Source organism: Streptomyces sp. BHT-5-2 (assembly GCF_019774615.1).
Classification (GTDB): Bacteria; Actinomycetota; Actinomycetes; order Streptomycetales; family Streptomycetaceae; genus Streptomyces.
This window is the reverse complement of the sequence record NZ_CP081496.1, coordinates 4580703-4638373: the sequence shown is the minus strand read 5'-3', so window position 1 is coordinate 4638373 and position 57671 is coordinate 4580703. Positions and strand designations below refer to the sequence as shown.

Here is a 57671-nt window from a genome sequence, read left to right as displayed (position 1 = left end):
CGCGGGCGTTGAGCGGCGTGGTGATCAGCGAGTGGATGCCGCACGCCAGGACGCGGCGGGCCCGGTCCGGGTCCTGTAGCTGCCACGAGTGGGTGGCGGAGAGGTCGGAGACCACCTGGGAGCGGCCGGTGTCCATGCCGCGTGCCTGGGGCGTGCCGTCCACGAACGTGATCAGCGTGCCGGGCGGGTGGAAGGGCAGCTCGTCGAGGATGCCGTGCACGGCGGTGCGCCGCATCTGCTGGGCACCGCTGCCGGCCGGCTCGTCGCCGCGCAGTACGGGGGCCGCCAGGTCGACGGTGACGAAGTCGGCGAGCCGCGGGACCGCGACCTCGGCCAGCTCCTCCGCCGTGCGGGCGACGTCGAGGGTGGTGCCGACGCTCACCCCGGCCTCGTAGAGCAGCCGCAGGCGCTCGTGCGCGACCTCGGCGCGGCCGGAGAGCAGCCGCAGCTCCGTGGAGTCGCGGATGGTGGCGACTGTTCCCATGCCGACGGCGTGCCGGTCGGTGCGCCGCTGGTTGACCGCCAGCAGCCGGCCGCCCGCCTGGTGGATCTCGTCGGTCGCGGGCCGGCCCGAGGACAGCAGGCCGGCGAGTTCCGGGGCGAGGCCCGGCAGCCGGGCGACCTCCTGTCCCTCGGCGTTCTCGGGCAGCGCGAGCAGTCGCCTGGCCTCGTCGTTGGCCAGCAGCAGCCGGCCGTCGCCGCTGACGATGACCACGCCTTCCCGCACCGCGTGCAGCACCGCCTCGTGGTGCTCGTACATGCGGCTCATCTCGGCGGACCCCAGCCCGCGGGTCTGCCGCCGCAGCCGGGTGGTGATCACCGTGGTGGCGGCCGTGGCCAGGGCCAGTGCCACGCCGCTGATGGCGAAGATCACCGGGAGGTGCCCGGCGATGGCGCGGCTCACGCTCGCCACCTTCATCCCCGCGGACACCAGGCCCACCACCGAGCCGTGGTCGTTGATCGGGACGATGGCCTGCACCTCGTGGCCGAGCGGGCCGTGCACGCTCTCGACGTAGACCCGGCCGGCCAGCGAGGGGCCGATGGTGCCGACGAAGCGCTTGCCGATCTCCTCCGGCTTGGGGTGCGTGTACCGGATGCCGTGGGTGTTCATCACCACGATGAAGTCGACGCCCGCGTGCTTGCGGGCCTCTTCGGTGAGCGGCTGCAGGATCTTCGACGGGTCCGGGGCCCGCAGTGCGGCCCGGACGCCGGGGGAGTAGGCGAAGGTCTGCGCGACGGCGATCGACCGGCTGCGGGCCTCCTGCTCGGCGTCGTTGCGCGAGGTCAGCAGGAGCGCCGCCAGCGTGCCCAGGACGAGCAGCAGCCCGACCGTGAGTTGCAGCAGGAAGACCTGCCCCGCGAGACTCTGCGGGCGTCGTTCGGTCAGTGCCCTTACCGTTGCGCGCCGATATCGGCCGGACCCTGCGGCCATGCGCTATTTCTAACACTCCCCGGCCGGGAGCGCTGCCCTGCCGTCGGTCGTGTCCGTCCGGCGCCGGTGTCGGCTGCGGCCCGCCCGCCCCGCACGGTCGGGACGGGGCGCGTCGGCGGGCGGCCGCCGCGCCGTTGCTGCGAGCGGGTGCCCGGCTACGCGCCGCCGGGTGTGGTGCGGCCCGGCCCGGTGCCGGCCAGCAGCTCCGCGGCGGCGACACCGGAGGCCGCGGTGGCGCCGTGGGTGAAGATCCGGACCGATCCGGGGAGCGCGTCGCCCGGCAGCCCCATCTCGACCACCACCGCGTCCGGCCGGGCCGCGGTGAGGCCGGCGAGGGCGCGGCCCATCCACGCATGGCGGGCGGCGTCCCGGACGACGACGACCAGCGGGCGCCCGGTGGCGGGGGCCAGGGCGTACTCCTTCAGCACCGCGGGCCGGTCGGCGAGCTGCCGGTGCGGCAGGCGGACGAAGGTGGTGCCGGGCAGCCGCTCGCGCAGCGGGGCGCCGACGCCCCAGGGCGTCTCGTCGCCGATCGCGGGGTTGGTCGCGGGCACCAGCTCCACCACGTGCGGGGCGGCGGCCAGCGGGAGGACGGCGCCGGCCGGGCCGCGTACGCGCAGCGCGGCGCGGGCGGCGACGAAACCGATGTCGCCGTTGACCGGATCGACCGGCACGCCGTGGCCCAGTCGGTGCGACCAGGCGGCGAACGCCCGGACCCGTTCGGCGGCCTCCGCGAGGCGCTGCTCGGCGAGTGCCCCGCGGGCGGCGGCGCCGGTGAGCGCGTCGGCGAGGACGGCGACGGTGGACTCCTCGGCGTGCTCCCCGCCGACACAGACCGCGTCGGCGCCGGCGGCGACGGCCCGGGCCGCGGCGCCGCCGATGCCGTGGCGGCCGGCGACCGCGCGCATCTCGATGGCGTCGGTGACGATCAGGCCGTCGAAGCCGAGCTCCTTGCGGAGCAGGTCGTCGAGGAGGCGGGGGCTGAGGGTGGCCGGCAGGTCCGGATCGTGGGCGGGCACCAGGAGGTGGCCGCTCATGACCGCGCCGACGCCGGCCTCCACGGCGGCCCGGAACGGCGGCAGGGCCCGCGCGGCGATCTCGTCCCGGCTCGCGCCGTAGCTCGGCAGGCCGTGGTGGGAGTCGACGGCGACGTCCCCGTGGCCGGGGAAGTGCTTGGCGCAGGCGGCGACGCCGGCCGACTGGAGGCCGCGGATCCAGGCGGCGGCGTGCCGGGAGACGAGCGCGGTGTCGGCGCCGAAGGAGCGGACGCCGATGACGGGGTTGTCGGGGTTGGAGTTGACGTCGACGCTCGGCGCGTAGTCCAGGCTCACACCGGCGGCGCGCAGTTGGCGGCCCAGGTCGCGGGCGACCGCCGCGGTCAGTTCGGGGTCGTCCACGGCGCCCAGGGCGAAGTTGCCGGGCCGGGTGGCGCCGGTCGCGGACTCCAGGCGGGTGACGTCCCCGGCCTCCTCGTCGACCGCGACGATCAACTCCGGGTTCTCGGCGCGGAGTTGGCCGGTCAGGCGGGTGAGCTGCTCGGGCGAGGCGATGTTGCGGGCGAAGAGCACCACGGAGGACAGGCCGTCACCGATGGCGCGCAGCACCCAGTCCGGCGCCCGGGTGCCCACGAACCCCGGCTGGAGTACGGAGAGCGCGAGGCGGCGCAACTCCTTGCGGTGCGTACTGGAGGACATCGACGGGGCCTTCCGGGTCGTGGCGCGGCATCGATCGACGGCATTGGTACGGACCAGCGGATATTGGCGTGGCCCGATCCGGGATGTCAAGGGACGGCCCGCCAGACCCTGGTCGCGGGCCCAACACCCTTCCGTGCGGGCTCTGTTCGCCTACCGGCCGGGTGCCGGTCAGCAGGCACCGAGATCCTGCCAGACACCCCACTCGCCGGTGGTTCCGGGCTCCTCCCCGGTCGTCCACCACTTGGCCTTCCAGGTGTGTCCCTTGTAGGAGACCTGCTGGCCACCGGTGTACACGGCGCCGCTGTTCCACGGACTGGCCGTGCACTGGTTGCCGCTGCCGCCGGTGACGGTCAGCGCGTACGACGCGGTGTGCGTGCCGGAGGGGCCGCTGCCGGTCACGTCGAGGTGGTAGGTGCCGTTGGCCACCGCCGAGGTCGTGGACACGGTGAGCGTGGACGAGCCGCCGGCCGTCACGGACGTGGGGCTGAGCGCCGCGGTCACCCCGGCGGGCGCCCCGCCGACGGTGAGGTCCACCTGCTGCGCCGAGCCCGCCGTGACCGCCGTCCGCACCGTGGCGCTGGCCCGGCCGCCCGCCGTCACCGAGGCGGCGGCCGGACTGGCCGTCACCGAGAAGTCGTTGGCCGGTGCCGTCCCGCCGCCGGTGAACGGCGCGAAGACATGACTGAAGTCCCAGGTGTTCTGCGGGATGCTGGAGCAGCTGTCGCCGGACGGGGCGCCGGGGCAGCTGCCGTTGTCCCGCTGGAGCGCCCAGAACGACAGCGTGTCGATCCCTTGGGACACCGCCCAGTCGTAGACCTGGTGGGCGTTGGCCAGGGTGAAGGTCTCGGCCGGGCCGAAGTCGTCGACGCCGGGCATCTCGACGATGCCGATCATGCCCCACAGCTGCGCCGTGGACTTGCCCGGGTAGAGCGGCTTGAGTTGGTCGTACAGCCCCTGGGCGGCGGTCCGGGTGTCCTGGGCCATGTCGTGCGTGGCGTTGTCGTAGTAGTCGAACGTCATGATGTTGGCGACGTCCACCCGGGCGCCGTTGCTCACCGCGTTCTGCAGCAGGGCCACGCCGCTGTCGGTCAGGCCGTGGGTGGTGGTCGGCAGGGTGTACGAGATCTCCACCGTGCGGCCGTTGGCCGCCGCCCAGTCCTGGACGAGCTTGATGGCCTTGTTCCGCCGGTCGACGGCCGCGGAGTCGTCCAGCGAGTCGGCCTCGATGTCCATGTCGAGGCGTGGGACGTCGTAGGTCGTGATCACCTTCTCGTACGCGGCGGCGATCTGGCCGACGTCGGTACAGCTGTCGGCGATCTCGGTGCCGGTGGTGTCCGCGGTGTAGCCGCCGAACGAGGGGATGACATCACCCCCCTTCGCCTGGATGGTCTTGATGTCGTCGCCGAACGAGGCGGGGGAGATGGGGGTGTCGGTGCTGCCGTTCCACAGGGCGGTGCAGGAGCCCTTGGCCGCGGTCTGGACGAACGCCATCGTCAGGTGGTCGACGCCTGACTGGGCGGACAGCGCGGCGGGGCTCCCGCCCGTCCAGGACTCGAAGTAGGGGGCGAACACATGGGCCGGGAGCGGGGTCGCCGCATGGGCGGCACCCCCGCCCAACGCGGTCAGACCGGCCGTGGCCACTGCGGTGACGGTCGCGGTGAGTACTGCACGGAGGGAGCGCCTGCGTCTCATGTCTGTCCCGTCTGTTCCGTCTGTTCCGTCTGTTCCGTCTGTCCCGAGCGTGCGGAGGTCGACCGCCGACTCCCTGGTGTGCGCGGCCCGTTCGCGCGCGGCGGTGTGGGATATGGGATAGCCCCGGGGGCGGGAACAAGTCAATGGACTGGACCAAGTTTGGACTGGACCAATCCGCGCCGCCGTCGGCCGCCGCCCTGGCCGGCCCCGTCACGACACTCTGGACCGCCACCCCGCACACACCACCACGAACGCACCGCCCCGCCCGCTGCCCGGCCCGGACTTGGCGTCGAAGTCACCTTGACGGAAAGTCAGTTGGCGTGCGCGGAGGGGCCGGGCGGCCTGCGGCACCGCCCTCCGTGGCGAAGACGGCGGCCGAGGATCTTGCGACCGTCCGGCAGCCCTGGCCACAGCCTGCCCGTTGCTCCTACGATGCCAGGGAGCGAGGAGGGGGACTCGACGTGGCACAGCGCGTGGGGCGGGTGGAGTTCGTCGTCGCCTGGGCGATCAGAAACCTGGACGGGCTCGTCGCCGTGGGGCTCGGCCTGACCATCGGCCTGATGGACGTCCTCGGCGACGTCATCAGCGACAAAGTTTCCTCCGGCGCGACGCTGCTGGTGCTCGGCGCGCTCGCGGTCGGCACGATGACCGAGCGGCTGCGCCGCAAGGCCGACATCGCGGAGGCGTCCGCGGAGACCCGCCGCGCCCTGGAGGACCTCGCCATGGTCCGCTCCCTCACGGGCGACCAGGTCGGCGACGCACTGGAACGGGCCCGCGCCCAGACCAACCTCTGGTACTTCAAGGGCGGCACCGGCACCTACCTGCGCGCCGTCACGCTGCCCCGCTGCGTCGAGGCAGCCACCCGCCAGCGCGCCCAACTCAGCGTCAAGATAGACATCATCAACCCGGCGGACGAGCAGACCTGCGCCGCCTACGCCCGCTTCCGCCAGACCTTCGCCCGCCGTCGCAACGACGACGCGGCGGACGCCTGGACCGTGGACCGCACCCGCAAGGAGGCGTACGCCACGGTCCTGGCCGCCTGCTGGTTCCGCCAGCGGCTCGACACCCTGGAGATCAGCGTCCATCTCTCCTCGGGCGTCCCCACCCTGCGCTTCGACCTCTCCGAGACCTGCCTGATCATCACCCAGGACGACCCGAACCGCGTCAACCTCCTGGTCGCCCGCGACCAGCCGCTCTACGACTACTACGTCACCGAGCTGCACCAGAGCCGCGAACAGGCCGCCCCCCTCGATCTGCGCGGCGTCGGCTCCCTGGGCGACGCGCCGACCGTCGACGAGGTGCGCGCGGTCTTCGAGGACGTCGCCCTCCCGCTCCCCTCGGTGTTCAGCGACGCCGACGTCGCGGAGATCGTCGAGAAAGCCCTGCACGCTGAGGACCCCTACCGGAGGTGAGACGCCTCGGGCGCGGCTCATGGACTACGACACGCTCGACCGACTGCTCCGGCCCGGCACCCCGCCGGGGGCACCCCGCGCCGGGGTCACCGGCGCCCTGGAGGACATCGCCCGCGGCAAACGGGAGTTACGCGCGGTCCACCACCCGCTCGGCTTCCTGTGCCTGCCGCTCGTCCGCGACGGCGCCCGCGGCGTCTGCGTCCACCTCTTCGGCACCGGCGTCCCCGCCGACCCCACCGCCGCCCCCATGCACGCCCACAGTTGGGAGCTGCGCAGCTATGTCCTCTTCGGCCGGGTCGGCAACCTCCCGGTGACGGTGACGGACGAGACGCGCACCCCCACCCACCGGATCTTCGAGGTCTTCAGCTCCCCCTCGGGCGTCGACGAACTGCGGCCCACCTCCCGCCTGGTGCACTGCGCACCGGGCCCGCCCGCCTCCAGCGGCAGCGGCGAGACCTACAGCCTGCCGGCCGGCGAGTTCCACGCCACCGTCGTCACCCGCGGCCAGCCCGCCGCCACCCTGGTGCTCGGCCGGTCGCTGCCCGGCCACACCGACCTCTCCCTGGGCCCCCTGCACGGCCGCGGCCACCGGACGGTGCGCCGGCTGTGCGGCGCGGAAGACACCGAGCGGACCGTCCGCACAGCACTCAGGAGGATCCATGCCGAGCAGCGCGAGTGACCGGGGCGCCGCACCGTACGCGAGCGAGACGCGGGTGGCCGTGGCCGCGGCGGAGGAGGCGGGTGTCCTGCTGCGCGGCCGCTTCGGCGCGGCGCGGGCGGTGGGCGTCAAGGACGCCGAGGGCGACATCGTCACGGACCTCGACCTGGCCGCGGAGAAACTCATCCTGGCCCGCCTCCAGACGCACTTCCCGCACGACCGGATCCTGTCCGAGGAGGCCGGGCTCCTGGACGCCGCCGGCCGGCGCACCTGGCTGGTGGATCCGCTCGACGGCAGCAACAACGTCGCGATCGGCCTGACCGCGTACGCCGTCGGCATCGGGCTGTGCGTGGACGGCGCGCCGGTCGTCGGCGTGGTGCACGAACCGGTCACCGGCTCCACCTGGCGGGCCGTCAGCGGCCAGGGTGCGTGCTGCGGCCCGGACCGCCTGCCCGGCCCTCCCGGCGCGGTGCCGCGCAGCGGGCCGGTGGTCGCCTGGACCCAGGGCCACGCGGTGGGCCGCACCGACCAGGTCGCCGCGGGACTGCGCGGCCAACTGGAGCGCTGCACCCGGCGGGTGCTCCAGCTGTGGGCGCCGCTGCTCGGCTGGAGCATGCTGGCGCGCGGGGCGATCGACGGCTTCGTCGGCTACCGCGCGGAGGGCATCGACTTCCCCGCCGGCGCCCTGCTGGCCACCGAGGCGGGCGTGGAGTTCCGCACCCTGGCCGGCGGCCCCTTCACGGTCGGCTCCGCCGGCCCGGACACCGACCGCAGCTTCGTCGCCGCCCGCGGCGACACCCTGACCTACCTGCTCGACGTGGTCGCCCGCGCCCGGGCGGCCTGAGCCGGACCGGCCGGTCACCCCACCGCCAGTGCCACCGTCGCCGCCAGCGTCGCCGTCACGGCCAGGACGAACCCCGTCCCCATGAAGCGCCGCAGCGGGATGACCGTGCCCTGGCCGCGGCAGCGCTCGAACCACAGCAGCGTCGCCAGCGACGCCCACGGCGTGACCAGCGGGCCGACGTTGGTGCCGATGAGCAGCGCCAGCAGCTGGTGGTGGTTGCCGACCGGCACCGCCGCCTCGCCTGCCATGTAGACCGGGAGGTTGTTGAGGACGTTGGACAGGCCCGCACCCACGCCCGCCGAGCGGAGCATGCCGCCGAGGCCGCCGTCCGGCCCGATCGCCGCCGTCAGCAGCGTGTGCAGCCCGTGCGCGTCCACCGTCTCGACGACCAGGAACATCCCCGGCACCAGCACCAGCAGCCGCCACGGCACCAGCGACAACCGCAGCTCGGCGGGGCGCCGCAGCGCGAACGCGACCACCACGACCAGCATCGTGGTCAGCGACGCCGACCACAGCGGCAGGTCCGCGAGCAGGATCGCCAGCAGGAAGCCGGCACAGGCCAGCGCGCACACCCGGAACAGCACCGGATCGGCCGGCGCCCGCCGCTCGGGCGGTACGTAACTGTCGGAACCCCGCCGTCCGCGCCGCCAGTAGAAGCACCACAGGCACGCCATCGTCACGGCGACGGCGGCCAGTTGGGACAGGCCCATCGTGGCGGCCATCCCGACGGGGGAGAGCCCGACGCGGTTGGACGCCAGCAGGTTCGTCAGGTTGGACACCGGCAGCAGCAGGCTCGCGGTGTTGGCGAGCCAGACCGTCGTCATCGCCAGCGGCACCGGTGCGATGCCCACCCGCCCGGCCAGCGCCAGCATCACCGGCGTCAGCAGCACCGCCGTGGTGTCCAGGTTCAACGCGATGGTGGTGACCGAGGCGAAGAGCACACACAGCCCGAACAGCCGCGGATAGCTGCCCCGGCCGGTCCGCGCCACCCAGGACGCCACCGCGTCGAACACCTCGGCCCGGCCGGTCAGTTCGGCCATCACGATGACCGTCGCCAGGAAGACCAGCAGCGGCCCGATCCGCGCCATCGCCTCCCCGGCGGGCGCGGTCGGCAACAGTCCTGTGGCCACACACAGCAGGCCGCAGGCGAGCAGCCCGGCGGCGAGCCAGTCCAGGGGATGCAGACGCTTGAGGAATCGCACGCCCGACAGGGTCGCACACAGGGCCGGACGAGCGGGGAAGGGGCGAGGAAGGGACGGGGAGGGGCGGCGGACCGAGGGCGGAAACCGCCTGACCCACCGACCCCCGGCCTCCTACGATGGGAACATGGTGACTGACGGGGAACTGCTGGGCAGGACGCGTGACTTGGACTTCTTCATCAGCTACTCGCCCGCCGACGAACAATGGGCGTCCTGGATCGCATGGACCCTGGAGGAGGCCGGGTACCGCACCGTCATCCAGGCGTGGGACTTCGTCGCCGGCACCAACTTCATCGACTTCATGGACCGCGGCGTCAGCGACTCCGTCGCCGTCATCGCCGTCCTCTCCGGCCACTACGGCCGCTCCACCTACGGCCGGATGGAATGGCAGGCCGCGCTCCGCGCCGAACCGGAGGAGCCCGAGCGCAAGCTGCTCACCGTCCGCGTCGAGGACATCCCCATCGAGGGCCTGCTCGCCACCATCACCTACGTCGACCTCGTCGGCGTCGCCGACGCCGAGGTCGCCCGCAGCCTGCTGCTCACCCGCGTGGGCCAGGCCGTCGAGGGCCACGCCCGCCCCGGCCGCCGCCCCGGCTACCCCGGCTCCGAGACCGCGAGCGGCTCCCTCGAACTGCCCGGGCCCGCCACCGCCGACGGCCGGCAGCGTCCGCTCGGCCGCACCGGGTGGTCCGGCCGCCGCCGCCCGGCCCGCGCGCCCCGATACCCGCAGGTCCCCGAGGCGACCCGCGATCAGGGCGCGCTGACCGTCCTGCACCTCGCCGGCCCGGACTTCGGCCGCGGCCGCGAACCGGACGCGCTGCGCCGGGAGATCCGCGGCGATCTCGTCGAGCTGAAGGACGCCGGCGCCCCCGCGCCCGACCTCCTCGTCGTCACCGGCGACCTCACCGCCTCCGGCAGCCCCCGCGAGTGCGACCAGGCGCTCAGCTTCCTCACCGGGCTGCGCTCCCAGCTCGACCTGCCGCCGCAGCGCGTCATCGTCGTCCCCGGGAACCAGGACGTCAGCCAGGCCGCCTGCCGCGGGTACTTCCACACCTGCGAGGCCGACGAGATCCCGCCCCAGCCGCCGTACTGGCCCAAGTGGCGCCACTACACCCGCCTGTTCCGCGGCCTCTACGAGGGGCTGGACACCGTCTTCGACAGCGACCAGCCCTGGACCCTCTTCCCGGTGCCCGAACTCCACACCGTCGTCGCCGGGTTCAACTCCTCCATCGCCGCCAGCCACCGCCCCGACGACCAGTACGGCTTCCTCGGCCGCGACCAGGCCGCCTGGTTCGCCGAGGCACTGCGCGGCTACGAGGAGGAGGGCTGGCTGCGCATCGGCGCGCTGCGCCACCCGCTCACCGGCCGCCGCCGCCCCCAGGACGCCGCCGGCGGCCCCGGCACCCTCCGCGACGTCGACACCTTCACCCGCCTCGCCGCGCCCCGTCTCCACTTCGTCCTGCACGGCCCCAGCGGCGGTCCCCGCACCACCGGCGGCGAGCCGTCCCACGACCACCTCCCGCTCCAGAAGGGCGCCCTGCCGCTGTACGGCTCGGCCGCCCCCGCCGGGTTCGAGCTGCTGCGCGTCACCGCCGACGGCGTCACCCGCTGGACCGGCGCCGGCGGCACCGCGCCGACCGTCATCCCCGTCAACTGGCACGGCGCCGGACGGCTCTTCGCCCCGCCCGGCGAACCCGCCGGCCCGCCCGCGGCCGTCCCGCCGGCCGACAACCGCGCCGTCGACGAGCCCGCCGACTCCCTCGTCGAACGCGTCAAGGAGGTCTGCCGCGCCCGCCAGGAAGGCGTCCGCCTGCGCGACGTACCCCGCGCGGTCCCCGACGACCTCGCCCAGATCATGGTCACCTGGAGCGACGAGGGCGTCGTACGCCAGCAGCGCATCGCGGTCCACCCCGGCACCCCCACCGACGCCGAACTCGACCGCTTCCTCGCCCAGGCCCACGCCACCGACACCGGTTCCGAGGCCGAGCTGGTCCACGACGGCCCACCCCCCGAGCAGTCCCTGCGCGAGCGCGCCGGGCGCCGCGGCGTCCGGGTCCGCAGCTTCCTGGAGTTCCAGGGCCTCCTCGACCTGCGCGGCTACGTCACCGCGCAGACCGCCCGGCTGAGCAACGACGACCGCTACGCCCCCGACCTCTACCTCCCGCAGCGCTACCGCGACGGCGAACGCCCCGACGCCGACGAACGCGGCCACCTCGTGGAGGCCATGCTCCAGCTCCTGGAGACCGACCACGGCCGCTTCCTGCTGCTCCTCGGCGACTTCGGGCACGGCAAGACCTTCGCGCTGCGCGAGCTGGCCCGCCGCATCCCCGAGCGCCTCCCGCACCTCACACCACTGCTGATCCCGCTGCACACCCTCGACCGCGCCCACAGCCTCGAAGGGCTGGTCGCCGCCCACCTCGCCGGCCACGACGTCGACACCATCGACCTGCGTGCCCTGCGCTACATGCTCGGCCAGGGCCGCGTCGTCCTGCTCTTCGACGGCTTCGACGAACTGGTCAACCGCGTCAGCTACGACCGCGCCGCCGACCACCTCCAGGTCCTCCTCAACGCCGCCGTCGACAACGCCAAGATCGTGGTCAGCAGCCGCACCCAGCACTTCAAGTCGCAGGACCAGATCCTCACCGCCCTCGGCGAACGCGTCGGCCTGCTCCCGCAGCGCCGCATCCTCTCCGTCGAGGGCTTCGTCCCCGAACAGATCCGCGCCTACCTCGTCAACCGCTACGGCGACGAGGAGACCGCCGACCGCCGCTTCGAACTCCTCGGCAACATCCCCGACCTGCTCGCCCTGTGCGCCAACCCCCGGCTGCTCAGCTTCGTCGCCGACCTCGACCCCGACCAGCTGCGCGCCGTCGCCGGCGCCGGCCGCGCCCTGAGCCCGGCCCGGCTCTACGAGGACGTCTTCACCGCCTGGCTCGTCCACGAGGAACGCCGCGGCCAGGGCGGCCCCGGCGCCGCCCCCGGCCTCACCCTCGACCACCTCTGGGCCGCCGTCACCGCCCTCGCCCTCCGGCTGTGGCACACCGGCCGCGCCGCTCTGCACATCGAGGAGCTGACCGACACCGTCGCCGCCGCGCTCGCCGGGCTCGCCGGCACCACCCTCACCACCCAGGAGAGCGCCCAGGCCGTCGGCGCCGGAAGCCTGCTGATCCGCACCGACGACGGCCTGTTCCAGTTCATCCACGGCTCCGTCGTCGAATGGCTCGTCGCCCGCGCGGCCGCCGACCGCCTCGCCGACGGCGACAGCACCCTGCTCGACGCCCGGCCGCTGAGCGCCCTCGCCGTCGAGTTCTTCTGCGACCTCGCCGACCACGACCTGAGCACCGCCTGGGTCCGCACCGTCCTCAACGCCCCCGGGCCGGGCGTCAGCGACGCCGCCCGTGCCAACGCCGTCCGCGTCATCGACCGGCTCCGCGTCCCCGCCGGCGCCGACCTGCGCGGCGCCCGGCTCTCCGGCGAGGACCTCTCGGGCCGTGACTTCTCCGGCGTCGACCTCACCGGCGCCGACCTCACCGACACCCGGCTCATCGGCGCCAACCTCGCCGGGGCCGTACTGCGCGACGCCCGACTCAACGGCGCCCGCCTCGACCACGCCGACCTCTCCGGTGCCGACGTCACCGGTGCCGACCTGCGCGGCGCCCGCCTCACCCGCACCGATCTGCGCGGCGCCCGGCTGGCCCGCAGCCGCTGGCAGCGCGCCGCGCTCATCGACCCGCTCACCGACCCGCAGGTCCGCGCCGCCCCCGAGTTGCGCACCGCCGCACTCGCCCCCGGCATGCCGGTCGAGGTCGGCTTCCGCCCCGCCGCCGTCGGCGTCCCCTACGGCTTCGACATGCGCACCAGCCGGCTGCCCGAACCCCTCTCGTACAGCCCCGAGGGCGAACTCCTCGCCGTGGGCAGCGAGGACGGCGGCGTGCTGGTCTGCGCCGCCGAGACCGGCCGCGCGCTGCGCACCCTGCACGGCCACGAAGGCCGCGTCTACGCCGTGAAGTTCCGCTCCCGGATCCTCGCCACCGGCAGCTCCGACGGCACCGTCCGCCTGTGGGACCCGGTCTCCGGACGCCAGTTGCACCGTCTGGACATCCACCCCGGCGGTGTCTGGCCGGTCTCCCTCGACGACGCCGGGACCCTCGTCGCCACCGGCGACGCCGACGGCCTGGTCACCCTCTGGGACGCCGCCACCGGCGAACCGCTGCACCGGCTCCCCGGCCATGCCGCCCCCGTCTACACCGCGGTCTTCAGCGCCGACGGACACACCCTCGTCACCGGCGACGCCGGCGCCGACCTCCGCATCTGGGACACCCGTACGGGAGAGTGCACCGGCAGCCTCGACGGTCACGAAGGCGCCGTGTACCGCGCCCGGTTCAGCCCGGACGGCGCCCTGCTGGCCACCGGCGACCAGGGCGCCGACGGCCACGGCACGGTCCGCGTCTGGCACGTCGCCGAGCGCCGCCTGCTGCACACCTTCACCGGCCACACCGGCCGGGTCTACACCCTCGACTTCCACCCCGAGGGCAACCTCCTCGTCAGCGGCGACACCGACGGTCAGGTCCGCCTGTGGGACCCGGTCGTCGGCACCCCCGCCGGAGCGCTGGAGCGCTGCACCGGCGCCGTCTACCAAGTGATGTTCGGCAACGGCGGACGGCTCCTCGCCGCCTGCGACAGCGACGGCACCGTCCGCCTGTGGCGGGTCGCCCTCTCCGGGGGCCATCGCACCATCAGCCTGCTGCGCCAGCAGCCCGTCGAGCACCGCGGCTCCGCCTGGGCCTGCCGCTTCCGCCCGCAGGACAGCCAGTTGGTCACCGTCGGCAACGACGGCGGCGCCCAGATCTGGAACGCCGACACCGGCCAGGGTCAGCGCATCCTGCGCGGCCACGGCCGCCGGGTCAACACCGTCGCCTTCAGCGCCGACGGCGCCCGCCTGGCCACCAGCGGCAACGACGGAATCGTCCGCCTCTGGGACGCTCGCACCGGCCGCCGCACCGCCGAACTCACCGGCCGCGGCGACCGGTTGATCTCCGCGGTCTTCAGCCCCGCCGGCCCGATCCTCGGCACGGCCAGCAACGACGGCGACGTCTACCTCTGGAACGCCGCGACCGGCGAGTACCTCCGCGAGATGGACGTGGAGACCGACCACACCTGGGCCGAGGAGTTCAGCTCCGACGGCACCCTGCTCGCCACCGCCAACGACGACGACTCGGTCCGCCTATGGTGGCGCGCCACCGGCGCCCATGTCGCCACCCTCTCCGAGCACCGGGGCCGGGTGCGGTCCATCGCCTTCCGCGGCGACGGCACCGAGCTCGCCACCGGCTGCGACGACGGCCGGGTCCGCCTGTGGCACCAGGAGAGCGGCCGGCTGACCGGCGAACTCGACGGCCACGGCGACCGCGTCTACGCCGTCGCCTTCGGCGCGGGCGGCGACTGGCTGGCCAGCGCCTCCTGGGACGGCACCGCCATCGTCTGGCGCGACGGTGCCCCGCGCCACGTCCTGACCGGACACCAGGGCCGGCTCTGGGCCGCCGTCGCCCACCCCCGGCTGCCGCTGCTGGCCACCGCCGGCGACGACCGCGTCGTCTGCCTCTGGGACGCCCGCACCGGCACCCGCACCGCCCGCCTGGCCGGCCACACCGGACGGGTCTTCTCGCTCGCCTTCAGCCCCGACGGCACCCGCCTGGCCAGCGGCGGCGAGGACGGCACGGTCCGCCTGTGGAACGTCCCCGCACCGGACGGCCCGGCCACCCCGCACGCCACCCTCCTCGGCGTCCCCGGCGGCTGGGCCGCGCTGACCCCCGAGGGCGGTTACAAGTACGAGGGCGAGGTGGTCGGCGAGTTCTGGCACGTCGTCGGCATGGCCCGCTTCACCCCCGGCGAACTGGACGAGTACCTCCCGGGCGTGCACCGCCTCCCACTGGACGCGGAGCTGTGACACCGACACGCGACGGCTCCGCGCCCGGCTTCAGCCGTCGACCAGGGCGCTGTCGAGGAGGACGAGCAGACTGTCCCAATGGCGCTGCAACCCGGCGGAGTCGAAGGCGTCGGTGTCGGACATGGTGAAGCCGTGGACGGTGCCCGGGTAGATCTCGGAGGTGTAGTCGACACCCGCGGCGTCCAGTGCCTGGTTGAGCTCGCCGAGGGCCTCGGGCGACAGGTCGCTCTCGGCGTGCGCGAAGTGGACCCGGGCGGTGAGCCCGGCGAGGGGGCCGGGTCCGTCCACGCCCACGGGGCCGTGGAATGCGGCGACGGCGGCCACCCGGCCGGGGTGGGCCGCGGCGGTGCGCACCGCCCACAGGCCGCCTATGCAGTAGCCGGTCACCGCGACCGGTCCGGTGCGGACCTCGGGCCGGGAGGTGAGGAAGCCGAGGTAGGCGTCGGCGTCGCGCCGGACGCGTTCGGCGGTGTGCGCCTCGATCAGGGGCATCACCCGGGCCATGACCGCGGGACGGTCCTCTTCTCCGATGTGCTCGGGAAGTTCGAACAGCGGCGCCGGGCCGTGCCGGTAGAAGGGGTTGGGGACGAGCACGTAGTACCCGTGCCCGGCCAGTTCGCGGGCCATCTCCCGCAGCACGGGCCGGATGCCGAAGCCGTCCGCGTACATCAGCACCCCCGGGTGCCGCTCGCCGTCGTCGGGGAAGGCGGCGTACGCGTCGGCGAGGCCGTCGGGGGTGGGAATCTGCACTGTCTTGGCGGGAATGGCGGATCGTCCTTCCTGGATCGGCTCGACCAACGTTAGTGACACTAACGATGTCGGCGCGAGCGAACGTACATCGTTAGTGGGACTAACGCAATGGGTAGTATGGGCGGCATGACCGGAGCCGAAGCCGCGGACCTGCCCGACGACGCGCCCAGGACGCCCGACCGGCTGCGGCGCCGGACGAGCCGACTGCTCTCGCAGCTGACCGCCCGCTCGGACCGGCTGATCAACGAGGGACTGGGCCGGGCCGACGCCCGCAAGTGGCACTACGCCGTGCTCGCCTCGCTGCAGGATCTCGGACCGGGCAGCCAGGCGGTGCTGAGCCGGCGCACCGGCATCTACCGCAGCGACCTGGTCGGCGTGCTCAACGAACTGGCCGAGCGGGACCTCGTGGCCCGGACGCCGGACCCCGACGACCGGCGCCGCAACGTCATCACCATCTCCGCCCGGGGCCGCCGTCGGCTGCGCCGCCTCGACAAGATCCTGGACGATCTCCACGACGAGCTGCTCGAACCGCTGGACCCGGCCGAACGCGACCAGCTCGCGCAGCTGCTCGGCCGCCTGCTGGACCACCACTCCCGCACCTCCTGACCCCGCGCGGGGCATCCGACGGCGGATCGGCGTTCCGCGTTCCGGGCACGTTCAACTCCCGGCCACGCACACCGCGCACCTTTGGAATGAGAGATTCCGATTGGTGACACCGCGGTGGCCGGGCGTGCCCGCCACCGCACGGAGGGCCCCATGGCCGGAACCGCAACCATCACCGACCGCCGTCGATTCCTCCTCAGCTCCGGTGCCGCCGTCGCGGCCGCCGGCGCCGCCTACGCACTCCCCGGCCCGCGCGGCGGCAGCACGCCCGTGGCCGCCCGCCCCGCATCGGCCGACAGCGGCGCGGTCCCCGCCCGCCCCGCCGTGGGCCGAGCCGCACCGTTCGGCGCCACCACGCTCCAGACCACCGCCCGGTTGACCGGCGGCGGAGCCTACCGACACCTCACCTCCGGCCCCGGATGGCCCCTGGTCGTACGGGGCGAACTCGCCACCGCCCGCAGCGGACGCGCGGACCGCCGGACGGCGCTGGCCTGCTTCGTCCAGTTCACCGACCTGCATGTCGCCGACGTCCAGAGCCCGTTGCGGACCGAGTACCTGCGCGCCGGATCGCCCGGGTCGTGGCGCGGCCAGGAGGCGCTGTCGGTCGCGGGCGCCGTCTCACTGGTCGAGCAGGCCAACGCGCTCGGCGAAGGCCCGCACACCGGCCGGCCCCCGGCCTTCGTGATGTCGACCGGCGACAACATCGACAACCACTCGATGGTGGAGCTGGAGTGGTTCCTGACGCTGATGAGCGGGGGCCGGATCACTCCCAACACCGGCGACCCGGCCGCGTACGAGGGGGTGCAGAACTGCGGCCTGCCGTTGTACTGGCAGCCCGACGCCGCCCTGCGCGACCAGGACAAGCAGCGCGGGATGCCGCGGATCCCCGGCTACCTGGAGGCCGCGATACGCCCCGTCGCCAGCCCCGGCCTGCGCATCCCCTGGTACTCGACGCCGGGCAACCACGACGACCTGCCGGGCGGCTGCCTGGCCCCGCAGGACCCCTTCCTGAGCGACTACATCACCGGGGCGCGCAAGCTGTTCTCCGTACCGGACACCGATGTGGCCGCCTTCGCCAAGGTGTTGGACTCCGGCGACGACCCCAAGAGCACCGCCCTGAAGGAGATCCTGCACCACAACGCACGCCGGGCCCGCACCGTCACCCCCGACCCCCGCCGGCGCCTGGCCACCCCGCACGACTACCTCAGGGCGCACCTCGATCCGGCCTACGCCGGAGCGGGCCCGATCGGTCACGGCTACACCGAGAACAACCTGGACGGCGAGCGGATGTACTACACCTTCCGCATCGCGGACGGCGTCCTCGGCATCAGCATCGACACCACCTACCGCAGCGGCCACTACGAGGGCTCGCTCGGAACCGATCAACTGAACTGGCTGGAAGGGGCGTTGGCCGCCCACAACACCCGCCACTACGACGCCGACGGGCGCCTGGTGCGCAACGCCTCCGCCGACGACGCGCACATCCTGGTCTTCAGCCACCACCACAGCCCCAGCATGACCAAGCGCCCCGACGCGGCCCGCACCGACGAGGTCCGGCACGACGGCGCGGAGGTGATCGCCCTGCTGAGCCGGTTCCCCAACGTCGTCGCGTGGATCAACGGACACAGTCACATCAATCGCATCACACCGCACGCCCATCCGACCCTGGCCCGCTCCTTCTGGGAGGTCAACACCGCCTCCCACGTGGACTATCCCCAGCACGCGCGGCTGCTCGAACTCGTCGACAACCAGGACGGCACCCTGTCGCTGTTCACCACGCTCGTGGAGTCCGCCGCCCCGCACCGGGCGGACTTCCACGACCTCTCCGCGGTCGGCCTGGCCTCCCTCTACCGCGAACTCGCCTACAACGCCCCCGGCCTCGCCGCCAGAACAGGCACCGGCGCCTACGAGGAGATGGCCGGCGGACCGGCGGACCGCAACACCGAGCTCCTGGTCCGACGGGCGTAGCGGCCCCGGCCGGCCGGCCCCGGGGCCGGGCCGTAAGGTGGGCCAATGGCAGATCCGACACCCCCCATCACCTCCGCGGCCCCTGCTGCCGCCACCGAGCCCACGGTCCGGGCCGGCCTGCCCGAGGCGGCGGCCGTCCCCGCACTCTCCGTAGCGGAAGGCCGCCGCCCCGTCGCGGCGGCCTTCCGCGCACTCGCGGCCCTGACCGGGGTCACCGGCATCGTCCTGGACGTCATCGCCTCCCAGGACCTGGGCCGGCTCTTCAGTTACTTCACGATCCAGTCCAACATCCTGTTGGTCGTGGTCTTCGCCTGGTCCGCCGGCCGTGCCTGGACCGGACGTCCCGCCCTCTCCCCGCGGATCACCGGCGCGGCACTGCTCTACATCTGCATCACCGGACTCGTCTTCCACTTCGTCCTGTCGAACGACTCCAGCGGCTTCGCCATGACCAGCCACCGCACCCCCCTCGAAACGGCGGCCAGTCAGCTCCTCCACACCGCGACCCCCCTCGCCGCCGTGCTCGACTGGCTCGTCCTCACGGCCCCCGGCGCCTTCCCGCTCAGATATGCCTGGCAGTGGCTGGTCTACCCCGTCCTCTACCTCCCCTTCGCCCTCATCCGCGGTGCCCTGCTCGCCCCCGGCACCGAGGGCCGCTACCCCTACCCCTTCCTCGACGTCGACCTCCACGGCTACGCGGGCATCGCCACCAACTCCGTCGTCTTCGCCCTGGCCTTCTACGGCCTGTCCCTCGCCCTCGTCCTCCTCGACCGGATACGCCCACGGCTCCACGGGCGGAGCTGAACACCATGGTTCCGGCGGCCTGATGACCCCACATCAGGCCGCCGTCAAGACCGCGGTTCGCCGGTGCGACGGTGGTGGCGACCGACCCGCCGACCGTCGCGGCGCTGGTGACGCCCCGGATGCTCGGCCTTCCCCAACTGCTCGGCTAGTACTGGCGTTTGGACGGCCGGACCGCCGTGGCGTGGTCCCAGGGTCACCAGAGCCCGGAGGCACTGGCAGAGGTGGTCCCGGACCTCTGCACCGTGGTTGCCGGCCTCCCGCCGGAAATCCAGGACACCACCGCCGAGTTGGCCCGTAGGCCGGCGGGGGCCTTCTGGTACGGCACCTACAGCACCTCGCCCTCGATCTCCGCGTACGCCTCCTCCAGCGTGCGGATGATCGGGTGGCAGGCGGGCAGCTCTACGCCGTCCACGGCCGTGATGGCGCGGACGCCGATCGCCGCGTTGGTGGCGAAGGCCGCCTGCATGTGCGACAGTCCGGTCAGCCGCACCGGCCGGGTGTCGTGATCGACGGCCCTCTTCAGGAGTTCCCTCGTCACCCCGGCCAGACAGTCGGCGTCGGGCCAGACGACCCGGGCACCGTCGAAGAAGCCGACGTTCCAGGTGCCGCCCTCCGAGACGACTCCGTGGTGATCCACGAAGAGGGCGTCGTCGAATCCGCCCAACTGTGCCTGGCGCCGGTGATGGAGACTGGCGAAGAGCCCGACGCTCTTGACGCTCGGGACCTCACGCACGTATCGCACGGACCGCACCCTGAGCGGCGGGACCGGCCGGCCCCCGGCCGGCCGTGATGTCACCAGCACCCGCGGGTCGTCGGCCGTGCTCGGGCGGCCGAGATCGAGGTTCGGGTCGAAGACCGTGACGCGCACCGTGGTCGATCCGGTGGCGGGAGCGGCACGGCGGGCCAGCTCCCGGACGCGTGCCATGTCGAGGTCGGCGTCGAACAGCGTCCGGCAGTCCCGCCGCAGCCGGTCCAGGTGCAGGGCCAGACCGCGTACCCGCCCGTCGTCGACCCGCATGGTCGTGAAATGGCCGTAGTTGGTCAGCGCCAGCGCCCGGAGCTGAGCCGACCCGACCGGCTCTCCGTTGAGTTCTCCACCGATTTCTCCGCCGATTTCTCCATCGCGTTCTGCCATGCGGCCAGCCTGCCATCCGGAGGGTCTCCTCCGGGGGTGTCACGCCTGTGGTTCCGGCTGCTCCTGCTGCTCCCGTTTGATCCACTCCCGGCCGCCCAGCGGGTAGTCGTAGCCGGGACGGCCGACGTCGGTGCCGGTGCGGAACGGGGTTCCGTTTTGTCGATGTGCACGGTGCCGTGGCGGTCGCGCTGCACCAGTCCAGGGTGAGGTCCCAGCGGACGTGGTGCGCCTTGGTGTGCGCGGTGACGTAGAAGACCTCAGGGTCGGACTCGCTGACCTTGTACGGGAAGTTGCGCTGTCCGTTCTTGCCGACGACGGTGGGGCTTCCACTGTCGAGATCGATGCCGCGTCGGCCAGAATCCACCGCCTGTGCAGCTCGACCAGTTCCTCGGGGGGCGCCCGGCACACCCGGGCGATCCGTTCGACCGGCGCGTAGTCGGTCGGCACCGCGCTGCCGTTGCAGTAGCCGTGCAGCGTCGATGTGCTCATGTGCAGCCGCTCGGACAGCGTTCCGTATCTCAGCCCCGAGCGTTCCTTGAACCCCCGCAGCAGCTCCGCGAACGCCTCCGCGTCCCCGGCGGCCCCCGTCGCCCCCATGGCCCCTGTCGCCTGCGACACCGTCGTCCCCCTCCCCGTGCGGCCCGGCGGCCGTGCCGTGGCCGCCGCCCGGGGCCCGATAATGGCGTGGTGATCAACAGGAACCTGCGGGTCGTACTCGCCGAGGACTCCGTCGTGCTGCGGGACGGGATGGTCGAGCTGCTCGGCGCCCGTGGATGCGAGGTGGTGGCCACCGCCGGGACGGCACCCGAACTGCTCGCCGCGGTGGCCGAGCACCTGCCGGACGTCGCCGTGGTGGACATCCGGATGCCGCCCACCCACACCGACGAGGGCATCCGCGCCGCCGTCGAGATCCGGGCGAGGACACCCGAGGTCGGCATCCTGGTCTTCTCCCAGCACGTCGAGACCGCCTGGGCGTCCCGGCTGCTGGCGGACGGCGCCGGGGGCGTCGGATACCTGCTGAAGGAACGTGTCGCCCGCACCTCCGAGTTCGTGGACGCGCTGCACCGCGTCGCCGACGGGGGCACCGCGCTCGACCCGGAGGTGGTCACCCGGCTGATGCGCGGGGGACAGCGCAGCCGGGTGGACACCCTCACGCCGCGCGAGCGCGAGGTGCTGGAGCTGATGGCCCAAGGCCACTCCAACCGTTCCATCGCCGGGCTGCTGGTGGTGTCGGAGCGGGCGGTGGAGAAGCACGTCGCCGCCGTCTTCACCAAGTTCGACCTGCGGGCCACGGAAACCGACAACCGGCGGGTGAAGGTCGTTCTTGCGTATCTGGCGGAGAGCGGGCGGTAGGGCCGGCCGGGGAAGTGCGCGGGTGCTGCTGACGACCCGTCATGGACGGTCGTCACAGACGTGTCGGCAGCTCGGCGGTGATCACGGTGGGACCGCCCGGCGGGCTGTCGATTTGCAGGACGCCGTCGACCGCCGCCAGTCGCTCGGCCAGACCGGTCAGGCCGGTGCCGGCGCCGAGGGCCGCGCCGCCGCGGCCGTCGTCCCGTACGGTCAGCCGGACGCGGGCGTCGGCCGCGCTCGCCGTGAGTTCGGCCGCGTGGGCGCCGCTGTGCTTGGCGACGTTGGTGAGCAGTTCGGCGGCGCAGAAGTACAGGGCCCGTTCGACCCCGGGGTCCGGGCGTTCCCGCAGGTCCAGGCGGACGGTGACCGGTACCGGCGAGGTGGCGGTGAGCGTCGGCAACGCCTCACCGAGGCCGCCGTCCAGCGCCACCGGATGGATGCCCCGGGTGAGCCGCCGCAGCTCGGCGATGGTGTCGTCGGTCTGGCCACGGGCACGCTCCACCAGGGTGCGCAGCCGCCCGGTGTTCGGCTCGGCGTCGGGGGCGAGCGCGTCGTCGGCCAGCGAGAGGGTGATGGCCAGGGCGACCAGCCGGGCCTGGGTGCCGTCGTGCAGATCGCGTTCCAGGCGGCGGAGCTGGTCGGTGTTCTCCGCGAGCAGGGTGGCACGGGCGGACTCCAGCTCCCGGACGCGCTGTTGGGCACGGGCCGGGCCGAGCAGCAGCCGGGCGAGCCCCCGGTTCGCCGCGCTCAGCGCGCGGATCGCGCCGGGCACCGCGAGCAGGACGACCAGGCCCAGCACGACGGAGGCGGCGGTCAGCCGGCCGTCCGGCCGCGAGTCCGGTTCCAGCAGGCGGATCCAGAGAGGGAAGCCGATCAGCCAGCCGCAGCCCAGGGGAAGCACCACGGCGGCGACGAAGCCCAGTACGCCGAGCGGCAACCGCAGCACCAGATAGAGCAGCGTCCGCCAGGCGACCGGATCGGTCAGCACGACCCGGCCACGGGCGATCAGGCCCGCCGGGCGGGGCAGTCCGGCCGGCGCCTCGACGCGTTCGCCGAGCAGCCGGCCGACCAGTCGCCGGTGCAGCGCGCCGGCGCCCCGCGCGCCCAGCAGTGCGACGACCACGAACGGCAGGCCCAGCACGGTGAGTGAGAGCAGCCCGCCCGCGTACACGACGGCCAGCGCGTAGCCGCCGCCGAGCAGCGCGAGCGGCAGCCCGATGACGGAGAAGCCCCATTCACCGCCGCGCACGGAAAGGTACGGCCGCCGTCCGGCAGCTCCGCGCTCAGTCACGGTCACCGCCCAACGCCTCCGTCGCCGGGCCGCGCACCGCCCACAGGCCGGTGGCCAGGATGCCCGGGATCGTCAGCGCCGCCGCGCCGGCGACGATCCACCAGCAGGCGGCCACCGGGACAGCCGGCACCGCCGAGCCGGTCACCGCCGTGCTGAACGCCGCCGACGCGGCACCCGCGACCGCGGCGCCGAGCAGGACGCCCACCGCCGTGGTCAGCACGGCCTCCGTGGCCAGCATCCGCAACAGCTGCGACCGGGTCGCGCCGGCCAGCCGCAGCATCGCGAACTCACGGCGCCGGTCGGCGGTCACGGCGACCAGGGTGTTGACGGTGGAGATGGCGGCGAAGCACACCAGCAGCGTCAACTCGGCCTGCCGCAGCCAGACATCCGTGCCGGAGGCGACACCGGACGCCGCCGCGGCGCCCGTGCCGGTTCCGGTGACTGTCGCTGCCGCGCTCGCGGCGTACTCGGCGGTCCGTGTCATGATCGACATGGTGCCCGACAACCCCACGAGCAGCGCGACCGGCACCACGGCGGACGACAGCCGCCGCGCGTATCCGCGCAGGTTGGCGTCGGCCAGCCACCCCGTAGCGGGCGCCACGGCCCGTACCGGCGTGCCCAGCAGCGCCGCCAGTACGCGCGCCGCGAGCGGCCCCGCCAACCCGACCGCGACCAGCAGCACCAGCGAACCGAGCAACGCCGCCTGCCCGGCCTTGTCCGACTGCTCCGGCGGCCGGGTCGCGGCCAGTCGCAGCAGCAGGCCGCCGCCCACCAGCGTGCCGATTCCGGCGAGCAGCCGAAGCGCGCCGGTCCGGCCGTGTTCGGTCGCGCTCGCGGTGCGGGCGGCCGCGGGCGCGATCCGGGAGATCCGCCGGGCCGCGACGGCCGAGGCCGCCAGACCCACGACGAGCGCGACGGCCAGCGCGATCAGCATCGGCACCGGCGTCCCCGGCACCCGCACGCCGGGCGCCGCCATCCCCCGCCGCTGCAACGCCGCGAGAAAGCCACGGGCCGCCGCCGCGCCGACCACCCAGCCCGGCGCGGCCACCAGCAACGTGAGCGCGACGACCTGGCCGCGCACCAGCCGCCGCGCCTGCCTCGGCGTCGCCGCGACGGTGCGCAGCAGCGCCAGTTCACGATGCTGCTGACGAAGCGCGAAGCCCAACGCGTTGACCACGACGAAGAGCGCGACCAGCACGGCGATCTCGGCGAAGGCGCCGGCGATCACCATCAGCCCGGGACCGGCGGCAGCCTTCCGGGCGTCCGCGGGGGTGGTGAGATCGGCGGCGAAGAGCGCGCCGAACAGCGTCACGGTGGCGATGGCGAGGAAGAGCGCGGCCGCCAGGCCGACGAAGGCCGCCGGCCGCCGGCGCAGCTGCCCGACGGCGATCGAGGGCAGCAACGGCATCGAGGCCATCGCGCTCACCCGCCCAGCCGGCTCAGCCGGTCGCCGACCCGGGCGGCGGTGGGTCGGTCCACCTCGTCCACCACCAGGCCGTCGGCGAGCAGCAGCACCCGGTCCGCGTACCCGGCGGCCACCGGGTCGTGGGTCACCATCACGCAGGTCTGCCCGTCCCGGTCCACCCCTGCGCGCAGCAGGGCGAGGATCTCATGGCCGGTGGCCCGGTCGAGCGCGCCGGTGGGCTCGTCGGCGAACAGCACCTCGGGGCGGGAGACCAGCGCCCGGGCGATCGCCACCCGCTGCTGCTGGCCACCGGACAGCTGCCCGGGCCGGTGCCGCTCGCGCCCGGCCAGTCCGACCCGGGCCAACGCCTCCAGCACCCGCTCCCGGTCCGGCCGCTTTCCGGACAGTCGGCCGGGCAGCTCGACGTTCTGCGCGACCGTCATCGCGGGCATCAGGTTGAACGCCTGGAAGACGAATCCCACCCGGCTGCGCCGCAGTTCCGCCAGGCGGCGCTCGGGCAGCCGGGACACCTCGGTGCCGCCCCACCAGACGGATCCCCGAGTGGGCCGGTCCATCCCCGCCAGGCAGTGCAGCAGGGTGGTCTTGCCGGAGCCCGACGGCCCCATCACGGCCGTGAACGTCCCGGATGCCAGGGCCACCGACACCCCGCGCAACGCCCGCACGGCGGCAGTTCCGCGCCCGTACTCCCGGTGCAGGTCCGCCGCGCGGGCGGCGGTTCCCAGCCCGGTGTCCAACGTCATCTCAACCATGCCTCCATCCTCGGCGGGCGGGGCGTGGCAATCGATCGGGCCGGCCCCCGAATCCGTGGTGCGGAAAACCGCCCCGGCGGCGTGCGGCTCAAAAGCGACGTTCACCAGCGCTCATTGCCAACTCATGGTTGTGCCATGACCAATCCTTTTCCTAATCTGCTGGCATGCGGAGGGCGCGGAGCCGCCCGCCGCGCGGGCCGGTTCAGGCATGACAAAGCCGGGGGCACGCTGCTTCGGCGTACCCCCGGCTGACTCGGCCCGTGACGCATCGCACCGACCACCGGCTTTGGTAGGCAACGGGTCGGCCGCGACGCGCAGTCCACGCGACCACGCATCGGAGGGTACCGTGAACCACCCCAACCGATTAAGAGCCGCGATCCAGGCGGACGGAACCACCCCGCTGATCGGCGTCTTCGACATGTTCTCCGCGTCCCTGGCGGCGCGTCACTACGACGGGATGTTCGTCTCCGGCTTCGGCTTCGCGGCGTCCCACTACGGTCTGCCCGACATCGGATTCATCGCCTGGCCCGACATCGTCGCCTTTGTGCAGCGCCTCCGACTGGCCTTCCCCCGGCAGCATCTGCTGGTCGACATCGACGACGGCTACGTCGATCCGGAGACCGCCTGCCACGTCGTCCAGCAACTGGAGGCCGGCGGTGCCTCCGGGGTGATCCTGGAGGACCAGCAGCGGCCCAGGCGCTGTGGCCACGTCGACGGCAAGCAGGTGCTGCCGCTGGAGGAGTACCTCGCCAAGCTCGACCTGGTCCTGAGCTCCCGGCGGGATCTGGTGGTCGTCGCCCGCACCGACGCCACCGAGGAGGAGGAGATCCTGCGCCGGGCCAAGGCCCTGGCCGCCACCGACGCCGATGTCATCCTCGTGGACGGCGTCCGCAGCGTCGACTGGATCCACAAGGTGCGCCGCGTCATCGGCGACAAACCACTGCTGTTCAACCAGATCGCGGGCGGCAAGTCACCCCGGCTGTCGCTGACCGAACTGCAACAGCTCGGCGTCGATGTGGCGATCTACAGCACGCCCTGCCTCTTCGCGGCCCAGACCGCCATCGACCAGGCACTGGCCCAACTCAAGCAGGCGGACGGGCGCCTGCCCGAGCACGTTCCGGGCGCCGTCGGCGTCAGCGAGTGCCTGGGGCTGCTGGAGCAGAACCTCAGCCGCCACCACGACCGGACCCCGGCCGGGGCCACGCACTGACGCCCGCCCGACGCACCGTCGTCAGCACCGTCATCAACCCAGGCACCCCCACGGGTACGCCCTGAACTCCGGGCAGTCGCCACGCGTTCGGCCTGAGCATCAGGCAACTCCTGCGCGTACGCCCTGAGGTCCGGGCGCGGGGGCCGCGCCGGCACATCCGGTACCACAACCGGCCGCCCGGCGCGGCCCCTTGCCCCCACGCACCTTCCCTGGCCCACACCGCTGCCCTCCCGGAGGAAGCCGTGCCGCACCATTCCCCCGGAACCACCCGCCAGGCCCCGCCCGGCCTGCTGCGCCGCGTCGACTGGTACATCGTCGCGCTCTTCTGCGTCATCGGCCTGGCCGCGCTCGCGCCGGCCGACGGAGCCGCCGCCGAGGGCGTCTCGCTCACCGCCCGCCTGGCGGTCGGCCTGCTCTTCTTCCTCTACGGTGCCCGGCTCTCCCCCCGAGCGGCCCTGGACGGCGTACGGCACTGGCGGCTGCACCTCCCCGTCCTCGCCCTCACCTTCCTGGTCCTCCCTGCAGCCGGACTGGCGGCCGGACTGCTGCCCGAGTCGGTCCTCGGCGCCGAACTGGCCGCCGGTGTCCTCTACTTGACGGTGCTGCCCTCCACCGTTCAGTCCTCCATCGCCTTCACCTCGATGGCGCGCGGCAACGTGGCCGCCGCCATCTGCTCGGCGTCGTTCTCCACCGTCCTCGGGGTGGTGCTCACCCCGCTGCTCGCCGTCACCCTCCTCCGGCACACCGGAACCGGCCCCGCCGCCGGCCCGGGCGGCCTCCCCATCACCCCGACCCAACTCACCGACATCGCCGTCCAACTCCTCGTGCCCTTCCTCGCCGGACAGGCACTGCGCCGCTGGATCGCCGACTGGCTCGGCCGGCACCGGGCACTGACCACCCTCTGCGACCGCGGCTCGATCCTGCTGGTGGTCTACTCGGCCTTCAGCCACGGCATGACCGCAGGCATCTGGCACCGCGTCCCGCCGCCGCGCCTGCTTCTCCTGGCCGCGGTCTGCCTGGCACTGCTCGGCCTGGCCCTGTTCCTGGCCAACGGCACCGCCCGCCTGATCCGCCTGCCCCGCGCCGACCGGGTCACCGCCGTCTTCTGCGGTTCCAACAAGAGCCTGGCCAGCGGCCTGCCCATGGCCACCGTCCTGTTCCCACCGGACCGGATCGGCGTCATGGTCCTGCCGCTGATGCTCTACCACACCCTCCAACTGGTGCTCTGCGCCTACCTCGCCCGCCGCTGGCCCTCCCCGCCACCGACCCCCGCCCCACCGGAAACGGTGGCCACGGCTACGGCGCACTAGGAAGTCCCCGACGGGTCAGCGGCGGCGGAACGAGCCCTCGCCGCCCACGGCAGCGCCGAGGTGGTCAGCCGATGGGGAGGAGCCCGCGCCGCCGGACTGGCCGGCGGCCGCGTTCGCACCCGCTTCCGGCTGTCCCGCGGCCTTGCTGGAGCTCATTTCGGGTCCCCCAGGGCAGTCGGTGTCGTTGTCTTCCCGGTACGTCACCCACTCTGGTCGGGGCCGCTATCGCCTGGCTGCCGCTCCGCCAACACCCGGCTAACCCGCCATGGCGTGACTGGCACCGGATCCGTGCGTCGATAATGACGCGCATGAGCAACGCACCTTCACAGCCGCAGTTCACGATATTCGTCCACCTCACGGCGCTGCCCTCGTGGTTGGCACTGGGCCGCGCCGAGCGCCGGCAGATCATCGCCGAACACGTACAGCCGTTGTTGGACAGGCACCACGCCGTCCAGGTCCGCTGGTTCGACGCCGAAGCCTGGGCCGCGTCCCCGTCCGATGTCCTGGTCGCCACGACGAACGACCTGACCGCCTGGTCCGACCTGTTCGAGGGCCTGCGCGACAGCCCGCTGTGGAGCGTGCCCTACTTCCAGGTGGAGTTGGTCCTGCCGACGGTCGAGGACGGCTTCGCGGACTACGAGCGCCGGACGGGGCAGCGTGACTGAGTAGGCGGTCCGCCGCCGTCCGGAAACGATGGCCGGCTCCCACAGCGGCCATTTGGCGGATAGTCACCGATGTCGACGGGCTCGGGCGAGTCGACCTCCGATCCGTGGGGAATCCACCCGCCATGGCAGACAACACCAGGGCTGACGAGATCCGTGCCGATGGCATCCGGGCCGACGGCGCCACGGCCGGCACCGGCACACCGGAGCGCGAGGAGACCACCCGTCGCTACTACGACACCAGTGACGTCGACGGCTTCTACGACGCCGTCTGGGGCGGCGAGGACATCCACGTGGGCATCTACGCCCATCCGCAGGAGTCGGTCGCGGACGCCTCGCAGCGCACCGTGCAGTACGCCGCGGACCAGGTCGCGGACCTGCTCGGGCCGGACGCCACGGTGCTCGACCTCGGCTCGGGGTACGGCGGTTCGGCCCGCGCGCTCGCCGAGCGCTTCGGCTGCCGGGTGGTCGCCCTCGACCTCAGCGAGCGGCACAACCAACGGCACCGCGCGGCCAACGCCCGGCGGGGACTGGACGGCCTGATCGAGGTCGTCACCGGCTCCCTCGCCGACCTCCCCTACGAGGCGGGGCGCTTCGACGTCGTCTGGTCGCTGGAGGTGCTCAGTCACGTCGAGGACAAGAAGGGAGCGCTGGCCGAGGCCGTACGGGTGCTGAAGCCGGGCGGCGGGCTGGTCTTCTCGGACATCATGGCGGACGAACAGGCGTCCCCGGAGGTCCTGTGGCCCGCACTGTCCCGGCTCATCACCCAGCACCTGGCGACACCGTCCGGCTACCTGGAGAGCCTGTCCCAACTCGGCCTCAGGGCCCGCTTCGAGGACCGCACCGGTGACATCGCCACCCACTACGCACGACTCGACGAGGAGGTGCACCGCCGCGCGGCCGAGCTGCGCACCGTCATCAGCCCGGCCTATGTCGAGGAACTGCGGGCCAACCTCCCCCTGTGGGTCGACATCACCCGCCGGGGCCTGCTGCGCTGGGGCCTCTTCCACGCCCGCCGCACCATGGTCTGAACGCACCGTGGTCTGAAACGCACCGGGGTCCGAACCGGCCTGCGGTCGGCGGCGTGGCGGCAGTTGAGGAGCCGGGCCGTCGACCGCGCGGGAACGTGACACACGCCCCTCGCTGTCAGTGCCCGGCCCTATGGTCACCGGCATGGATCACCACCAGAAGCCGATAGGTCTGCCCCGCACGGACGCCGTCCCCCTGCTCCGGACCGATTTCACCGACCCTTCCGCCTGGGAGCGGCTGCTCCGGGCGCTGGAGATGCCGGTCACCTTCGAAGAGGGCTCGCAGGACGTCGCCTTCTATGACAGTGCCACCATGTACGTCACCCCGGTCGATGACGAGAAGTACCGTGGCCTGCCCGCCGAGACGGTGCTCGCCGCGGCCCCGTACACCGGTCACGAGCTGCCGTACGACCACATCTACCTGGCCGATGCCGAGACCTTCGCCTCGGACGATCTCCCGCTGCTCGGAATCGACATCCACCTGGACCCGGACGGGGATCCCTGGCCGCGGGAGAAGCCGTTCCGGATCCCGGCGCTGCACCTTGCCGGCGTCGAGGTCAACGACAGCATCGGCAATCTCTTCTTCCGTGAGAACCACGACTTCGACTGGTCGGGTTTCCCGGTGTACGTGGCGGAGCCCGGGACGCCGGTCCACGACGAGTTCCGACGGATGGGCGTGACGGATCGGGAGGATTAGGGCGCTTCTGACGGATCTCCGCGGCGTCAGAAGCGCCCTAGCGGCGTAGGGGTGCGCCGCCGCCCGACCGCTCAGTCGTCCCCGCCCTCGTGGTCGTCATGGTCGCCGTGTGCATCAGCCGCCGGGGCGACGCTCAGGGCGCCGGTGCGCGGGTCGAGGAGCAGCCGGTGCTCCGTGCCGTCCTCGGTGATGGTCTCGACCTCCCAGACGGCCTTCGTGCGGTGGTCGTCGTCCAGGTCGACGGAGGTCACCGTGCCGTACCCGGCCGCGGCCTTACGAGCGGCACCCGCGGCATCCGTCCGGGCACCGACCAGGGCGGCGTGCTTCCGGGCGTGGTCGTCGTCGCCGTGGTCGATGCGCTGGTTCAGGACGCGTGCGGTGTGCGCGTCGAGGGTGACCCGGTGCCACCGGCCTTCGTCGCCCAGCACGTCCGCGTCCCAGACCAGGCCGGGGCGGTCCCGGTCCAGGTCCAGGCCGGACACCTTGCCCGGGACGGCAGTGAGGGCCGCGGCCGGTGCGCGGGTGCCGGAGCCGCTGCCGTTGACCGCGACTGCGGTGACCGCACCGCCCGCCAGCAGGGCCGCCGCCGCGGCGGTGGCGATGACGAGGTGGCGCTTCATATGCTCTCCTCCGTTGGTTGTTCGGACCCGGTCCTCCGGGGCGGCGCCGTCGAACGCCGTGCCGCCACAGTGGCCGAACGCACCTGAAGCCGAGCTGAAGCCACCTGAAGGTCCCTTCAGGTTCGACGGGTCCGGAAGTCCCGGATGTCGAACATCGCCTCAACCACCCCTGGTAGTAGGCGAAGTGACGGAACGTCGGGGAAGGTTGTGCCAGAGTAGGGCGCGGGCCCCGGCGCATGTCGCGGGTCCGCTTCGATTCGCGTTGCTCATCAGGGGAGACATGATCACTGGAAACGCGACGCCGCTCCCGGGATGGCGCGGCGGCGACGGCAACGCCGCCTACCTGGACAAGACCCTGTGCTACCAGCCCGTCGAACTGGCCCTCAACGAGAGCGTTCCCGGCAAGACGATCTTCTTCCTGTGGTTGCGGGCGGCCATTGCGGGGTTCCTGGCGGGCGTGATCCCCACCTGGATCGGATTCGTCTCGCTGATGTCCGGCCTGGGGTCGTCCAGTCACTCGTACTCGCTGTACGGCGACGAGCCCAGCAGTGCCGACACGGGCGGGGCCGGCTGGTTCGTCTTCGCCTCCCTCGCCTCGTTCGTGGTGTTCCTGCTCGTCCTGCTCATGTCCCGGCTGCCCGAACCGGTCGGCGAATGGCGGGTGTTGCTGCCCGATCGCCCCGACCGCGCGGAGACGGTGTACGCGACGATCCTCCGGACGCTCGGCAGCCGCGGCTACCCCCTCGCTCCCCAGGCGTTCGGCCCCCGCATCACCCTCAACAACCACCCGTACACCGCCTATGTCTCGGTGTTCAACTACGGCAGCAGCCTCTACCTCGGCTGGATGATGTGGCGTTCGCGCCGCGGTACGGAACTGATGGCCCAGTTCATCGGCGACTTCTTCCGTGCCCTCAAGGGCGACAACAGCATCGAACGGCAGATGCTGCGCAGCGAGGGTGCCCGCGCCATGCGGGAGGCCGTCCACCTCGCCTGCCGCGAGGGGCTGATGGTCGCGGTCGAGGCACACCCGGTGCCGACGGCCGGTGGTCCCGCCCCGGGCGTGCCGTCCCCGGGCGTCACCCCGCCGCCGCCCGCGGCGCCGCCCACCGTCCCGCCCGTCCCCATCGTGCCACCGCAACAGCACCAGGACCGGACCCAGGGGGACCGGACCCGGGAGGGCCGGACCCAGGCGCAGCCCCGGGAACAGCAGCCCCGGCACGGCGGTGAGGCCGGTCCCACGGCATGAGTGTCCTGGCCCACGCCGGGCCCGCCGGAGCCTGGGCCTGGGCCGGGCTCCGGCTCGCACCGGAACCGGCGATCCACCGGAACGGTGCCCACGTCGGGCTGCCCGAGGCGCAGCGCCGCCGTGAGGCGGCCGACCTCGAACAGGTCTGGCTGTCGCGGCTCTGGCAGCCCGACGGTCGTGCCTTCGAACTGCGCTACGCCACCGCACCCGGATCCGCCGTGGCCTGCACACTGCTGTGCCGTATGCCCGGCCCCGACGGCCGGACGGCGTCCGCCGCGGCGCTCGCCCTGCGGGACGCGCTGGCCGACTGCCCCCGGCACGTACGGGCCGAGCCGATCGAGGACGTCGGGGAACTGCACACCGCGCTGGTCCCGTTCGGCCAGGTACCGACCCGTCTCGCCGAGGTCCGCAAACGCCTGTCCTGGGCGTGGTTGCAGCGGCAGGACGTCGACTTCCGGTTGGGCGTGGCCGTCGCCCCGCTGGTCGGGGAGGCGGTGAGCTGGGAACCGGTGTGGGAGGCACTGGCCCGCGCCGGCGCCCCCACCGTGGCCGCGGTCTGCCTGGAACCCTGCGCGCCGCCGCCGGAACTCCTCTCCTACCTCGGGTACTTGGCCCGCGAGTACGGCCGCCTCTGCCAGCCCGGCCGGCCCAACCCGGTCTTCACGCAGTACATTCCGCCCGACCCGTTCGCCCTGCGCGCGGCGCCGCTGTACCACGATGCGCTGGCCGCCCTCTCGGGCCGCGCCTACCGCCTGCGGGTCTCGCTGGCCGGTGCCGGTGACGCCGTTCTCCCGCTCGCCGAGCAGGTCGCCGCCACCCTCGCACCGCCCACCGCGAGCCCCGGCGCCGCGGTGGCCCGGGCGGTGGCGCCGCACGAGACGGCGGATGCCTGGACCAACCTCACCGGCATGCAACGCACCTGGCTGGACACCACCTACCGCCAGGAAGTGCCCCAGCCGCTCGGCGAATGGGAGAAGGTCCTCACCGACCTCGTCGACCTCCCACAGGCCGCGGCGGCCTTCCGCTTCCCGTACGAGGTCCCCGGCCGCCCGCCGCTGTTCGCCACCCCTCGGCGGAGCGCCGGGCCTCCGGAAGCGGGCAGCGCGCCCGCCGCCGGCCCCGACCCCTACGCCCCGAACTTCTGAATCCGCCCCGAAATCCCGCCACTTGGAGAAACGCCGTGCAGCCGCTCACGTTCACCTTCGACGCTCCCGCCGACGAGACCGACGACCTGGCCCGCTCCCTCGCCCGTTGGCTCAACGACGACGAGGACCTCGGCGGCGCGGCCCGGTTGCGGATGGTCCCGCCCGCCCCGGGGGAGCAGGGCGGGCTCGCGGACGCCGCCGAGGTGCTGAACGCCGCCGGGCCGGTGCTGGACGCGCTGGTCGCCGCCGTCGGCGTATGGGTGGGCCAGCGGTTCCGCAACCGCAGCGTCAGCCTGAAGGTGACCCGGCCGGACGGCACGCATATCGAGCTGTCGGCGACCGACCCGCGGGACGCCGCCGCGGTCGAGGAACAGCTGCGCCGCTTCCTGGAGCCGGGTCCGGGCGATGCCGACTGAGCAGCCTGCGCAGCACTTCCGGGCGGCGCAGTCCCCGCCCTGGCCGCCGATCGTCCCCGCCCCGGGGCGATCGGCCGCCGTGCTGATCGGCACCGCCACCCAGGTCGTGCCCAGCACCCTGCCGCAACTCCCGCAGGCCGCGGCCGGTGTCACGGCGCTCACCGCCGAACTCACCGGCCCGTACGGCCTCTTCGATCCCAGCACCGTGCATTCCCGGATCGATCCGCCCACCCCCGCCGAGGTGCTGCGGCTGCTGCCGGCGCCCGGCGGGGAACGGCTCGATCTGCTCCTGTTCTCCTTCTCCGGCCATGGCGTTCGGGGCCCGGGCGACCGGCTGTGTCTGGCCCTGCCGGGCACGGTGGACGACGGGAACAGCGCGGAACACACCGCGCTGCCGGTCGCCACCGTCTTCCAGGCACTGGAGTCCGTCCGGGCCCGGCACAAGGTCGTGGTCCTGGACTGCTGCTTCGCCGGCCGTGCGCTGGACGCGCCCGAGGCGGCCGATGTCCACCTCCTCGCGGCTGCCGGCCGTACGAAGCGGGCGCGCACCCCGGAGGGCTACCCGCAGACCGGCTTCACCGCCACCCTGTTGCGGCTGCTGGCCGAGGGAGTGCCGGACGGTCCCGAACACCTCGACCTGACCACCCTCCACCGCCACCTCGATGTCGCCCTCCCCGCGGCCGGCCTCCCCAGGCCCCTGCAACGGGCCTTCGGCGACAGCGGCGACGTCGCCCTGTTCCGCAACCGTGCCCATGGCACCGCGGGCACCCGGCCCGGCCTGCTCGCCCGCGCCCGCTTCGCCGAACGGCTCAAGGCAACGGCCGCCACGGGCGGTCGGCGCAGACTGCGGCATGCGGCGGCGCTCTTCGCGGCGATCGCCTCCGATGCCGCCGCCCACCTCGGTCCGACGGACCCCGACACCCTGCGCTACCGCCACGCCCACGCCTCGGCGACCGGCGCGGCCGGTGAACCGCAGCGCGCCCACGCCCTGTTGCGCGAGACGGTCGCCGCCTGGGAGCCGACGGTCCCGCCCGACGATCCCGGCCTGGCGGCGGCCCGCGCGAGCCTGGACGTCTGGCGGGACCGCGCCGGTGCCACGTCCCCTTCCCCCACGGCCGTCGAGACAGGCACGTAGGAGGCACCCGCCGTCCCCGTGTCGTTACCCGAGCGCCGCCTCCACCCCGGCGGCGAAGTCCAGCACCCTGGCGGCGCCGAGGGACCAGGCACGGGGGGTGGCACGGTGCAGCGTCTGGACGAGCAGCACCGCACCGTGCGGGAGTGGTTCGATGGTCAGCCGTCGGGCCACCTGCCAGGAGTGGTGCCGGTCGGGCCCGGCCGTGGTGGGTGTCAACGCCCGGGCCGTTGCGAGCAGTTGGGCGTTGCTGTTCAAACCGTTCGCGGCCGCGGGGTCGCCCTCGAAGAGAGCGGGGGTGGAGCCGCTGGTCGTGCTCAGTCCGACGGGGGAGGGGAGCGGTCGCATCGTCAGGGGCACCGCGTAGAGCAGGAGGCCCAGTCCGAGGCTGCGACGGATCAACGAGCGTCCGCCGAGCACCGCGGCACGGAGTTCGAAGGGCCTGGGCGTCCGCGCGTCGACGTAGACGAAGCAGTGCGTCGCCGCGGGCATTCCGCTGAACCGCTCGCGCGGTGGGAGCAGACTCCCGGCCGGTACGCCGGTGCTCTCGGCCGGCAGGGTCGTCGCCGACGGTGCGTCGGGCAGGCCGAGTTCGTCCCCCAGGGCCGCGGAGATGTCGGCGGCGGCCGCCTCCGGAGTGGCTTTCCGGCCGGTCCAGGTCGCGATGGGCATGTGCGGTCTCCTCGCCTCGTCAGGAAAGGCCGGTGGCTTCCTGGCGGACCTGGGCCGCCTGCCGCTCCTCGCCCACGGCGTCCAGGAGTTCGCTCAGGCAGTCCAGCGCGGTCCTGCGTTCCGTCCGGAACCGCCCCGGCCGGGCCTGGCCGAGCGCACGCCAGGCATCGGCGGCCTCCCTGGCGTGCACCAGGGCGTCCGCGTGCCGGCCCTGGGTGGCCAGCACATCGCGGGCGGAGTCCGCCTGTTGGGCCTGGCGCAGCAGGGTCTGTGTGCGATCCTCGACGGGGGCCGGCGCCGCGGCCTCCTCGCGGGCGACCCGTCGCCTGCGTACGGTCACGCTGAGGTATCCCACCAGGGCGATCAGCGCTCCGGTGATGACGGCGGAGACCAGTTTGTGCAAGAGATCGTTCACAGCGACACCGTTCACTCACTGAGGACGCGTACCCACGGATACGCGCAGGGGGCGGGCAGGCGCACGACCGGCGGTTCGGCACCTTGTTCGGCCCACTGTCGTGGGAGGTGCTGAAATGACGATGAAACCTCGACGACGTGCGGGCCGGAGGTTTCGAGACGGGCTGCGGAACACATGACCGCGGGGCAGCCGGCGCAAGAGGAACCCCTTGCGTCGACTGCCCCGCGGCGTTGGTGCGTGGACGCCCTACCTGGCTATCGGGCGTCGAACCAGGTGACGCCGTCACCGCCGTCGTGCCCGATGGTCTGCGTCATGACGTTGCCTTCCTGCCAGTACTTCGGGTGCTGCTGCAGGAAGCCGGGGACGGACCGGATCGAGGTCGCGTCGCACGCCAGGTCGGTGCGGATGCAGAAACGCCGGACCGGGACGCCGTCGAACTTCGCCGGGCCGGCGCCCGTGGAGGTGAACCCCAGGGCGCTCCAGCCCTTCGGGACCTTCGCCCAGATGCCGGTGCCCGGCTGCATGGGGTCGGCGTAGAGCATGCCGTTCACCTTCGACCGGGGTATGTCCGTGCGGCCGGCGGCGATCGTCTGGAGCACCTGGTCGGCCACCTGCGCGCCCTGCGAGTAGCCGACGATCGTGAACCGGCCGTTCGGGTCGCGGTGGTAGGTGTTCTCGGCGGCGGCCAGCAGGTTGCGGTATCCCTCGCGGACGCTGGCGTCGAAGCTCGGCGCGGTGACGTCCGGAGCGTTGTGGCCGTTGAGCCAGGGTCCGGCGCTCGCCGGATAGCAGACCGGCACGGGAATGCCGCCGTTGAGGTGCTTGTTGGCGAAGGCGTAGGTGGAGGTGCAGTCGGGCGCGGGCGCCGTCGAGCCCGTGCCGCCGACCTCCAGGTAGTAGTGGTGCACCGGAGCGGCGTGGGAGAAGCTGGGGGTGGCGGCGGTCAGAGCCACGGTGGCCATTGCCGCCCCGGTCGCGCCGATCGCCTTCTTCCATCTGGTGCGCAGGGTCATCGCTCTGTTTCTCCTCGACGAGCTGGTTCCGGAACAACTGCTGGGTGCGGACATGAGGTTAGCCAGGGACGTTGGAATGACGATGAAACGCACGCAGGGATACGGCGCCGTTCCGTCCCGGACGCACTGCCCACTCCGTTTCCGAACGATTCCCGAACAGGCAACGGACGGTGCCCATCTCGACCGTCCCGTGGGTGCCCCTGGGCGGTCACGGGACGAAATCACGGTCGATCAGTCCTGCCATCGGCACGTAATCTCTCCACAACTGCCCAGAAAACAAATGGATTCGGAATATTGGACACCATTGGTCCCAGTCTGTGCCGCTTCCCGTCGATGGTGATCACAACGGGCTCCTCCCCCCTCCCGATCCGCCGCACCTGCGACCAGGGCATGGACGTCTCTCCCGACCCGATCCGCTCCGAGGTCAGCCAGATGTCCCCGAAGTCGATGCGTTCGCCGCTGTCGAGCGCGGCCAGGGCGGGAGGGAGCTGGGCATGGGTGACGGCCCGTCGGATCTCGCGCTCCCACGCCTCCGCGTCCCCGTGCCCCGGTCTGCCCTGGAGCACGATCCGCTTCCGGTCGACGTCGATGAGCGTGTAGGTGCGGGTGGCGCCGGGGCCGGACGCGTCGTGCGGCGGCCGGGTGCGGCGCGGGAACACCGCGGTGGTGTCGTAGCGGACGACATGGATCCGCCCCTTCACGGCGACGGTCATGCCGCGCTCGTACAGATCCAGCCGTGCGCCCGCGCCCGCCCTCGCCGCGTCGGACCGGCCGTACCGGACGAGGGCCGGCAGGTACCGGATCGCCCGGAACAGACCGTTCCGTCCATGGGGTCGGTAGGCGGCCGCCGCATAGGTGGCCAGCCGTCTGCCGAGGTGCGCACGGCCGGCCGCCGCGGAGGTCCGGGCCAACAGCAGTTCCTCACCGCGGGTACGCGGCGTCGGTGGGGTCACGGCTTGGCCCCGGCGAGGCCGGCGTCGGATCCGCGCACGATCATCTCGTGCGTCCGCCTCAGCAGCCGACTCGGCAGCACCCCCAGCTCGTCGGCCAGCCGGCGACGGGTGCGGCCGAACACCGACAGCGCGTCCGCCTGCCGGCCACTGAGGTACAGCGCGCGCATCAGCATCGCGGCGATCGGTTCGTTCAACGGCTGCGCCGCGGCCAGCGCCCACAGCTCGCCGACCGCCTCGGCGTGCCGGCCCAGCCGCAACTGCCAGTCCAGCTTCCGCTGTACGAGGGCGATCCGGCGTTCGGCGAGCCGCAGCCGCTCCAGTTCCGCGAACGGACCCGGCAGCCCGGCCAGCAGCTCCCCGCGGAACAGGTCCAGCGCCTGGGTGCAGACGCGGACCGCCTCGGTCAGCTCACCGGCCCGCTCGGCCGCACCCGCGGCGGTGACCAGCTCCTCCATGCGCGCCGCGTCCACCTCGACCGCGCCGGGGACCAGCCGGTAGCCGCACCGGTCGCGCTGGATCACCGCCTCCGTGCCGTGCCCGACCTGAAGGACCTTCCGCAGCCGGTAGATGTACACCGGCACCACTTTTGTGAGCGGTGGCTCCATCCCCCACACGCCGTCGAGCAGTTCCTCCTGGCTGACCGTCCGGTCCGGGCAGAGCGCCAGCGCCGCCAGCACGGCCTGTTGCCGCAGATGCCCCAGATCCACCGGCTGTCCGTCGCGCCAGGCCCGCAGCGGCCCGAGGACGGAGATCCGCACCCGCGGTTCGCGGGTCCGGCGGGCGGCCGTCCGCTGCTTCGGGATGGCCGCCACCCGGGGGCCCCGGCCGGGCTCGACCAGCCCGCAGTCGAACGCGTGGACGATGGCGGCGGCGCGGTCGCGGAGTTCGAGCTTGGTGAGGACCCGGGCGAGGTGGGTGTCGACCGCGTTCTCGGCGAGGGTGAGCGCGGCGGCGATCTCGCCGTCCGTCAGGCCGTAGCCCACCGCCCGGAGCACCTCGCGCTCCTCGATCGTGAGCGTGGTGACGGTCGGTCGACCGAGGGTCGCGGTCGTCGGCATTGCGGGCTCTCCTGACGTGAGTCGGCCGGGCGGTTGCCGTCGACGCTGGTCCCGGGGCGGTGAAACGGACAGGCCAGCAGACCGGCCGTATCCGGCCGGTAGCCGCGCTAGAGTCCCTCACCTGGGGAAACACACATTGCCGGGGGAAGGCCGTGACCCGTGACGAGTGAGTTCAGCACGCTGCTGAAAAGGCTGCGGCGTGAAGCGAACATGACGCAGGAGGCGTTGGCGGAGCGCGCCGGAGTGGGCGTCCGCACCATCCGTGGGCTGGAGACCGGCGAGCGCGCCGACCCTCGCGTGACCACCGTGCGGCTCCTGGCCGACGCGCTCGGGCTGCGTCCCGAGGAACGCGAGCGGCTGCTGGCGTCCGCCGTCCGCCGGACCGCGGACGCCGACCCTCCGGAAGAACCGGCCGCCTTCGCCGAGGCGCCCGCCGCCGAGCCGCCCGCCGCGGGCCCGTCCGGTTCGCCGCTGCACGAGACCCTGGCCGACGTCGCCGAACAGGTCGCACAGACGGTGGCCGCCCGCTGGCGCCGCGAGGAGGAGCAGCGGCAGGTCCACGACCCCTATCCGCTGCCGGTGCGCTGGCGGCCGGTCGCCGAGGAGCTGACCGACCACTGGGCCAACATCCGCCGGATGCCCCCCGGGAGCACCCACGAGCCGCTGGACCTGAGCGGGCAACTGGACGCGATCGTGGACGTCCACCGGCGGATCCCGTCCGGGCGGCTGGTCGTGCTCGGCCGCTCCGGCTCGGGGAAGACGATCCTCACCGTCCGGTTCGTCCTGGACCACCTGAAGTCCAGGGGCCGGGCCGACGCCGTACCGGTGATCTTCAGCATCGGCTCATGGGACCCGACCGCCATCACACTCCGGGACTGGCTGGCCGCACAGCTGACGCGGGACCACCCCGGCCTCGCCGCCCCGGGCCCCGGCGGACCGAGCCTGGCCGCCGCCCTCGTCGAGACCGGCCGGATACTCCCCGTGCTGGACGGCTTCGACGAGATCGCCGACGGCCTGCGCCGCCCCGCGCTGGAGGCCCTCAACGCCACCGCGCTGCCGCTGCTGCTGACCAGCCGTCCGTCCGAGTACGCCGCCGCGGTGGCCGAGACCGATGTGCTCACCTCCGCGGCCGCGGTGGAACTGACCGACCTCACCCTGGACGATCTGGCCGACTACCTGCCGCGCACCACCCGCAAGGCCCGCGGCCGGAACCGCTCGGCGTCCGCCTGGGACCCCGTGCTGACCGAACTGCGCGAGCGCCCGGACAGCCGGGCCGGCGCCAACCTCGCCGCGGTGCTGACCACCCCGCTGATGGTCACCCTCGCCCGCGCCGTCTACAGCAACACCCCCGACCACGACCCGTCCGCGCTGCTGGACACCCGGCGCTTCGGCACCCCCGAGGAGCTGGAGGACCACCTTCTCGACAACTTCACCACCACCGTCTACCGCCCGCGGCCCGACCACCGGCCCGGCAGCGGGTCGCTCCGCACCTGGGACCCGGAACGCGCCCGCTACTGGCTGGGCTACCTGGCCCACCACCTCAACCGGCTCGACACCCCCAACCTCGAATGGTGGCGCCTGGGCCACGGCATGCGCCGCACCACCCGCACCCTGGTGACCGCGCTGGTGATCTGCCTGGCCATCGCGCTCGTCGACGGCGTCGTCGGCATGCTCTTCGACTCCGTGGCGTTCCAACTCGTCGACGGCCTGGTGGCGGGACTGCTCTCCGGGCTGCTGTTCGGGATCGTGTACTGGTTCATGGTCGCGGCCAGGGACGCGGCCGTGCAGCCGTCGGGCGTCCGCATGAAGATATTCGGCCGGGAGGCCAGGGCCGGCCGGCGCCCGCTGCGCCACCTGATGATCGGGGTGCTCTGCGGCCTGGTGTTCGGCGCCGGTTACGGCTTCGTCCGCGGGGCGATCAACGGCGCCCGCTTCCACGTCGGCCTCCCCGCCATCCTCGCCGGCAGCCTCGGCGACGGCCTCATCTACGGCCTGATGCTCGCGCTCGCGGCCGGCCCGACCCTCGGTCTGCTCGCCCTCTTCGAAACCCCCCTCGACATCCGGTCCGCCGTCAATCCGGTCAGCCTGCTGCGGACCAACGGCCGTACCGTCGCCACCCAGCTCCTCATCTGGGCCCCGACCTTCGGCCTCCTCGTCGGCTTCGGATCCATGCTGGTGATCCAGCCCCTGTCCGCGCTCCTGGGCCCGGTCGTCTGGAATCTCAACGCCGCACTCAAACTCGGCATCATCAGCGGCCTCGGCGCCGGCCTCGGCTACGGGCTCAGCCTGACCGCCTGGGGCCATTGGACGGTCTTCGCCCGCATCTGGCTGCCACTGACCGGCCGCCTGCCCTGGTCCGTGGTCGCCTTCCTGGAGGACGCCTACCAACGAGGGGTCCTCCGCCAGGCCGGCGCCGTCTACCAGTTCCGCCACGCCCGCCTCCAACACCACCTCGCCGCGGCGTACCGCCCGCGGCGTCCCGACGCGGCGGATCGCGGACCGGCCACTCCCGATTCGACTGCCGATTCCCCCGACAAGCCCGACGAACAAGGCGACCCTGGCGCAAGGCGCTGAAATCCCGATGAAATCCCGAGGCCGGGCCGGGCCGGGCCAGGCCGGGGCGGCCCGGCCCGGGGCGGTCAGCTCAGGTTGGTCAGGGGAAGCAGGTCGCGCTCGGCGAAGACCTTCTTGGCGACGAGGGTGGCGTTGATCGACCGCGGCATACCGCAGTACACGGCGGAGTGCAGTAGGGCCTCGGTGATCTCGGTGGCGGCCAGGCCGACGTTGAGCGCCGCGTTGATGTGCACCTCCAGCTCGATCTCGCAGCCCCCGAGCGCGGCGAGCACGCCCAGCGTCACCAACTGCCGCTCGCGCGGGGGCAGCTCGGGCCGCGCGTACATGTCGCCGAACGCCCAGGCGACGACCTGGTGGCCCAGCTCCGGCGAGGTGTCCGCGAGGGAGTCGACGATGCGCTGCCCCGCCTCGCCGTCGACCTGCTCCAGCACCTTCATGCCGTACGCGTAGCGCTCTTCGCGGTTCATGGGGATCTCCTCCGGGATCGGGTGTGCGCTCCGGTCGTCCGGCCGGTGCGTTGTCTCCAGACTGGCCGGAAAGCCGTCCGCATCTGCCCGGTGGGCATGACTGGCTATAGTTGCCATGCCTGGGAGGTATGGCAGGGGGAGGCATGGATGGAGCTGCGGCTACTCGGTTATGCGGTCGCGATCGCGGAAGAGGGCAGCATCAGCGGGGCGGCCCGCCGGCTGCATCTGACGCAGCCCACGCTCAGTCGTCAACTGCGCGAGATGGAAAGGCAGTTGGGTGCCCGGCTGTTCATCCGGGAGGGACGCGGGCTGACGCCGACGCAGGCCGGGCAGGTGCTGGTCCGGCGTGCGGTCACCGTGCTCGCCGAGGCGGAGGCCGCACTGGAGGACGTGCGACTGGCCGCGCGGGGCATGACCGGCCGGCTGACCGTGACCTTCGCCGGCTCGGGCATCAACGGGCCGCTCGGCGCCGCACTGAGCCGACTGCGGCGCGAACTCCCCCGTGTGGACCTCCAGTTGGCGGAGAGCTTCAACGACGCCGAGATGTCGACCGGCGTGCTGGAGGGGCGTTACGACCTCGCCGTCCAGCGCCTCCCGATGCGCGACGCCCGGCTGGCCACCCAGGTCTGGTGGCGCGAACCGCTCACCCTCTTCCTGCCCGCCGGCCACCCGCTGGCCTACCCCGCCGAACCTGCTCCGCTCACTGCACTGGGCCAGATCCCCCTGGTCATCTGGCCCCGGGAGGTGTCACCACGGTCCTACGACGAGATCATCGCGCTCTGCCACGGCGCCGGCGTCGTGCCGCGGATCAGCGCGGCGGGCCGTAGCGTGCAGACGCTGCTGGCCCTGGTCGCCGCCAAGTTCGGCGCCGCGGTCCTCGCCGACTCGCACCGCGCCCTGCGCCGCGTCGGGGTGACCCCGCGACCGCTGGCGGACACCTCGACCACCCTGCACCTCGTCTGGCGCGCCGACGACACCAACCCGCTCGGCGAACGGATCCGCACGATCCTCACCGAGGCGGTGGGCGGCGCCTGACCCACAGCTGTCCGTGATGCGCTGTGCCGGCGCGTTCCACTCGGGCTCCGGACTCCGGCCTCCGGACTCCGGGCTCACCCGCCGGCGCTCGCCGCCAGCTTCGGGACGAAGGCGGCGGCGTCGACCGTGCCGAGTCCGGACGCCAGGTCGTAGCCCGGCGTCGCCGCGAACCCGTCGGGGCCGTTGTCCCCCTTGGTGATGTCGATGATCCCGTTGCGGGGATCGGCGGCGAGGCCGTACAGCTGCCGGTGGATGCCGCCGAGCCGACGGCCGGCCTGCTGGTTGGCGAGCGCCACCAGCGCCGCGAACATGGGGGCGGCCTCGCTGGTGCCGCCGACCGGTAGCCAGCCCGCGCCCGCGGGCAGAAACCCCTGGTAGACAAGGGTGCCGCCGGATGCGGAGCTGTCCATGGAGATGTCCGGAGTACCGCGCCGCCCACCGACCACGGCCGCCACCGCGTCCTGGTATCCGGGGCGGGCGAAGGTCTGGGAGAGGCCACCGCCGGTGGCGCCGCCCTGGTCGTGCCAGACGGTGTCCGGGCCGGTCCGCCGGCCGAGTTCGTCCAGATGCAGACGGGAGCCGCCCACGGCGAGCACGCTGGGGTCGGAGGCCGGCCAGGAAACGGACCGGACCCGCTCGCCGCGCGGCCCGACGGGCGGCGCCGCCCCGGAGTCGCCGGTACTGGCCGTCAGGGTGGTGCCACGCGCCACGACTGCGGCCAACGCGCTGCTGAACGACGCCAGGTCGCGGACGGGTGCCCGGCTCTTCCCGGCGGCGGTGTACTCCTCGACGCCGAAGCTGATCGAGATCGCGTCGGGCCGGTGCGTGCGCACGCTCTGCGCGATGCCGTCGAGGATCAGCGCCGCACCGACCTTCGCCGACTGCCTGGCCGCCCGGTCGGCCTCGGCCTCGGGGACGGCCGGGGCCGTGCCGGACGTGGGGGAGGGGGAGGCGAAGGCGCGACTGGGCAGGCCGATCTGGGTGACGACGACCTTCGCACCGGGCGCCAGCATGTGCACCATCTGGGTGTCGAGGGTGGTCTCCATGGCGGCGCCGGCCATCCGTGCGTTGTGCGCGTCGAACGGCGCGATGTCCCCGGCCGGGGCGTACCGGTCGACGGCCAGATCCGGCGGCGGCAGATGCATGGCCGCGCTGAAGGTTTCGAGATCCCTCTTCAACGTGTCGGGCACGACCTCCTCGTAGACCACGACGGTGCGCCCGCGGCCGGTGAGTCCGGCGGAGTTGAGCCGGTCGACGCCGTATGCCCGGCGCACCAGGTCGGCGGTGTAGCAGGCGGTACCGAGCGTGCGGCGGCAGGTGGCCTGCGACGGGACGTGCCGGAACGGCCGGGCGCTGGTCCGCGGCGAACCGGACGCCGACGAGGGCGCCGACGAGGCGGCACGCGCCACCGCCGAGGGCACCGGACCGGCCGGTCCGGGGGCGCCGCCGGCACAGCCCGGGACGGTGACGACCAGGGCCGCGACCGACGTCGCCGCGAGGGCACGGCGCAGACGGCGGGTGGCTGCCAGGCTCGGGGTGAGCACACTCCGATCATGACCACGGCGAGGTCGCGGCGCTCCCTGCGCTGGTCCGTACAGGCCCGCCGCCCCGCCCCGGCCCACCGGACCGCCGCCACGGCCTGGTCTACGAACCCGTCGGTACGGCTCCACCGCCGAACATCGCCGCGCCCTCCCGGCCCGTTGCCTGGTTCTCGGCGACATAGGGCCGCAGCTCCGCCTCGTAGGCGGCGAACGCGGTCGGGTGGTCGCCGCCCGCCAGGGCCAGCTGACGGGCCAGTGTGCGGGCGCCGATCAGTGCCTGGGAGGTGCCCATGCCGCTGGTGGGCGCGGCGCAGTACCCCGCGTCGCCGAGCAGCGCGATCCGGCCCCGCGACCACGTGTCGAGTTGGATCTGGCAGGTGGAGGAGAAGTAGAAGTCGTCCGCCGCGGTCATCGCCGCGAGCAGCCGCGGCGCCTCCCAGCCGTGCCCGGCGAACGCCTCCCGCACGGCCCGCTCCTGTTCCTCGCGGCCCCGCCGGTCCAGTTCGGGCGAGGCGGTGGCGAAGGACAGGCTGACCCCCAGGACGTCCGGATCGGCGGCGCTGAACGCGTAGATCGCCGTGCTGCCGCTCTGGCACAGCACTCCGCTGTGGTCGAGGCCGAGGTGGTTGGCCGTGGTGAACCCGGCGCCGGACATGCCCAGGTGCCGCACGGCGTCCTGGTGCGGGCCGAAGGCGAGCCGGCGGACGTTGGAGTAGACGCCGTCCGCGCCGATGACGAGGTCGAAGCGCCGGGCCGCCGCCCGCTCGAACTCGACCGCGACGCCGGTGTCGTCCTGGGCGAGCGCACTGATCGAGTCGTCGAAGACGTACTCCACGTCGGCCGCGGTCACCCGGTGCAGGATCCGGGTGAGTTCCCGCTTGGGCACTTCGAGCTCGCCGGCGAACACCTCGGCGGGGAGCCGCCCGGTCTCGGCACCCGTCCCGTCGACCAGCGTCGTGCCGCGCATCCGCGTGTCGTGCCCGCGGATCTCGTCGAGAACGCCCATCTCCTCCAGCACGTCGAATGCCGCACCGCGGAAGTCGATCGCATATCCGGTGTCCCGGAGGTCCGGTGCGCGCTCGACCACGGTCACCTCGTAGCCGTCGCGCCGCAGGAAGTGGGCCAGGGCCGGACCGGCCACGCTGGCGCCCGAGATCAGAACCTTCGTCGTCGTCATGGGAATGACCGTAGCGCGCTCTTGACCATTTGGTCAAACCAAATGGATGAACCGATTGGGCAAGCCTTCGCTATGCTGTGCGCCATGGGAAACCGAGAGGATTTGCTCGCCGGGGCCAAGCAGTGCCTGGTCGAACGCGGCTGGGCCCGCACCACCGTCCGGGACATCGCCAACGCCGCCGGTGTCAGCCACGCCGCCATCGGCTACCACTTCGGCTCCAAGGACGCGCTGCTCACCCAGGCACTGGTGCAAGCGGTGGACGAACTCGACGACGAACTCCGCCCCCAGGCAACGGGGGACGAGCCGGCGGACCGCTGGCAGGCACTGATCGACAGCTTCACCACCCACCGGGCGTTGTGGGTGGCCCAGTTGGAGGCCGCGGTGCAGGCCGAGCGGTCGCCGGAGGTCCGCGCCCATCTCGCCGAGGGGCAGCGCCAGGGCCGCGAGGGACTGGGCGGTTCGGTACCGCTCGCCTTGCTGACGGGGCTGATGATGCAGTGGCTGATCGACCCGGAGCACGCGCCGTCCGGCGGTGACGTGGTCCACGAACTGCGCTCGCTCGCCGGCGATTCCTGAGGCGCTGGCCGCGCCCGCCGTCGTGGTGTCGTCGCAGGCCGGACACCAGGTCGACGAGACCGTGGGGCGCATCGAGGCGGCCGGAGGTCGGGCGTTCGCCGGGGCCGTGCCGAGCATGCCGCTGCCGGACGCACCGCGACCGATGAGCCTGCCCGAGCCCCTCGTCCAGGCAGTGAGCCGAGCAGCGGCGGACTGGGGAGAAGTCTCTCCGTCCCCGTTGTTCTGTCGTGCGCGGGCGTTCGCTACCATCCGGTAGGTCGATCAACCACGCTCCGTGAGAGGACAGATGATGGACGTTCAGAATCGTCTGCCGCGGGAGCGCACGGAGGCCGTCGAGCCGGTCGACGAGGGCGCCGCGGACACCGGACGCGGGGCGGAGGGGATCGACCGCCGCAGGTTCCTCGGCTACGTCCTGGCGGCGCCGACGCTGGCCGTTGCGGCCCAACTGGGCGAGGCGGCCGCCGGATCGACGCCGGCACACGCCGCGGTCGGCTCGCTGCCCGAGCTCACGCAAATCTTCGACCTGAACGACATGCTCACCGACGCCGCGCTGCCGACCGCCGGCCTCATCACCATCCATGTCCACGCCGACGGCACCGCCTCGTTCGCACTGCCCCGCGCCGAGGTGGGCCAGGGCATCACCACCTCCACCGCGATGCTGATCGCCGAGGAACTCGACCTGCCGCTGGAGAAGGTCCGGGTCACCCTCGCGGACGCGCGCCCGGAACTGCTCTTCAACCAGCTCACCGGCGGTTCCAACACCACCATCTCCACCTACACACCCATCCGGGTCGCGGCGGCGATCGCCAGGAAGCGGCTCCTGGAGGCCGCCGCCGAGCTGCTCGGTGCCGAGATATCCACGCTGACCAGCAAGGCCGGGGTGATCACCGCCCCGAACGGCCGCACCGCGACCTACGGTTCGCTCGCCGGGAAGGCCGCGAGCCCGAAGACCGTACGGGTCGCCACCGACCTCAAACCGCGTTCCGCGTTCTCGGTCATCGGCACCGCCCGCAACCGCGTCGACGCCAGGGAGAGCGTGACGGGACGCAAGCAGTTCGCCATGGACCTGCACGTGCCCGGCGCCGCGCCGACCATGGTGTGCCGGCCGCCCACGATCAACGGCACGGTGCGCTCCGTGCAGAATCTCGCGGCGGTACGGGCGATGCCGGGCGTCACCGACGTCGCGGCCATCTCCACCGGTGTCGCCGTGCGCGCCCGGACCTTCGGGCAGTGCATCGACGCGGTGCGTGCCCTTCGGGTGACCTGGGGCCCGGGAACCGCGGAACGGGCGTCCGACGACACCGTCCTGCGCGAGCTGAAGGCAGCCGAACTTCCCCTCGCCGTACCGAGGTTGAGTCATCTGGCCAAGACCGTCGAAGGCTCCTTCACCTTCCACTTCGCCAGCAACAGCGCGCTGGAGCCCAACTGCGCGGTGGCCGACGTACGGTCCGACCGGGCCGAGATCTGGGCGGCCCTGAAGTCGCCGATCGTCGCCCAGCAGGCGATCGCGGCCAAGCTCGGACTGCCGCAGAGCGCGGTCACGGTGCATGTCGCCGAGGGCGGTGGGTCGTTCGGCCGCAAGCTGTTCTCCGACGCCGCACTCGAAGCCGCCGAGGTCTCCAAGGCGATGGGCAAGCCGGTCAAGCTGATGTGGCACCGCACCGACGAGTTCCGGCAGGGGCGTACCCACCCGATGGCCACTTCGCGCATCCGCGCGACGTACGCGCTGGGCAAGGTGCTCACCTACGAACAGCGGCACACCTCCGTCTCCACCGACTTCGGGCACGGCCTGGGCGAGATCATCACCGCCACGGCCGCCAAGCTGCCCGTGGGAGACCTCACCTTCTCCGAGACGATCTTCACGCTCAGCCAGCAGACGCCCTACGACCTGGGCCTTTCCACCCAGTTCCTCAACGAGGTGGACAAGGGCTTCAACACCGGCAGCATGCGCAACATCTACTCGCCCAACGTCCGGTGCGCCCAGGAGCTCGTCATCGACCGGCTGGCGGACGAGATGGGCAAGGACCGCCTGGCCCTCCGCCGGCAACTGATCAAGGGAGACCGGGCCAGGGCCGTCCTGGACAAGGTCGCCGAACTCGGCGGATGGGGAGGGGAGTTGCCCGACGGCATGGCCCAGGGCATCGCCGTCCACCCCGAGTACCACGGCGTCGTGGCGGTGCTCGCCGAGATCGACTGCCGCCCCGGGACCACCGGGCGGCACATCCCCGACGCCTGTACGGGTCCCCGCGTCACCAAGGTCGTCTGTGCCGTCGACGTCGGCCTGGCCGTGAATCCCAAGGGCCTGGAGGCGCAGATGATGGGCGGCATCATGGACGGCATCGCCATCACGCTCACCTCGGGCCTGCACCTCAAGGACGGTGCGTTCCTGGAGGGCAGCTGGGACAACTACTTCTACACCCGACAGTGGAACACCCCGCCCGAGCTGAAGATCGTGGTCATGCCGCCGACCACCGGAAAGCCGGGCGGCGCGGGGGAGTTGGCGGTCGGCGCCGCCTCCGCCGCGGTCGCCTGCGCCTACGGCGCGGCCACCGGCACCATGCCCACGACGTTCCCCGTCAACCACTCCGGCCCGCTCGGCTTCGAGCCGCTGCCGACCGTCCCCCCGATCCCGCAATCGCCGACCGACGGACTGGACCGCGCCTACTGAAGCCGGCCCGCCGGCGGCGCGCACCAGGAACGCAAGGGCCACCAGCAGCGCAAGGAGCGACCGTGCCCGAACACACCTTCATCCTCAACGGCAAGTCCGTCACGGTGGACATCGAGGACGACGTGCGGCTGCTGTGGGTGCTGCGCGACGTCCTGGGCGTCACCGGGCCGAAGTACGGCTGCGGCCTCGGTGTCTGCCAGGCATGCACCAGTCACCTCAACGGCAAGGCGTTCAACCCCTGTTCGGTGCCGGTCAAGGACGTCCGGCCGGACGACGAGGTCACCACCATCGAGGGGCTGCCCGCCACCGTCGGCAAGGACCTGCACCCCATGCAGGAGGCGTGGCTGGCGTACGACGTCGCCCAGTGCGGCTACTGCCAGCCCGGCCAGATCATGGCCGCGGTCGCCAAGGTGAAGCAGGCCCGCGCCGCCGGCAAGGAGATCACCGAGGCCGACCTCGACGAGATCCGCAACGTCTGCCGCTGCGGCACCTACCACCGCATCCGCGAGGCCATAGTGGAGGGCGCCAAGCACTTCTAGCCCGCAACGCGCCCCAAGAAGGCGGTGCCCGGACGGCCGGGCGGGCTCGGCCTTCGGCGCCGCCCGAGGAACGGTATAACAGCGGTATGGTGCGACAAGATCAGGGCGACGGGCAGCAGCGGACCCCGGCAGAACAGCCGCCGGACGACCTGCACGAGACCGTGGAGGAGGTCACCGCGGCCGTCATGACCGCGTCCCGGCTGTTCGTCGCGCTCTCCGCACGGGCGCTCGCCGAGACCGAACCGGCCCTGACCCTGCCGCAACTGCGCACCCTGGTGGTCCTGCACGGCGAGGGCCCGGTCAAGCTCGCCGCACTCGCCGCGGGACTGGACGTCAACCCGTCGACGGCGATGCGGATGGTCGACAAGCTGGAGGCCCGCGGCCTGGTGGACCGGCAGATGAACCCGGACAACCGCCGCGAGGTCATCGTGGGCCTCAAACCACACGGCCGCCTGCTGGTCGAGAAGGTCCTGGCCCACCGCCACCAGGAGATCCGGGCAATCGTCGCCAGTCTCCCGGGCGACCGGCGCGCCGAGTTGGTACGCGGGCTGCGCGCCCTGACCGACGCCGCCGGCGAGCGGACCGTCGACTCGCTCACAGAGCGGTACTGACGAAGCGGTACCGGACGACGACCGGCGCATCGGCCGGGCGACGGGGCCTTCGCCACGATCGCCGCCGACACCGGCTTGAGCACTGCCCCCCGCGGCGCGACCCGGCTGTCGCCCGTCAGGATGGCCTCGATCGCCGCGGGCATACCGTGCCCGCGGATCTTCTCCGACCCGTAGCGCGCCCTCGCACCGATCACCAGGCCGCCCACCACCGGTGCGCCGATCACCAGCATTCTCGGCTGCGCCGTGAAGTCGCCGAGATGGGCGCCCCGGTACCTTGTTTCACCTCTGCCTGGGACGTGGCGGCCATCGCGAAGTGACAGGTCGGACAGGTGAGTTCGCGTGCCGGCCGGGAAGGTGTGGACTGGCCGACCCCGGCGATCCGGTGGCCGGGCTCCAGGCGACATGGCAGTGCCGCAGACAGACGCCGACCCCGCAGTGACGGCATACGCCCACGGTGTCGACGACCTGCTCGGCCCACGCGCAGTCGAAGCACTTCAGGAGACTCACCCGCCTCCGGTGCGCCCGCCGTCGTGGCGCAGGCGAGGCCGAAGCGCCTCGGCCTCGGTTCAGTCGTGTACGCCCCGGTGGTGATCGCTCGGGGCCCGCCGCCCAGGTGCGTGGTGGAACCGCGCGGTGAGGAGCGGCGCCGCCGACACCAGCGTCATCGCACCGGCCGCCCACAGCATCGCCGTGCTCCGCGCCAGGCAGGCCGCGACGAGCAGCACCGCGCCAATCGCCACCGCCGTGTACGCCAGGATCACACCCGCTCGCCGGCGGACCCCCGGAGCAGCCGCCGGCGCCTCCGGGGGCTCTCCCCGAAGGTGCTCAGCAAGGGTTGGTCGGCGGGGCGGACGTGATCCTCGGGCCCCGGCCCGCTGCTTCCCGCTGCCCTCGGCGAGGGTGCGCAACGGGTTCTTCAGGCGGGGGGTGTGCCTGGAGCGGCCTTCTTGTCGGTGAACAGTCTGTCCAGGTAGTGGTCGATCGCGGTGAGTGTGTCCCGGGGCTCGATCACATCGAGTTCGAGGAGGGGGGTGAAGCCCGTGAGGGCGAGCAGCAGATTGGTCTCGATCACCGGATCGCGGTCGGCGGGGACGTATCCGTCGGCGATGGCCCGGCGGATCAACTGCTCGACGGTGGCGCGTCCTTGGGTGATGCCGTCGCGCGCCCGTGCGTGGATGTGCTCGTCGTGCAGGGCCTCCAGGACGAAGGCGGCGCTCATCCGGCTGGTCGCCCGGGCGTCGGCGTGCAGCGGGAGCATCTCCGTGAGCATGACGCGGAGTACGTCGCGAGGGTGCGGTGGGTCGCCCAGCTCCGCCAGGCCGAGCTCGACGCGTCGACCGGCCTGTTCGGCGGCGAAGTCCATCGCGAACGTCAGCATCGCCTCGCGAGTGGTGAAGTAGTGCTGAAGCTGCCCGTGGGACATGCCTGCCTCGCGGGCGACCTCGCGCAGTGAGAGGTTCCCGACGCCGCGCTGCTCCACTACGCGCCACAGCGCGCGGGCGATGGTCTCGCGGCGTTCGTGGTGGTCCACCTGTTTCGGCATGGTCGGCTTTCCTGTGGGCCTCTCGGGAACTCTTTCCAATACGGCTGACATAATACATTCGCCGTGGTGGGGCTCACGGCGAAGGGGTCGGGGGAGCGGGGCGAGTGGGGAGGAGCGGGCCTTACAGTTCGTAGCGAGTGCCTGTTGCGGACTTTTCCCACCCACCCACGGAGGCTCCCCGTGTTTGCCCTGCCGCTTGATGACTGTGCCGAGCTGCGGCCCTTGGAACCCTGGCGGGCACAGGAGTTCCTCGACCACATGGACCGCGCCCGGCCCACGGTGGACCCCTGGATTCCGTGGGCGACCCGTACCACTGACCTGGCGTCGGCGGTCCAGGTCCTCCAGGGGTATGCGGACGGCCAGGCACAGGACGGGGCGCGGATCTACGGCATCTGGTCGAAGGGCGTGCTGGTCGGCGGCGTGATGTTCACGCAGTTCGATGCTGCCCTGGGGGTCTGTGAGATCGGGTGCTGGTTGGAATCGGCGGGGGAGGGGCGCGGGCTGGTGCACCGCGCGAGCCGGGCGCTGATCGACTGGGCCTTTCGCGAGCGCGGGATGAGCCGGGTGGAATGGCGGACCACCCCGGCCAACAAGCGCAGCGTCGAGGCGGCCCGCCGGCTCGGCATGCGGCGCGACGGGGTGTTGCGCAGGCAGTTCCCGTACCGGGGGGTCCGGCATGACACCGAGGTCTGGTCCGTCCTCGCCGAGGAATGGGCGGGCTGAGACCCGCCGGCCGTGCGGCTTCGGACCTGCGGTTTCCGTGCCGGGCGATGTCTGTGCCCGGCGGTGTCCGCGACGGGTGGTGTCTGTTCCGGGCAGTGTCTGTGACGGGTGAAGTCCGTTCGGGGCGGTGTCCGTGGCGGTCCGTTCAGCGGACGGTGTCGGGTCCCACCGTTGGGAGGTAGCGCGGTGCCTGCCAGGCGTGCAGGCGGTGCTCCACCGCGGCCCCCAGGGACAGGAGTGCCGCGTCCTGGCGGTTGCCGGCCATCAGGAGCAGGCCCACGGGAAGCTCGTGTACGGACCCCGCGGGTACCGACAGTGACGGGTAGCCGGCCACGGCCGCGGGGGTCGAGGACGGGATGATGTCGTTGTCACCCCGTGCGCAGTCGGTCGTCCAGGCAGGCGGATTGGTGGGTGCGGCGATGGCGTCCAGTCGATGGGCGGCCATGGTCTCGTCGAGGGAACGGCGGGCCAGATCCGTCAACTCGCCGCGGGCGGCTCGGTATTTCGGGTCGGTGGTGGGCGGCGCGGCGAGGGCCTGCTCGAAGAGTTCCTGGCCGGCGAAGCAGGTCCGTTCCGCCGGGTGGGTGCGGTTGAACGCGATCAGCCCGGCGAGGTCCCGCGGTCCGTCGCGGGTGGTGAGATAGGCGTCGATGTCCCGGTGGAACTCGCTGAGCAGAGTGGGGATTTCCAGTTCCGCGATGCGCTTCTGGTACGGGGGCGTGACCTCGACGACGGTGGCTCCCGCACTCCGTAGCCGCTCCGCGGTGCGGGTCAGCACTGCGTCCACCGCCGGCCCGAGTTCGGGCAGTCGCCACAGGCCGATCCGTTTGCCACGCAGTCCGCCGGAGCGCGGCGCAGCGTCCGGACGGCCGGCGGGCGTGCCTGGCTGCGCGGCCTGGTCACCGCTGAGCACCGCCAGGGTGAGCGCTGCATCGGTCACGTTGCGCGCCATGGGGCCCGCGGTGTCCTGCTGTGCCGAGATCGGGACCACGCCGGTCCGACTGACCAGTCCCAGACTGGGCTTGTGGCCCACCACCCCGTTCATCCCGGCCGCACACACGATGGAGCCGTCTGTCTCGGTGCCGATCGCCACCTGTGCCAACGACGCGGCCAGCGCGGCGGCCGAACCGGCGGACGAGCCACACGGATTGCGGTCCAGTACGTACGGGTTGTGGGTCTGCCCGCCCACCGCCGACCATCCCGAAGTCGGCTTTGTGGAACGGAAGTTGGCCCACTCCGACAGATTGGTCTTGCCGAGGATCACCGCGCCCGCCTCGCGCAGCCGGGTCACCAGTGCGGCGTCTCGGTGCGGCGGGCGGCCGGCCAGCGCCAGCGACCCGGCCGTGGTGGGCAGGTCTCGGGTGTCCACGTTGTCTTTGAGCAGGACGGGGATGCCGTCGAGCGGGCCGAGGGTCGTGCCGTGCCGGTGCCTGGCGTCGCTGGCTGCTGCCTGGCGCAGCGCCGTCGGGTCGGTGCGCAGCACCGCATGGACCTTCGGATCGACGGCCTGGATCCGCCGCAGATAGGCGGAGGTCAGCGCCTGGGAGGTCAGCGCGCCGTTCGCCATACGTGCCTGGAGTTGCGGAATCGTCACGGTGTCCAGATCGACGTTGTCGAGCTCCACCGAAGAATCCGGCACGGCCGCGCACAGCGAGCCCGCGACCAGGGCGGCAACCAGTGTGGCAGCACTCCGCTTTCTCATGCTCCTCATGCTCGTCATGAAGGGCAGCGCACTACGGGCCGGTGGGCCGGCACAAGGGACTTTCGCGCCGCAACCGGCCCGTGGCGCCCGGCGCTGCCGCGGCGGCCCGGTCCGTTGATCTTCCGGGCGGTTGGGTGCGGGATACTGTTCCCCGTAATTGCTGGCACTGGTGGGGGTGCGGGTGCGACCGCTGGCGAAGGACGATCCGCGAGAGATCGGGCCGTTCCGAATCATTGGGCTGTTGGGCGGCGGCGGAATGGGGCGGGTCTATCTCGGCCGCGCCGGGGACGGGCGGACGGTGGCGGTGAAGACCGCACGCTCCGAACTCGCCGACGACCACGGCTTCCGCAAGCGCTTCGCCCGTGAGGTGGCCGCGGCCGGGCGGGTCGGGGGACCGTTCGTGGCGCCGGTGGTCGATGCCGCGCCGCAGGACGACGTGCCGTGGATGGCGACCGAGTACGTGCCGGGTATCGCGTTGAGTTCCGCCGTGCACGACATGGGGCCGCTGGCCGAGCGCACCGTGCGGCTGCTGACGGCCGGTCTGCTCCAGGCGCTGTCGGCGGTGCATGGGCAGGGTCTGGTGCACCGTGACCTCAAACCGTCCAACATCCTGCTGACCGCCACCGGCCCTCGTGTCATCGATTTCGGCATCGCGCACTCCGCCGCGGACACCGCTTTGACGGTGACCGGCACCGCCCTGGGCACCCCGGGCTTCATGGCCCCCGAACAGCTCGTGATGACCGGCCCCGACATCACGGGCGCGGCGGATGTCTTCGCGCTCGGTGGCGTGATCGTCTACGCGGCGACCGGCGACGGCCCGTACGGCAACGCAGAGCCGCAGGTGCTGATGTACCGCACCGTGCACGAGCAGCCGCAGATCGGCCAACTTCCGGGAAATCTGGGCGAGTTGGCGACTGCCTGCCTGGCGAAGGACCCGGCCCGGCGGCCGGCCCTCCCCGAGCTCGTCGCGCGGCTGGGTGCACCCGGCCCGTACGACGACTGGCTGCCGGAACCCCTCGCCGGGCAGCTCCACCGCCTGTCCGCACAGCTCGGCGACCCCAGATCCCACGACACCTCCTCCGTGCGCCCGCCGGTCGAAGGGCCCGCCGGCGCCGCCCGCGACTTCGGTGCGCTGCCGACCCGCACGATGGCGGCTCCCCCGAAGCCCCCGCCGCCCGACGCACTGCACCAAGCCGCCACCCGCCCAGCTCCGTTGCCCGGGACGGACGGCCCGCACCCGCCCCCGTCCCCGGGACCGAGCCGTCGGCGGGTGCTCGCGGCACTGTCCGCCGCCGGTGTCGCGGTGGGCGGCGGTGCGCTGGCCTGGACGCTGTGGCCGGAGGGCGGGAAGCAGGGCACCGGTGGCGCGGGCGCGGCGGGCAAGCCCGGCGGAGGCGCGAAACCATCCAGCGGGCTGCCGCGGGCGATAGCGGACAAGGGCATCATCACCGTCGGCTCCGACATCAGCTATGCGCCGATGGAGTTCCTCAGCGCAGGTAAGCCCGCCGGCCTCGACGTCGACCTGGCCGACGCCCTCGGCCGTGAGTTGGGCGTGCGCTGCACATTCCAGAACGCGACCTTCGACTCCCTGCTTCCCGGCCTCGGCCAGGGCCGGTTCGACCTGGTCATCTCGGCGTTGGTCGACACCAAGGACCGCCAGGGCGGGCAGACGGGCGGGACGAAGACCGGGGGAGGGGGCGACCTGATCGACTACTTCCGGGCGGGGCTGTCGCTCGTCGTACGCAAGGGCAACCCGGACGGCCTCGGCAAACCGGAGGACGTCTCGGGCCGGCCGGTTGCGGTCCAGCGCGGCTCCGCGGCCGAGAACTACCTCGACGAACTGAGTCGGCAGCTCCCCGCGCAGCCGACGCTGCGGAAGTTCGACTCGGCGGCCGAGGTCTACGACGATGTCGCCCAGCGCCGGTCCCTCGCCTGCCTGGACGACTTTCCGGTCGCGGCCTACACCGCGGCGACCCGGGCGGGCGGCGGCGCCTTCCAACTCGTCGGCGAACAGATCGATCCGGTGCCCTACGGCATCGCCGTCGCCAAGGCCGATACGGAGCTGCGCGACGCCGTGCGCGAGGCGCTCGACCGCCTCATCCGGACCGGTGCCTACGCGAAGATCCTCCAGCGGTGGCACCTCCAGGACGGCGCGGTGGAACAGGCGGTCGTCAACGGCGGGCAGTAGGGCGTCCGCACGCGCCCGCCACGGAAGGGCGCAGGAGCGGCGAGCCCGTCGACTCGACGGCGGCGTCGTTCGCGTATGCGGAGGTGGCGCACCTGATGGCGGCCGAGCCCCGCACGTAGAGGGAGGGGCGGCAGGTCGGATACGGGGCGAACCGGGCGGTGCTACTGGGCGGTGGCGAAATCCTGCGTCCAGTAGTCGCCGGGCTGTGCCAGGCCGACACCGATCTCCTTGAACGAGCAGTCGAGGATGTTGCGCCTGTGTCCGGGGCTGGACATCCAGCCGGCCATGGCGCTCTCCGGGGTGGCGTATCCATAGGCGACGTTCTCGCCGTAGGTGGTCCAGTTGTAGCCGGCGCTCTTCATCCGGGCGCCCGGGTCGGAGCCGTCGGATCCGGTATGCGACATTCTGCGGTGGTCCGCCATGTCCTGGCTGTGGGCCTGGGCGGCTTTTGTCAGTTTCGCGTTGACGGTCAGCGGGGCGCAGCCGGCCTTGCCGCGCTCCTTGTTGACCAGCTCCACCACGCGTGCCGCGTCGCCGGAGGTGGCGGCGGGGGTGGCCGAGGCGGCCATGGCGACGGAGGGGACACCCAAGGCGGCTACGGCGAGGGCGGCAACCGTCAGCCGCCGGTGGTTGCTCTTCCTGCGGTGCTTCTTCATGCCTGACCTCACTCGCTCGTCGCGTCGATGGCCGACATTCTGGGAAGTCCGGGCGAGGCGGGCAATGGGCACTACCACTAGACGGGGTAGTTGCTCGGCCACCCCTTGCGGTGCGCGGGTGGTCGTGCTGTCCCGCACACCGGTGGGCCTCGTAGGTGCCTGGCGCGTCGTCAGGGGTGTGGGGTGTGCGGACAAATGACCGAAAGGGGGCGAAGGGCGGGGCGTCGGCGTCCCGGGTGGGCCTCATCGTCAGATCAAGTCGGACAAAGTACCCTTTGTCGCTGTGGTGGGAACTACTATGCACGGTAGTTCGTGACGGGGTCGGTATGAGGGATGTCACGGGCGGGTTGCGGCGCCCGGAACGGGTCGGGCAAGGCCATCCACCCCTGGTCGGCGCTTGCCGTAGCTGACCGGTCCGGCGCCGTCGAAAGTCGTTCGTCGCCGACCGACGGTCACGCCTAGGATCGATCATGCGCCCGATCGGCACCGAAGCCCGATCGGCACCGATGTCTGAGGGACGATGAGCACGTCGCACGAATCCGTCTGCCGCCTGCTGAGTGGCGAACCGCTCCGGAAGTCGCTGGACACGGCGGATCCCCAGGCATGGGTGGATTTTGATCTCGCGGTGCGGTCGCTGCCGTATGTGCGTCGGGAGGCGCTGCGTTCCCTCACCGGGCTGCGTGATCACGCTCACGGGACGCTCGGTGAGTCGCAGCTGGCCGTCGCCCTGTGCCATCCCGACGGCCGGGTCCGCGAGGCCGCTCTGGAATGGGCCCCCGCCGTCCCGGCGCTTTTGCCGCTGGTGGTGATCCGGTCTGCGGACTGGGTGGCCCCGGTGCGTGAGCAGGCGCGAGAGCTGCTGGCAGATCTGCTGCCCGGTGTCGTGGGCCGGGCGATGGCCCCCTTCGCCGCGCTCGTGCTGCGCATGGCATGTCGTCAGCACGGTGACTTCGCACAGTCGCTGTTGAAGCGGAGCCTCGTGGCAGGGCCACCCGAGGCCATCACCACACTGCTCACCAGCGACGACCGCGCCGCGCGCCGCTTCGGCCACCGCCTCGCCGTCGAACAACAGATGCTCTCGCCCCTCCGACTGGCCCGGATCGCCGCATCCGACGACGATGTGGTCATCCAGGACCTGTGCGC

At 72.8% G+C, this 57671-nt stretch carries 49 protein-coding genes and 1 pseudogene (2 of these 50 cut by a window edge); 26 read left to right on the top strand and 24 right to left on the bottom strand.

Features of this window, described 5'->3' with window-relative positions; all coding sequences use genetic code 11:
• The 3 genes from K2224_RS20530 to K2224_RS20520 all read right to left on the bottom strand — a co-directional run.
• Positions 1 to 1432: the 5' portion of a SpoIIE family protein phosphatase/ATP-binding protein gene (locus K2224_RS20530; protein WP_221907969.1), read on the bottom strand. The gene continues 1271 nt to the left of window position 1, outside the view; the window shows 1432 of its 2703 coding nt (coding positions 1-1432); the start codon lies at positions 1430 to 1432; its stop codon lies beyond the left edge, outside the window.
• Between the two features lie 155 nt (positions 1433 to 1587).
• Positions 1588 to 3126 (bottom strand): glycoside hydrolase family 3 protein, encoded by a 1539-nt coding sequence (locus K2224_RS20525; RefSeq protein WP_221907967.1) that lies wholly within the window; start codon positions 3124 to 3126, stop codon positions 1588 to 1590.
• Between the two features lie 168 nt (positions 3127 to 3294).
• The gene (locus K2224_RS20520) at positions 3295 to 4818 is read right to left on the bottom strand and encodes a chitinase (RefSeq protein ID WP_221907966.1); all 1524 of its coding nucleotides are present in this window, start codon (positions 4816 to 4818) and stop codon (positions 3295 to 3297) included.
• Between the two features lie 461 nt (positions 4819 to 5279).
• On the opposite strand from K2224_RS20520, the gene K2224_RS20515 reads away from it, so the two are divergent.
• The 3 genes from K2224_RS20515 to K2224_RS20505 are packed head-to-tail and all read left to right on the top strand — an operon-like array spanning position 5280 to position 7732.
• Complete coding sequence (locus tag K2224_RS20515; protein ID WP_260692842.1) at positions 5280 to 6230, top strand: hypothetical protein; 951 nt, start codon at positions 5280 to 5282, stop codon at positions 6228 to 6230.
• A 19-nt stretch (positions 6231 to 6249) separates the two neighbouring features.
• Positions 6250 to 6909 carry a hypothetical protein gene (locus K2224_RS20510; protein WP_221907965.1) on the top strand — a complete coding sequence of 220 codons (660 nt, stop codon included), beginning with the start codon at positions 6250 to 6252 and terminating at the stop codon, positions 6907 to 6909.
• Positions 6890 to 7732, top strand: a complete 843-nt coding sequence (locus K2224_RS20505; protein ID WP_221907964.1) for an inositol monophosphatase — start codon at positions 6890 to 6892, stop codon at positions 7730 to 7732. The genes K2224_RS20510 and K2224_RS20505 overlap by 20 nt, the downstream gene beginning before the upstream one ends.
• A gap of 14 nt (positions 7733 to 7746) precedes the next feature.
• On the opposite strand, the gene K2224_RS20500 is transcribed toward K2224_RS20505, so the two are convergent.
• Positions 7747 to 8934, bottom strand: coding sequence for an SLC13 family permease (locus K2224_RS20500; RefSeq protein ID WP_260692840.1), 1188 nt, complete (start codon positions 8932 to 8934; stop codon positions 7747 to 7749).
• A gap of 124 nt (positions 8935 to 9058) precedes the next feature.
• Here K2224_RS20500 and K2224_RS20495 point away from each other — a divergent pair, with 124 nt between their 5' ends.
• Positions 9059 to 14875, top strand: a complete 5817-nt coding sequence (locus K2224_RS20495) for a TIR domain-containing protein (RefSeq protein WP_221907961.1) — start codon at positions 9059 to 9061, stop codon at positions 14873 to 14875.
• A 30-nt stretch (positions 14876 to 14905) separates the two neighbouring features.
• Here the strand turns inward: K2224_RS20495 and K2224_RS20490 are convergent, their stop codons facing one another.
• Positions 14906 to 15640, bottom strand: coding sequence for a dienelactone hydrolase family protein (locus K2224_RS20490; RefSeq protein WP_221909837.1), 735 nt, complete (start codon positions 15638 to 15640; stop codon positions 14906 to 14908).
• 111 nt (positions 15641 to 15751) lie between these two features.
• On the opposite strand from K2224_RS20490, the gene K2224_RS20485 reads away from it, so the two are divergent.
• The 3 genes from K2224_RS20485 (at position 15752) to K2224_RS20475 (ending at position 18997) form a co-directional block, all read left to right on the top strand.
• Entirely contained in the window at positions 15752 to 16231 is a 480-nt protein-coding gene (locus tag K2224_RS20485) for a MarR family winged helix-turn-helix transcriptional regulator (protein WP_221907960.1), read from the top strand.
• A 150-nt stretch (positions 16232 to 16381) separates the two neighbouring features.
• Positions 16382 to 18196: a TIGR03767 family metallophosphoesterase gene (locus K2224_RS20480; protein WP_221907959.1), complete on the top strand. Its 1815-nt coding sequence runs from the start codon at positions 16382 to 16384 to the stop codon at positions 18194 to 18196.
• Between the two features lie 45 nt (positions 18197 to 18241).
• Positions 18242 to 18997, top strand: coding sequence for a Pr6Pr family membrane protein (locus K2224_RS20475; protein ID WP_221907958.1), 756 nt, complete (start codon positions 18242 to 18244; stop codon positions 18995 to 18997).
• Between the two features lie 325 nt (positions 18998 to 19322).
• Here K2224_RS20475 and K2224_RS20470 read toward each other — a convergent pair whose 3' ends face one another.
• Together K2224_RS20470 and K2224_RS20465 are read right to left on the bottom strand one after the other, a co-directional pair.
• On the bottom strand, positions 19323 to 20132 hold the full coding sequence (locus K2224_RS20470; RefSeq protein WP_221907957.1) for an aminotransferase class IV family protein: 810 nt from the start codon (positions 20130 to 20132) through the stop codon (positions 19323 to 19325).
• Between the two features lie 39 nt (positions 20133 to 20171).
• Positions 20172 to 20729, bottom strand: a pseudogene (locus K2224_RS20465) (helix-turn-helix domain-containing protein).
• Positions 20730 to 20819: 90 nt separating this feature from the next.
• On the opposite strand from K2224_RS20465, the gene K2224_RS20460 reads away from it, so the two are divergent.
• Entirely contained in the window at positions 20820 to 21485 is a 666-nt protein-coding gene (locus K2224_RS20460) for a response regulator transcription factor (protein ID WP_221907956.1), read from the top strand.
• Between the two features lie 52 nt (positions 21486 to 21537).
• Here the strand turns inward: K2224_RS20460 and K2224_RS20455 are convergent, their stop codons facing one another.
• From K2224_RS20455 to K2224_RS20445, 3 genes are read right to left on the bottom strand one after another with little or no spacing between them, the layout of a single operon-like run.
• On the bottom strand, positions 21538 to 22782 hold the full coding sequence (locus K2224_RS20455) for a sensor histidine kinase (RefSeq protein WP_260692838.1): 1245 nt from the start codon (positions 22780 to 22782) through the stop codon (positions 21538 to 21540).
• Entirely contained in the window at positions 22769 to 24193 is a 1425-nt protein-coding gene (locus K2224_RS20450; RefSeq protein ID WP_260693487.1) for an FtsX-like permease family protein, read from the bottom strand. The genes K2224_RS20455 and K2224_RS20450 overlap by 14 nt, the downstream gene beginning before the upstream one ends.
• 5 nt (positions 24194 to 24198) lie before the next feature.
• A complete protein-coding gene (locus tag K2224_RS20445; RefSeq protein WP_221907955.1) occupies positions 24199 to 24951 on the bottom strand; it encodes an ABC transporter ATP-binding protein in 753 nt (250 codons plus the stop codon).
• 346 nt (positions 24952 to 25297) lie between these two features.
• Between K2224_RS20445 and K2224_RS20440 the strand changes: the two genes are divergently transcribed.
• Entirely contained in the window at positions 25298 to 26161 is an 864-nt protein-coding gene (locus K2224_RS20440; protein ID WP_221907953.1) for an oxaloacetate decarboxylase, read from the top strand.
• Positions 26162 to 26403: 242 nt separating this feature from the next.
• On the top strand, positions 26404 to 27471 hold the full coding sequence (locus K2224_RS20435; RefSeq protein WP_221907952.1) for a bile acid:sodium symporter family protein: 1068 nt from the start codon (positions 26404 to 26406) through the stop codon (positions 27469 to 27471).
• A gap of 15 nt (positions 27472 to 27486) precedes the next feature.
• Here the strand turns inward: K2224_RS20435 and K2224_RS20430 are convergent, their stop codons facing one another.
• Positions 27487 to 27627: a hypothetical protein gene (locus tag K2224_RS20430; RefSeq protein WP_221907951.1), complete on the bottom strand. Its 141-nt coding sequence runs from the start codon at positions 27625 to 27627 to the stop codon at positions 27487 to 27489.
• 152 nt (positions 27628 to 27779) lie between these two features.
• Here K2224_RS20430 and K2224_RS20425 point away from each other — a divergent pair, with 152 nt between their 5' ends.
• From K2224_RS20425 to K2224_RS20415, 3 genes are all read left to right on the top strand, one after another.
• Entirely contained in the window at positions 27780 to 28136 is a 357-nt protein-coding gene (locus tag K2224_RS20425; protein ID WP_221907950.1) for a darcynin family protein, read from the top strand.
• 122 nt (positions 28137 to 28258) lie between these two features.
• Complete coding sequence (locus tag K2224_RS20420; protein WP_221907949.1) at positions 28259 to 29164, top strand: class I SAM-dependent methyltransferase; 906 nt, start codon at positions 28259 to 28261, stop codon at positions 29162 to 29164.
• A gap of 142 nt (positions 29165 to 29306) precedes the next feature.
• Positions 29307 to 29858, top strand: coding sequence for a DUF6924 domain-containing protein (locus tag K2224_RS20415; protein ID WP_221907948.1), 552 nt, complete (start codon positions 29307 to 29309; stop codon positions 29856 to 29858).
• Positions 29859 to 29929: 71 nt separating this feature from the next.
• Here K2224_RS20415 and K2224_RS20410 read toward each other — a convergent pair whose 3' ends face one another.
• On the bottom strand, positions 29930 to 30478 hold the full coding sequence (locus tag K2224_RS20410) for a PepSY domain-containing protein (protein ID WP_221907947.1): 549 nt from the start codon (positions 30476 to 30478) through the stop codon (positions 29930 to 29932).
• A gap of 280 nt (positions 30479 to 30758) precedes the next feature.
• Here K2224_RS20410 and K2224_RS20405 point away from each other — a divergent pair, with 280 nt between their 5' ends.
• From K2224_RS20405 to K2224_RS20390, 4 genes are read left to right on the top strand one after another with little or no spacing between them, the layout of a single operon-like run.
• A complete protein-coding gene (locus K2224_RS20405) occupies positions 30759 to 31724 on the top strand; it encodes a hypothetical protein (RefSeq protein ID WP_221907946.1) in 966 nt (321 codons plus the stop codon).
• Positions 31721 to 32869, top strand: a complete 1149-nt coding sequence (locus K2224_RS20400) for a hypothetical protein (protein WP_221907945.1) — start codon at positions 31721 to 31723, stop codon at positions 32867 to 32869. The genes K2224_RS20405 and K2224_RS20400 overlap by 4 nt, the downstream gene beginning before the upstream one ends.
• 35 nt (positions 32870 to 32904) lie before the next feature.
• Positions 32905 to 33285, top strand: a complete 381-nt coding sequence (locus tag K2224_RS20395; protein WP_221907944.1) for an effector-associated constant component EACC1 — start codon at positions 32905 to 32907, stop codon at positions 33283 to 33285.
• The gene (locus K2224_RS20390) at positions 33275 to 34420 is read left to right on the top strand and encodes a caspase family protein (protein WP_221907943.1); all 1146 of its coding nucleotides are present in this window, start codon (positions 33275 to 33277) and stop codon (positions 34418 to 34420) included. Before K2224_RS20395 ends, K2224_RS20390 begins: the two co-directional genes overlap by 11 nt.
• 24 nt (positions 34421 to 34444) lie before the next feature.
• Here K2224_RS20390 and K2224_RS20385 read toward each other — a convergent pair whose 3' ends face one another.
• From K2224_RS20385 to K2224_RS20365, 5 genes are all read right to left on the bottom strand, one after another.
• On the bottom strand, positions 34445 to 35089 hold the full coding sequence (locus K2224_RS20385) for a hypothetical protein (RefSeq protein WP_221907942.1): 645 nt from the start codon (positions 35087 to 35089) through the stop codon (positions 34445 to 34447).
• Positions 35090 to 35108: 19 nt separating this feature from the next.
• Positions 35109 to 35504, bottom strand: coding sequence for a hypothetical protein (locus K2224_RS20380; protein ID WP_221907941.1), 396 nt, complete (start codon positions 35502 to 35504; stop codon positions 35109 to 35111).
• A gap of 254 nt (positions 35505 to 35758) precedes the next feature.
• Positions 35759 to 36517 (bottom strand): PE-PPE domain-containing protein, encoded by a 759-nt coding sequence (locus K2224_RS20375; RefSeq protein WP_221907940.1) that lies wholly within the window; start codon positions 36515 to 36517, stop codon positions 35759 to 35761.
• 221 nt (positions 36518 to 36738) lie between these two features.
• Positions 36739 to 37470, bottom strand: coding sequence for a DUF6585 family protein (locus K2224_RS20370; RefSeq protein WP_260692836.1), 732 nt, complete (start codon positions 37468 to 37470; stop codon positions 36739 to 36741).
• Positions 37467 to 38528 (bottom strand): BTAD domain-containing putative transcriptional regulator, encoded by a 1062-nt coding sequence (locus K2224_RS20365; RefSeq protein ID WP_221907938.1) that lies wholly within the window; start codon positions 38526 to 38528, stop codon positions 37467 to 37469. The genes K2224_RS20370 and K2224_RS20365 overlap by 4 nt, the downstream gene beginning before the upstream one ends.
• Before the next feature lie 159 nt (positions 38529 to 38687).
• Here K2224_RS20365 and K2224_RS20360 point away from each other — a divergent pair, with 159 nt between their 5' ends.
• On the top strand, positions 38688 to 41102 hold the full coding sequence (locus K2224_RS20360; RefSeq protein ID WP_221907937.1) for an NACHT domain-containing NTPase: 2415 nt from the start codon (positions 38688 to 38690) through the stop codon (positions 41100 to 41102).
• Positions 41103 to 41167: 65 nt separating this feature from the next.
• Here K2224_RS20360 and K2224_RS20355 read toward each other — a convergent pair whose 3' ends face one another.
• Positions 41168 to 41569 carry a carboxymuconolactone decarboxylase family protein gene (locus K2224_RS20355; RefSeq protein WP_221907936.1) on the bottom strand — a complete coding sequence of 134 codons (402 nt, stop codon included), beginning with the start codon at positions 41567 to 41569 and terminating at the stop codon, positions 41168 to 41170.
• Between the two features lie 147 nt (positions 41570 to 41716).
• On the opposite strand from K2224_RS20355, the gene K2224_RS20350 reads away from it, so the two are divergent.
• Positions 41717 to 42604 carry a LysR family transcriptional regulator gene (locus tag K2224_RS20350; protein ID WP_221907935.1) on the top strand — a complete coding sequence of 296 codons (888 nt, stop codon included), beginning with the start codon at positions 41717 to 41719 and terminating at the stop codon, positions 42602 to 42604.
• A 74-nt stretch (positions 42605 to 42678) separates the two neighbouring features.
• Here the strand turns inward: K2224_RS20350 and K2224_RS20345 are convergent, their stop codons facing one another.
• Together K2224_RS20345 and K2224_RS20340 are read right to left on the bottom strand one after the other, a co-directional pair.
• Positions 42679 to 44148, bottom strand: coding sequence for a S8 family serine peptidase (locus K2224_RS20345; protein ID WP_221907934.1), 1470 nt, complete (start codon positions 44146 to 44148; stop codon positions 42679 to 42681).
• 100 nt (positions 44149 to 44248) lie between these two features.
• The gene (locus K2224_RS20340) at positions 44249 to 45322 is read right to left on the bottom strand and encodes an FAD-dependent monooxygenase (protein WP_221907933.1); all 1074 of its coding nucleotides are present in this window, start codon (positions 45320 to 45322) and stop codon (positions 44249 to 44251) included.
• Positions 45323 to 45406: 84 nt separating this feature from the next.
• Here K2224_RS20340 and K2224_RS20335 point away from each other — a divergent pair, with 84 nt between their 5' ends.
• From K2224_RS20335 to K2224_RS20320, 4 genes are all read left to right on the top strand, one after another.
• On the top strand, positions 45407 to 45898 hold the full coding sequence (locus K2224_RS20335) for a TetR/AcrR family transcriptional regulator (protein WP_260692835.1): 492 nt from the start codon (positions 45407 to 45409) through the stop codon (positions 45896 to 45898).
• A gap of 286 nt (positions 45899 to 46184) precedes the next feature.
• The gene (locus K2224_RS20330) at positions 46185 to 48566 is read left to right on the top strand and encodes a molybdopterin cofactor-binding domain-containing protein (RefSeq protein WP_221907930.1); all 2382 of its coding nucleotides are present in this window, start codon (positions 46185 to 46187) and stop codon (positions 48564 to 48566) included.
• 62 nt (positions 48567 to 48628) lie between these two features.
• The gene (locus K2224_RS20325) at positions 48629 to 49105 is read left to right on the top strand and encodes a (2Fe-2S)-binding protein (RefSeq protein WP_221907929.1); all 477 of its coding nucleotides are present in this window, start codon (positions 48629 to 48631) and stop codon (positions 49103 to 49105) included.
• Positions 49106 to 49191: 86 nt separating this feature from the next.
• Positions 49192 to 49716 carry a MarR family winged helix-turn-helix transcriptional regulator gene (locus K2224_RS20320; RefSeq protein WP_221907928.1) on the top strand — a complete coding sequence of 175 codons (525 nt, stop codon included), beginning with the start codon at positions 49192 to 49194 and terminating at the stop codon, positions 49714 to 49716.
• 566 nt (positions 49717 to 50282) lie between these two features.
• On the opposite strand, the gene K2224_RS20310 is transcribed toward K2224_RS20320, so the two are convergent.
• A complete protein-coding gene (locus tag K2224_RS20310; protein ID WP_221907927.1) occupies positions 50283 to 50456 on the bottom strand; it encodes a hypothetical protein in 174 nt (57 codons plus the stop codon).
• Positions 50457 to 50632: 176 nt separating this feature from the next.
• The gene (locus K2224_RS20305; RefSeq protein WP_221907926.1) at positions 50633 to 51259 is read right to left on the bottom strand and encodes a TetR/AcrR family transcriptional regulator; all 627 of its coding nucleotides are present in this window, start codon (positions 51257 to 51259) and stop codon (positions 50633 to 50635) included.
• A 180-nt stretch (positions 51260 to 51439) separates the two neighbouring features.
• Between K2224_RS20305 and K2224_RS20300 the strand changes: the two genes are divergently transcribed.
• Positions 51440 to 51982 (top strand): GNAT family N-acetyltransferase, encoded by a 543-nt coding sequence (locus K2224_RS20300; RefSeq protein WP_221907925.1) that lies wholly within the window; start codon positions 51440 to 51442, stop codon positions 51980 to 51982.
• 145 nt (positions 51983 to 52127) lie between these two features.
• Here K2224_RS20300 and K2224_RS20295 read toward each other — a convergent pair whose 3' ends face one another.
• A complete protein-coding gene (locus tag K2224_RS20295; RefSeq protein ID WP_221907924.1) occupies positions 52128 to 53684 on the bottom strand; it encodes an amidase in 1557 nt (518 codons plus the stop codon).
• Positions 53685 to 53841: 157 nt separating this feature from the next.
• On the opposite strand from K2224_RS20295, the gene K2224_RS20290 reads away from it, so the two are divergent.
• The gene (locus K2224_RS20290) at positions 53842 to 55872 is read left to right on the top strand and encodes a bifunctional serine/threonine-protein kinase/transporter substrate-binding domain-containing protein (RefSeq protein WP_221907923.1); all 2031 of its coding nucleotides are present in this window, start codon (positions 53842 to 53844) and stop codon (positions 55870 to 55872) included.
• 161 nt (positions 55873 to 56033) lie between these two features.
• Here K2224_RS20290 and K2224_RS20285 read toward each other — a convergent pair whose 3' ends face one another.
• The gene (locus K2224_RS20285) at positions 56034 to 56528 is read right to left on the bottom strand and encodes a CAP domain-containing protein (protein WP_221907922.1); all 495 of its coding nucleotides are present in this window, start codon (positions 56526 to 56528) and stop codon (positions 56034 to 56036) included.
• 520 nt (positions 56529 to 57048) lie between these two features.
• Here K2224_RS20285 and K2224_RS20280 point away from each other — a divergent pair.
• Positions 57049 to 57671, top strand: the 5' portion of a protein-coding gene (locus tag K2224_RS20280; RefSeq protein ID WP_221907921.1) for a hypothetical protein. The gene runs 787 nt beyond the window's last position; 623 of the gene's 1410 nt are visible here — the first part of the coding sequence; the start codon lies at positions 57049 to 57051; its stop codon lies off the right edge, out of view.

Bases quoted from the DNA above. Each gene is read 5' to 3' on its own strand.
- K2224_RS20520 (WP_221907966.1), bottom strand. From the start codon at position 4,818: ATGAGACGCAGGCGCTCCCTCCGTGCAGTACTCACCGCGACCGTCACC.
- K2224_RS20450 (WP_260693487.1), bottom strand. From the start codon at position 24,193: ATGGCCTCGATGCCGTTGCTGCCCTCGATCGCCGTCGGGCAGCTGCGC.
- K2224_RS20390 (WP_221907943.1), top strand. From the start codon at position 33,275: ATGCCGACTGAGCAGCCTGCGCAGCACTTCCGGGCGGCGCAGTCCCCG.
- K2224_RS20410 (WP_221907947.1), bottom strand. From the start codon at position 30,478: ATGAAGCGCCACCTCGTCATCGCCACCGCCGCGGCGGCGGCCCTGCTG.
- K2224_RS20495 (WP_221907961.1), top strand. From the start codon at position 9,059: ATGGTGACTGACGGGGAACTGCTGGGCAGGACGCGTGACTTGGACTTC.
- K2224_RS20285 (WP_221907922.1), bottom strand. From the start codon at position 56,528: ATGAAGAAGCACCGCAGGAAGAGCAACCACCGGCGGCTGACGGTTGCC.
- K2224_RS20355 (WP_221907936.1), bottom strand. From the start codon at position 41,569: ATGAACCGCGAAGAGCGCTACGCGTACGGCATGAAGGTGCTGGAGCAG.
- K2224_RS20510 (WP_221907965.1), top strand. From the start codon at position 6,250: ATGGACTACGACACGCTCGACCGACTGCTCCGGCCCGGCACCCCGCCG.
- K2224_RS20350 (WP_221907935.1), top strand. From the start codon at position 41,717: ATGGAGCTGCGGCTACTCGGTTATGCGGTCGCGATCGCGGAAGAGGGC.
- K2224_RS20525 (WP_221907967.1), bottom strand. From the start codon at position 3,126: ATGTCCTCCAGTACGCACCGCAAGGAGTTGCGCCGCCTCGCGCTCTCC.
- K2224_RS20295 (WP_221907924.1), bottom strand. From the start codon at position 53,684: ATGAGAAAGCGGAGTGCTGCCACACTGGTTGCCGCCCTGGTCGCGGGC.
- K2224_RS20430 (WP_221907951.1), bottom strand. From the start codon at position 27,627: ATGAGCTCCAGCAAGGCCGCGGGACAGCCGGAAGCGGGTGCGAACGCG.
- K2224_RS20415 (WP_221907948.1), top strand. From the start codon at position 29,307: ATGGATCACCACCAGAAGCCGATAGGTCTGCCCCGCACGGACGCCGTC.
- K2224_RS20505 (WP_221907964.1), top strand. From the start codon at position 6,890: ATGCCGAGCAGCGCGAGTGACCGGGGCGCCGCACCGTACGCGAGCGAG.
- K2224_RS20385 (WP_221907942.1), bottom strand. From the start codon at position 35,089: ATGCCCATCGCGACCTGGACCGGCCGGAAAGCCACTCCGGAGGCGGCC.
- K2224_RS20425 (WP_221907950.1), top strand. From the start codon at position 27,780: ATGAGCAACGCACCTTCACAGCCGCAGTTCACGATATTCGTCCACCTC.
- K2224_RS20470 (WP_221907957.1), bottom strand. From the start codon at position 20,132: ATGGCAGAACGCGATGGAGAAATCGGCGGAGAAATCGGTGGAGAACTC.
- K2224_RS20400 (WP_221907945.1), top strand. From the start codon at position 31,721: ATGAGTGTCCTGGCCCACGCCGGGCCCGCCGGAGCCTGGGCCTGGGCC.
- K2224_RS20475 (WP_221907958.1), top strand. From the start codon at position 18,242: ATGGCAGATCCGACACCCCCCATCACCTCCGCGGCCCCTGCTGCCGCC.
- K2224_RS20330 (WP_221907930.1), top strand. From the start codon at position 46,185: ATGATGGACGTTCAGAATCGTCTGCCGCGGGAGCGCACGGAGGCCGTC.
- K2224_RS20365 (WP_221907938.1), bottom strand. From the start codon at position 38,528: ATGCCGACGACCGCGACCCTCGGTCGACCGACCGTCACCACGCTCACG.
- K2224_RS20480 (WP_221907959.1), top strand. From the start codon at position 16,382: ATGGCCGGAACCGCAACCATCACCGACCGCCGTCGATTCCTCCTCAGC.
- K2224_RS20405 (WP_221907946.1), top strand. From the start codon at position 30,759: ATGATCACTGGAAACGCGACGCCGCTCCCGGGATGGCGCGGCGGCGAC.
- K2224_RS20340 (WP_221907933.1), bottom strand. From the start codon at position 45,322: ATGACGACGACGAAGGTTCTGATCTCGGGCGCCAGCGTGGCCGGTCCG.
- K2224_RS20485 (WP_221907960.1), top strand. From the start codon at position 15,752: ATGACCGGAGCCGAAGCCGCGGACCTGCCCGACGACGCGCCCAGGACG.
- K2224_RS20320 (WP_221907928.1), top strand. From the start codon at position 49,192: ATGGTGCGACAAGATCAGGGCGACGGGCAGCAGCGGACCCCGGCAGAA.
- K2224_RS20305 (WP_221907926.1), bottom strand. From the start codon at position 51,259: ATGCCGAAACAGGTGGACCACCACGAACGCCGCGAGACCATCGCCCGC.
- K2224_RS20445 (WP_221907955.1), bottom strand. From the start codon at position 24,951: ATGGTTGAGATGACGTTGGACACCGGGCTGGGAACCGCCGCCCGCGCG.
- K2224_RS20335 (WP_260692835.1), top strand. From the start codon at position 45,407: ATGGGAAACCGAGAGGATTTGCTCGCCGGGGCCAAGCAGTGCCTGGTC.
- K2224_RS20375 (WP_221907940.1), bottom strand. From the start codon at position 36,517: ATGACCCTGCGCACCAGATGGAAGAAGGCGATCGGCGCGACCGGGGCG.
- K2224_RS20420 (WP_221907949.1), top strand. From the start codon at position 28,259: ATGGCAGACAACACCAGGGCTGACGAGATCCGTGCCGATGGCATCCGG.